The sequence below is a fragment of the Cupriavidus sp. FW305-3-2-15-C-LB2 genome (genome assembly GCF_058787575.1).
This window is the reverse complement of record NZ_JBYSZW010000016.1, coordinates 1-55,594: the sequence shown is the minus strand read 5'-3', so window position 1 is coordinate 55,594 and position 55,594 is coordinate 1. Positions and strand designations below refer to the sequence as shown.

Annotated in this window: 53 protein-coding genes (1 of these 53 cut by a window edge); 28 read left to right on the top strand and 25 right to left on the bottom strand. The window is 67.1% G+C overall.

The genetic code is table 11. The features are described 5' to 3' along the window. From lapB to cysM, 7 genes are all read left to right on the top strand, one after another. Positions 1 to 803 carry the 3' portion of a lipopolysaccharide assembly protein LapB gene (lapB, locus tag AC3WRR_RS14115; RefSeq protein WP_010812951.1) on the top strand. Its footprint begins 436 nt before the window's first position, so the window shows 803 of its 1,239 coding nt (coding positions 437–1,239); its start codon lies beyond the left edge, outside the window; the stop codon is at positions 801 to 803. Between the two features lie 37 nt (positions 804 to 840). After that, entirely contained in the window at positions 841 to 2,223 is a 1,383-nt protein-coding gene (locus AC3WRR_RS14110; RefSeq protein WP_010812950.1) for a UDP-glucose dehydrogenase family protein, read from the top strand. A gap of 80 nt (positions 2,224 to 2,303) precedes the next feature. Further along, positions 2,304 to 3,251, top strand: a complete 948-nt coding sequence (gene rfaE1, locus AC3WRR_RS14105) for a D-glycero-beta-D-manno-heptose-7-phosphate kinase (RefSeq protein WP_010812949.1) — start codon at positions 2,304 to 2,306, stop codon at positions 3,249 to 3,251. 28 nt (positions 3,252 to 3,279) lie between these two features. Beyond that, positions 3,280 to 4,275, top strand: a complete 996-nt coding sequence (gene rfaD / locus AC3WRR_RS14100; RefSeq protein ID WP_010812948.1) for an ADP-glyceromanno-heptose 6-epimerase — start codon at positions 3,280 to 3,282, stop codon at positions 4,273 to 4,275. Between the two features lie 155 nt (positions 4,276 to 4,430). After that, complete coding sequence (locus AC3WRR_RS14095) at positions 4,431 to 4,799, top strand: ComEA family DNA-binding protein (RefSeq protein ID WP_010812947.1); 369 nt, start codon at positions 4,431 to 4,433, stop codon at positions 4,797 to 4,799. A gap of 237 nt (positions 4,800 to 5,036) precedes the next feature. Then, a complete protein-coding gene (locus AC3WRR_RS14090; protein ID WP_011614702.1) occupies positions 5,037 to 6,338 on the top strand; it encodes a solute carrier family 23 protein in 1,302 nt (433 codons plus the stop codon). 135 nt (positions 6,339 to 6,473) lie between these two features. Further along, entirely contained in the window at positions 6,474 to 7,376 is a 903-nt protein-coding gene (cysM, locus tag AC3WRR_RS14085) for a cysteine synthase CysM (protein ID WP_010812945.1), read from the top strand. Positions 7,377 to 7,434: 58 nt separating this feature from the next. On the opposite strand, the gene mltB is transcribed toward cysM, so the two are convergent. Continuing rightward, entirely contained in the window at positions 7,435 to 8,541 is a 1,107-nt protein-coding gene (gene mltB, locus AC3WRR_RS14080; protein ID WP_010812944.1) for a lytic murein transglycosylase B, read from the bottom strand. A gap of 149 nt (positions 8,542 to 8,690) precedes the next feature. Here mltB and AC3WRR_RS14075 point away from each other — a divergent pair, with 149 nt between their 5' ends. The 8 genes from AC3WRR_RS14075 to AC3WRR_RS14040 all read left to right on the top strand — a co-directional run bounded on the left by AC3WRR_RS14075 (position 8,691) and on the right by AC3WRR_RS14040 (position 16,921). After that, entirely contained in the window at positions 8,691 to 9,614 is a 924-nt protein-coding gene (locus tag AC3WRR_RS14075) for a histone deacetylase family protein (RefSeq protein ID WP_010812943.1), read from the top strand. 12 nt (positions 9,615 to 9,626) lie between these two features. Next, a complete protein-coding gene (locus AC3WRR_RS14070; protein WP_174549455.1) occupies positions 9,627 to 10,430 on the top strand; it encodes an enoyl-CoA hydratase in 804 nt (267 codons plus the stop codon). Positions 10,431 to 10,594: 164 nt separating this feature from the next. Next, positions 10,595 to 11,629, top strand: a complete 1,035-nt coding sequence (locus AC3WRR_RS14065) for a methionine ABC transporter ATP-binding protein (RefSeq protein ID WP_011614704.1) — start codon at positions 10,595 to 10,597, stop codon at positions 11,627 to 11,629. Continuing rightward, a complete protein-coding gene (locus AC3WRR_RS14060) occupies positions 11,619 to 12,272 on the top strand; it encodes a methionine ABC transporter permease (RefSeq protein ID WP_011614705.1) in 654 nt (217 codons plus the stop codon). Before AC3WRR_RS14065 ends, AC3WRR_RS14060 begins: the two co-directional genes overlap by 11 nt. Positions 12,273 to 12,318: 46 nt before the next feature. Continuing rightward, complete coding sequence (locus AC3WRR_RS14055) at positions 12,319 to 13,116, top strand: MetQ/NlpA family ABC transporter substrate-binding protein (protein WP_010812939.1); 798 nt, start codon at positions 12,319 to 12,321, stop codon at positions 13,114 to 13,116. Positions 13,117 to 13,334: 218 nt separating this feature from the next. Further along, positions 13,335 to 14,084: an electron transfer flavoprotein subunit beta/FixA family protein gene (locus AC3WRR_RS14050; RefSeq protein ID WP_010812938.1), complete on the top strand. Its 750-nt coding sequence runs from the start codon at positions 13,335 to 13,337 to the stop codon at positions 14,082 to 14,084. An 18-nt stretch (positions 14,085 to 14,102) separates the two neighbouring features. Then, complete coding sequence (locus AC3WRR_RS14045) at positions 14,103 to 15,038, top strand: electron transfer flavoprotein subunit alpha/FixB family protein (protein ID WP_010812937.1); 936 nt, start codon at positions 14,103 to 14,105, stop codon at positions 15,036 to 15,038. 98 nt (positions 15,039 to 15,136) lie between these two features. Then, a complete protein-coding gene (locus tag AC3WRR_RS14040; RefSeq protein WP_454750226.1) occupies positions 15,137 to 16,921 on the top strand; it encodes an acyl-CoA dehydrogenase in 1,785 nt (594 codons plus the stop codon). Between the two features lie 75 nt (positions 16,922 to 16,996). On the opposite strand, the gene AC3WRR_RS14035 is transcribed toward AC3WRR_RS14040, so the two are convergent. After that, entirely contained in the window at positions 16,997 to 18,301 is a 1,305-nt protein-coding gene (locus AC3WRR_RS14035; RefSeq protein WP_492297265.1) for a D-amino acid dehydrogenase, read from the bottom strand. Between the two features lie 108 nt (positions 18,302 to 18,409). Between AC3WRR_RS14035 and AC3WRR_RS14030 the strand changes: the two genes are divergently transcribed. Beyond that, positions 18,410 to 18,913 carry an Lrp/AsnC ligand binding domain-containing protein gene (locus AC3WRR_RS14030; RefSeq protein WP_010812934.1) on the top strand — a complete coding sequence of 168 codons (504 nt, stop codon included), beginning with the start codon at positions 18,410 to 18,412 and terminating at the stop codon, positions 18,911 to 18,913. An 11-nt stretch (positions 18,914 to 18,924) separates the two neighbouring features. After that, positions 18,925 to 20,145, top strand: coding sequence for a PA0069 family radical SAM protein (locus AC3WRR_RS14025; protein WP_492297293.1), 1,221 nt, complete (start codon positions 18,925 to 18,927; stop codon positions 20,143 to 20,145). A gap of 296 nt (positions 20,146 to 20,441) precedes the next feature. On the opposite strand, the gene AC3WRR_RS14020 is transcribed toward AC3WRR_RS14025, so the two are convergent. The 5 genes from AC3WRR_RS14020 to AC3WRR_RS14000 form a co-directional block, all read right to left on the bottom strand. Beyond that, a complete protein-coding gene (locus tag AC3WRR_RS14020) occupies positions 20,442 to 21,350 on the bottom strand; it encodes a LysR family transcriptional regulator (RefSeq protein WP_454750227.1) in 909 nt (302 codons plus the stop codon). Between the two features lie 22 nt (positions 21,351 to 21,372). Beyond that, complete coding sequence (locus AC3WRR_RS14015; RefSeq protein WP_011614779.1) at positions 21,373 to 21,864, bottom strand: TM2 domain-containing protein; 492 nt, start codon at positions 21,862 to 21,864, stop codon at positions 21,373 to 21,375. A gap of 136 nt (positions 21,865 to 22,000) precedes the next feature. Next, the gene (locus AC3WRR_RS14010; protein WP_010812930.1) at positions 22,001 to 22,156 is read right to left on the bottom strand and encodes a hypothetical protein; all 156 of its coding nucleotides are present in this window, start codon (positions 22,154 to 22,156) and stop codon (positions 22,001 to 22,003) included. 298 nt (positions 22,157 to 22,454) lie between these two features. After that, positions 22,455 to 22,856: a hypothetical protein gene (locus tag AC3WRR_RS14005; RefSeq protein ID WP_010812929.1), complete on the bottom strand. Its 402-nt coding sequence runs from the start codon at positions 22,854 to 22,856 to the stop codon at positions 22,455 to 22,457. Positions 22,857 to 23,009: 153 nt separating this feature from the next. Continuing rightward, positions 23,010 to 24,137: a PQQ-dependent sugar dehydrogenase gene (locus tag AC3WRR_RS14000; RefSeq protein ID WP_492297264.1), complete on the bottom strand. Its 1,128-nt coding sequence runs from the start codon at positions 24,135 to 24,137 to the stop codon at positions 23,010 to 23,012. Positions 24,138 to 24,289: 152 nt separating this feature from the next. Between AC3WRR_RS14000 and rpsP the strand changes: the two genes are divergently transcribed. From rpsP to AC3WRR_RS13975, 5 genes are all read left to right on the top strand, one after another. Next, positions 24,290 to 24,544: a 30S ribosomal protein S16 gene (gene rpsP / locus AC3WRR_RS13995; RefSeq protein ID WP_010812927.1), complete on the top strand. Its 255-nt coding sequence runs from the start codon at positions 24,290 to 24,292 to the stop codon at positions 24,542 to 24,544. 111 nt (positions 24,545 to 24,655) lie between these two features. Next, positions 24,656 to 25,279, top strand: coding sequence for a ribosome maturation factor RimM (rimM, locus tag AC3WRR_RS13990; protein ID WP_051398514.1), 624 nt, complete (start codon positions 24,656 to 24,658; stop codon positions 25,277 to 25,279). 42 nt (positions 25,280 to 25,321) lie between these two features. Beyond that, positions 25,322 to 26,104: a tRNA (guanosine(37)-N1)-methyltransferase TrmD gene (gene trmD, locus AC3WRR_RS13985; protein ID WP_011614780.1), complete on the top strand. Its 783-nt coding sequence runs from the start codon at positions 25,322 to 25,324 to the stop codon at positions 26,102 to 26,104. 74 nt (positions 26,105 to 26,178) lie between these two features. After that, positions 26,179 to 26,571, top strand: coding sequence for a 50S ribosomal protein L19 (gene rplS, locus AC3WRR_RS13980; RefSeq protein WP_010812924.1), 393 nt, complete (start codon positions 26,179 to 26,181; stop codon positions 26,569 to 26,571). 153 nt (positions 26,572 to 26,724) lie between these two features. Continuing rightward, complete coding sequence (locus AC3WRR_RS13975) at positions 26,725 to 27,405, top strand: CoA pyrophosphatase (protein ID WP_010812923.1); 681 nt, start codon at positions 26,725 to 26,727, stop codon at positions 27,403 to 27,405. Between the two features lie 12 nt (positions 27,406 to 27,417). On the opposite strand, the gene AC3WRR_RS13970 is transcribed toward AC3WRR_RS13975, so the two are convergent. Further along, positions 27,418 to 28,266, bottom strand: a complete 849-nt coding sequence (locus AC3WRR_RS13970; RefSeq protein ID WP_058696978.1) for a sulfurtransferase — start codon at positions 28,264 to 28,266, stop codon at positions 27,418 to 27,420. 207 nt (positions 28,267 to 28,473) lie between these two features. On the opposite strand from AC3WRR_RS13970, the gene dnaE reads away from it, so the two are divergent. Further along, the gene (gene dnaE / locus AC3WRR_RS13965; RefSeq protein ID WP_058696977.1) at positions 28,474 to 31,986 is read left to right on the top strand and encodes a DNA polymerase III subunit alpha; all 3,513 of its coding nucleotides are present in this window, start codon (positions 28,474 to 28,476) and stop codon (positions 31,984 to 31,986) included. A 19-nt stretch (positions 31,987 to 32,005) separates the two neighbouring features. Here the strand turns inward: dnaE and AC3WRR_RS13960 are convergent, their stop codons facing one another. Together AC3WRR_RS13960 and AC3WRR_RS13955 are read right to left on the bottom strand one after the other, a co-directional pair. Further along, the gene (locus AC3WRR_RS13960; RefSeq protein WP_010812920.1) at positions 32,006 to 33,079 is read right to left on the bottom strand and encodes a glycosyltransferase family 4 protein; all 1,074 of its coding nucleotides are present in this window, start codon (positions 33,077 to 33,079) and stop codon (positions 32,006 to 32,008) included. A gap of 36 nt (positions 33,080 to 33,115) precedes the next feature. Further along, positions 33,116 to 33,895, bottom strand: a complete 780-nt coding sequence (locus AC3WRR_RS13955; protein ID WP_037023915.1) for a glycosyltransferase family 2 protein — start codon at positions 33,893 to 33,895, stop codon at positions 33,116 to 33,118. A 299-nt stretch (positions 33,896 to 34,194) separates the two neighbouring features. Between AC3WRR_RS13955 and AC3WRR_RS13950 the strand changes: the two genes are divergently transcribed. Both AC3WRR_RS13950 and msbA read left to right on the top strand, forming a co-directional pair. After that, positions 34,195 to 34,968, top strand: a complete 774-nt coding sequence (locus tag AC3WRR_RS13950) for a glycosyltransferase family 25 protein (protein WP_010812918.1) — start codon at positions 34,195 to 34,197, stop codon at positions 34,966 to 34,968. A 91-nt stretch (positions 34,969 to 35,059) separates the two neighbouring features. Beyond that, entirely contained in the window at positions 35,060 to 36,790 is a 1,731-nt protein-coding gene (gene msbA, locus AC3WRR_RS13945) for a lipid A export permease/ATP-binding protein MsbA (RefSeq protein WP_174549456.1), read from the top strand. 58 nt (positions 36,791 to 36,848) lie between these two features. On the opposite strand, the gene waaC is transcribed toward msbA, so the two are convergent. Next, positions 36,849 to 37,835: a lipopolysaccharide heptosyltransferase I gene (gene waaC / locus AC3WRR_RS13940; RefSeq protein WP_010812916.1), complete on the bottom strand. Its 987-nt coding sequence runs from the start codon at positions 37,833 to 37,835 to the stop codon at positions 36,849 to 36,851. Positions 37,836 to 38,015: 180 nt separating this feature from the next. Between waaC and AC3WRR_RS13935 the strand changes: the two genes are divergently transcribed. After that, a complete protein-coding gene (locus AC3WRR_RS13935) occupies positions 38,016 to 38,606 on the top strand; it encodes a peroxidase-related enzyme (RefSeq protein WP_492292683.1) in 591 nt (196 codons plus the stop codon). A gap of 12 nt (positions 38,607 to 38,618) precedes the next feature. Here the strand turns inward: AC3WRR_RS13935 and AC3WRR_RS13930 are convergent, their stop codons facing one another. Continuing rightward, positions 38,619 to 39,131, bottom strand: a complete 513-nt coding sequence (locus tag AC3WRR_RS13930; RefSeq protein WP_010812914.1) for a hypothetical protein — start codon at positions 39,129 to 39,131, stop codon at positions 38,619 to 38,621. 269 nt (positions 39,132 to 39,400) lie between these two features. Here AC3WRR_RS13930 and AC3WRR_RS13925 point away from each other — a divergent pair, with 269 nt between their 5' ends. After that, entirely contained in the window at positions 39,401 to 39,715 is a 315-nt protein-coding gene (locus AC3WRR_RS13925) for a hypothetical protein (RefSeq protein WP_058696970.1), read from the top strand. Between the two features lie 62 nt (positions 39,716 to 39,777). Here AC3WRR_RS13925 and rng read toward each other — a convergent pair whose 3' ends face one another. The 8 genes from rng to AC3WRR_RS13885 all read right to left on the bottom strand — a co-directional run bounded on the left by rng (position 39,778) and on the right by AC3WRR_RS13885 (position 47,186). Beyond that, on the bottom strand, positions 39,778 to 41,244 hold the full coding sequence (rng, locus tag AC3WRR_RS13920; RefSeq protein ID WP_010812912.1) for a ribonuclease G: 1,467 nt from the start codon (positions 41,242 to 41,244) through the stop codon (positions 39,778 to 39,780). Positions 41,245 to 41,330: 86 nt separating this feature from the next. Next, positions 41,331 to 41,945 (bottom strand): Maf family protein, encoded by a 615-nt coding sequence (locus AC3WRR_RS13915; protein ID WP_010812911.1) that lies wholly within the window; start codon positions 41,943 to 41,945, stop codon positions 41,331 to 41,333. Positions 41,946 to 41,978: 33 nt separating this feature from the next. Then, complete coding sequence (gene rlmH / locus AC3WRR_RS13910; RefSeq protein WP_011614787.1) at positions 41,979 to 42,458, bottom strand: 23S rRNA (pseudouridine(1915)-N(3))-methyltransferase RlmH; 480 nt, start codon at positions 42,456 to 42,458, stop codon at positions 41,979 to 41,981. A gap of 53 nt (positions 42,459 to 42,511) precedes the next feature. Then, a complete protein-coding gene (rsfS, locus tag AC3WRR_RS13905; protein WP_492297261.1) occupies positions 42,512 to 43,210 on the bottom strand; it encodes a ribosome silencing factor in 699 nt (232 codons plus the stop codon). A 61-nt stretch (positions 43,211 to 43,271) separates the two neighbouring features. Further along, entirely contained in the window at positions 43,272 to 44,006 is a 735-nt protein-coding gene (locus tag AC3WRR_RS13900) for a nicotinate-nucleotide adenylyltransferase (protein ID WP_010812908.1), read from the bottom strand. 10 nt (positions 44,007 to 44,016) lie between these two features. Further along, positions 44,017 to 44,928 (bottom strand): oxygen-dependent coproporphyrinogen oxidase, encoded by a 912-nt coding sequence (gene hemF / locus AC3WRR_RS13895; protein WP_011614789.1) that lies wholly within the window; start codon positions 44,926 to 44,928, stop codon positions 44,017 to 44,019. 179 nt (positions 44,929 to 45,107) lie between these two features. Continuing rightward, positions 45,108 to 46,376: a phosphoribosylamine--glycine ligase gene (gene purD, locus AC3WRR_RS13890; RefSeq protein ID WP_010812906.1), complete on the bottom strand. Its 1,269-nt coding sequence runs from the start codon at positions 46,374 to 46,376 to the stop codon at positions 45,108 to 45,110. Between the two features lie 84 nt (positions 46,377 to 46,460). Then, the gene (locus AC3WRR_RS13885) at positions 46,461 to 47,186 is read right to left on the bottom strand and encodes a YebC/PmpR family DNA-binding transcriptional regulator (RefSeq protein ID WP_010812905.1); all 726 of its coding nucleotides are present in this window, start codon (positions 47,184 to 47,186) and stop codon (positions 46,461 to 46,463) included. A gap of 220 nt (positions 47,187 to 47,406) precedes the next feature. Between AC3WRR_RS13885 and AC3WRR_RS13880 the strand changes: the two genes are divergently transcribed. Further along, the gene (locus AC3WRR_RS13880) at positions 47,407 to 48,933 is read left to right on the top strand and encodes a helicase HerA-like C-terminal domain-containing protein (protein WP_010812904.1); all 1,527 of its coding nucleotides are present in this window, start codon (positions 47,407 to 47,409) and stop codon (positions 48,931 to 48,933) included. A gap of 52 nt (positions 48,934 to 48,985) precedes the next feature. Here the strand turns inward: AC3WRR_RS13880 and AC3WRR_RS13875 are convergent, their stop codons facing one another. The 5 genes from AC3WRR_RS13875 to AC3WRR_RS13855 all read right to left on the bottom strand — a co-directional run bounded on the left by AC3WRR_RS13875 (position 48,986) and on the right by AC3WRR_RS13855 (position 55,586). Then, complete coding sequence (locus tag AC3WRR_RS13875) at positions 48,986 to 49,150, bottom strand: DUF3149 domain-containing protein (RefSeq protein WP_010812903.1); 165 nt, start codon at positions 49,148 to 49,150, stop codon at positions 48,986 to 48,988. Positions 49,151 to 49,277: 127 nt separating this feature from the next. Next, positions 49,278 to 49,928, bottom strand: a complete 651-nt coding sequence (gene upp / locus AC3WRR_RS13870) for a uracil phosphoribosyltransferase (RefSeq protein ID WP_010812902.1) — start codon at positions 49,926 to 49,928, stop codon at positions 49,278 to 49,280. Positions 49,929 to 50,130: 202 nt separating this feature from the next. Beyond that, positions 50,131 to 51,531: an MFS transporter gene (locus AC3WRR_RS13865; RefSeq protein WP_492297259.1), complete on the bottom strand. Its 1,401-nt coding sequence runs from the start codon at positions 51,529 to 51,531 to the stop codon at positions 50,131 to 50,133. A 624-nt stretch (positions 51,532 to 52,155) separates the two neighbouring features. Continuing rightward, positions 52,156 to 55,038 carry a c-type cytochrome gene (locus AC3WRR_RS13860; protein ID WP_492297290.1) on the bottom strand — a complete coding sequence of 961 codons (2,883 nt, stop codon included), beginning with the start codon at positions 55,036 to 55,038 and terminating at the stop codon, positions 52,156 to 52,158. A gap of 50 nt (positions 55,039 to 55,088) precedes the next feature. After that, on the bottom strand, positions 55,089 to 55,586 hold the full coding sequence (locus AC3WRR_RS13855) for a (2Fe-2S)-binding protein (RefSeq protein ID WP_010812899.1): 498 nt from the start codon (positions 55,584 to 55,586) through the stop codon (positions 55,089 to 55,091). Between the last annotated feature and the right edge of the window lie 8 nt (positions 55,587 to 55,594).

Here is a 55,594-nt window from a genome sequence, read left to right as displayed (position 1 = left end):
TGCTGCTTGAGCTCTATGAAGTGGAAAAGGAGTGGCAGAAGGCGATCGAGGCTGCGCGCGAGCTGCAGACGCTGGAGCAGACCAGCTACAGCCTGCAGATTGCCCAGTTCTGCTGCGAGCTGGCGCAGGACGCGCTGCAGCGCAAGCGCCCCGAAGATGCGGTGAAGTGGCTGAACCAGGCCGTTGCCGAGAATCCTGCCAACGTGCGTGCCCCGATCCTGTTGGGCGACGTGGCCGCGGCGGCGGGCGATGCCCGCGCGGCGCTTGGCCACTGGCTTGGCATCGAACGGCAGGATGCATCCTTTCTGCCGCTGGTGGCGGACCGCGTGGTCAAGGCCTACGCCAGCCTGCAGGAGGAGGGCGCCGCACTGGAATGGCTGCGCGGCCTGCTCAAGGGCAAGCTGGCGCCGGAGGTGCTCGATACCGCCTACAAGGCAGAGCTGGAAGTAAACGGCCCGGAAGCCGCCGCGCGCCTGATGCGCGAACAGCTGCGCCGCCAGCCCACGCTGCTGGCGCTGACCAAGTATTTCGAGGCGCAGGCGGCGGTGGTCACGGCCGGCGCCCCGTCCGCGCAGCCGGCGGGTGCCGATGCCCCGGCAGAGGGTGCCGAGGGCGCCGACGGCAACGGCGAGCAAGCGCAGGAAACCACCGCCATCCGTGACCTGCTGCAGCTGCGCACGCGCAACCTCGCGCGCTACACCTGCCGCGAGTGCGGCTTCCGCGCCCGGCTCTTCTATTGGCAATGCCCGGGATGCAACCGCTGGGAAACCTACGCCCCGCGGCGTTCCGAGACGCTCGGCTGATCCCGGGCGGCCTGTGCAACAGAATTGAATTAACGCTATGAAAGTCACGATCATCGGCAGCGGCTATGTCGGCCTTGTCACCGGCGCCTGCCTGGCGGAACTTGGCAACGACGTGTTCTGCCTGGACCTGGACGAGCAGAAGATCGCGCTGCTTAACGCAGGCGGGGTGCCGATCTACGAGCCGGGCCTGCAGGAGCTGATCCAGCGCAACCGGGCCGCCGGGCGGCTGACCTTTTCCACCGACGTGGCGGCCAGCGTCGAGCACGCCGACGTGCAGTTCATCGCCGTGGGCACGCCCCCGGACGAAGACGGCTCTGCCGACCTGAAGTACGTGTTGGCGGCGGCGCGCAATATCGGCCGCCATATGACCGGCTTCAAGGTCGTGGTCGACAAGTCCACCGTGCCGGTTGGCACCGGCGACCGCGTGGCCGCCACGATCCGCGCGGAGCTGGCCGCGCGCAGCCTGGAAGACCTGCAGTTCTCGGTGGTGTCGAACCCCGAGTTCCTGAAGGAGGGCGCCGCGGTCGAGGACTTCATGCGCCCGGACCGCATCGTGCTGGGCTGCAACGCCGACGTCGCCGGCCGCCACGCGCAGGCCACCATGCGCCAGCTTTACGCGCCGTTCAACCGGCACCACGAGCGCACCTTCTACATGGACGTGCGCTCGGCCGAGTTCACCAAATACGCCGCCAATTCGATGCTGGCCACGCGCATCTCGTTCATGAACGAGCTGGCCAACCTGGCCGACGAGGTCGGCGCCGATATCGAACTGGTGCGCATGGGCATCGGATCGGACCCGCGCATCGGCTACAGCTTCCTGTATGCCGGCGCCGGCTATGGCGGTTCATGCTTCCCCAAGGACGTGCAGGCGCTGATGCGCACCGCCGCCGACCATGGCAAGCCGATGCGCGTGCTGGAAGCGGTGGAATCGGTCAACGGCGCACAGAAGCGCGTGCTGGGCGACAAGGTCGTGCGCCGCTTCGGCGATGACCTGACTGGCCGCACCTTTGCGGTGTGGGGCCTGGCCTTCAAGCCCAACACCGACGACATGCGCGAGGCACCGTCGCGGGTGCTGGCACGCGAACTGGTGTCGCGCGGCGCGTCGCTGCGCATGCACGACCCGGTGTCGATGGCCGAAGCCCGGCGCGTGCTGGATGCCGACCTGGCCGACCTGCCGGGCGGCGCCGCGCGCGTGAGTTTCCACGAGAACCAGATGGATGCGCTGGACGGCGCCGACGCGCTGGTGATCGTGACTGAATGGAAGGTGTTCCGCAGCCCAGACTTCGGTCAGATCAAGCGGCGCCTGAAGGCCCCGGTGGTCTTCGACGGGCGCAACCTGTATGAGCCTGAGGCCATGGTCGAGACCGGCGTGGAGTACCACGCCATCGGCCGCCCGACCCGGCAGGCCGTGAACGAATGAGGCGCCGGCGGGTCAACGGACTCATCAACCGATAAGCTAACGCGGCGGCCGCGGCCGGCGCGATATTGCCAAGGATCTTCATGAACAAGACCGTCATTCCGCAGGAGCAGATCCGGCAGTCCCATATCCTGGTGGTCGGCGACATGATGCTGGACCGCTACTGGTTCGGCGATGTGGAGCGCATCTCGCCGGAAGCACCGGTGCCGGTGGTCCAGGTCAAGCGCAGCGACGAGCGCCTGGGCGGCGCCGCCAACGTGGCCCGCAATGCCGCGGCACTGGGCGCACGCGTGGGCATGCTGGGCGTGGTCGGCGACGACGAGCCGGCCCGCACGCTTGAAGCGCTGCTGGGCGAGAGCCATGTGCAGCCCTACCTGCACCGCGATCCCAAGCTCAACACCACCATCAAGCTGCGCGTGGTGGCGCACCAGCAGCAGTTGCTGCGCGTGGATTTCGAGAGCGCGCCGGCGCATGAAGTGCTGGCCGCGGTACAGGACCGCTTCCTGGCCCTGATCAACGACTACCAGGTGCTGGTGCTGTCCGATTACGGCAAAGGCGGTCTGACCCACGTCACGCGCATGATCGACGCCAGCCGCGCGGCCGGGCGCAAGGTGCTGATCGACCCCAAGGGCGACGACTACTCGCGCTACCGCGGCGCCACCCTGATCACCCCCAACCGGGCCGAGATGCGTGCCGTGGTCGGCGCCTGGAAGACCGAGGCCGACCTGACCATCCGCGCGCAGAACCTGCGCCGCGGGCTGCAGCTGGAGGCGCTGTTGCTGACGCGCTCGGAAGAGGGCATGACGCTCTACACCGAGGCCGAGGTGCTGCACGTCTCCGCCCAGGCGCGCGAGGTCTATGATGTATCGGGTGCGGGCGATACCGTGATCGCCACGCTCGCCACCATGCTGGGTGCCGGCGTGCCGCTCAAGGAAGCCGTGCAGCATGCCAATCGTGCCGGCGCCATCGTGGTGGGCAAGCTTGGTACCGCCGTCGTCTCTTATTCTGAATTGTTCGGCGCCGCCCCGTGAGGCGTGGCGCCCCCATCCTGATCCGACCATGACCATCATCGTCACCGGCGCCGCTGGCTTTATCGGCAGCAACCTCGTCAAAGGCCTGAACGACCGCGGCGAGACCAACGTCATCGCTGTCGACAACCTGACCCGTGCCGACAAGTTCCACAACCTGGTCGACTGCGAGATCTCCGACTACCTGGACAAGCAGGACTTCCTCGCGCGCTTTGCCCGCGGCGAGTTCGGCAAGGTGCGGGCGGTATTCCATGAGGGCGCGTGCTCCGACACCATGGAGACCGACGGCCGTTACATGATGGAGAACAACTACCGTTACACGCTGTCGCTGATGGAGAGCTGCCTGGAACAGGGCACGCAGTTCCTGTATGCGTCGTCGGCGGCTACCTACGGTGCTTCGCAGGTGTTCCGCGAAGACCGCGAGTTTGAGCGCCCGCTGAACGTGTACGGCTACTCCAAGTTCCTGTTCGACCAGATCGTGCGGCGCCGGCTGCCGTCGGCGCTGTCGCAGATCGTGGGCTTCCGCTACTTCAACGTGTACGGCCCGCGTGAAACGCACAAGGGCCGCATGGCCTCGGTCGCCTTCCACAACTTCAACCAGTTCCGCGCCGACGGCACGGTGAAGCTGTTCGGCGAGTACGGTGGCTATGCCCCCGGCATGCAGAGCCGCGACTTTATCTCGGTCGAGGACGTGGTCAAGGTCAACCTGCACTTCTTCGACCATCCGGACAAGTCCGGCATCTTCAATCTCGGCACCGGCCGCGCGCAGCCGTTCAACGACATCGCCGCCACCGTGGTCAACACCCTGCGCGAGGCCGAAGGCAAGCCGCGCCTGTCGCTCGATGAACTGGTGCAGGAAGGCCTGCTCGAGTACGTCAAGTTCCCCGATGCGCTGCGCGGCAAGTACCAGTGCTTTACGCAGTCGGATGTGTCGAAGCTGCGCAGCGCCGGCTACAGCGAGCCGTTCCTGAGCGTCGAGGAAGGCGTGGCGCGCTACTGCCGCTGGCTGATCGAACGCGCCGGCTGACAATCGGCGCGCAGCCGGCCGACACGCTTTCGTGCGGCCGGTGTCAACTTTTGTTGCCGCATGGGCCGCCGCTGCGGCCCGCCCCTATCCTGACCTGACCTCGCCGCCCCGGCGGGGGTGGTACCTCAGACCATCCACAGGAAAGGAGAGCCTTCATGTTCAAGCATTGGGTCCGGCAACTTGCCCGGCGTTTTTCCCTGGTATTCCTTGCTGCAACCATCTGCCTGTTCGCAGGCGGTGCGGCGCATGCCGCCATCGATGTCAACACGGCGGACGAGGCGGCGCTGACCTCGGTCAAGGGCGTGGGAGCCGCCACCGCCCGCAACATCATCGACGAACGCAACAAGCGTGGGCCCTACAAGGACGCCGCGGACCTGGCCGAGCGCGTCAGCGGCATCGGGCCGAAGTCCGTGGCGAAGCTGCAGGACGCTGGCCTCGCCATTGGCCCGAAGGGAGCCGCAGCAGCGGCCCCGGCCAAGGCCGCCAAGGCAGCGCCCGCGGCGGCCACCAAGCCGGCGCGCTAGCAGGCGCAGGGGCTGGCGCCCGGCTGCCGCGTGGCCGGGCGCTCTCCTTGCTGGTATGGGTTGTGCTAGACCCTTGCCGCTTCGCACGCCCCGTGGCGGCGGAGTATCATGCGGACGCCGCGCCGGCAGGATCTGCCGCGCGTGACTGCCGACAGGCACGCATCTACCAAACAACCAGGCACAAACGCGGCGGCCGCCGACCAGGCGGCCAGCCCGGACCACAGGGAGCAGAACAATATGGCGAATGGCGAGGACGCGGGATTCCTGCCGCAGTGGCGGCTCAAGACCGAAGGTGTGATCGGGCCGGATGAGCGGCTGCCCGCCGGGCAGACGCTGCTGGCCGGCATCCAGCACGTGGTGGCGATGTTCGGCTCGACCGCCATTGCACCGATCCTGATGGGTTTCAACCCGAATATCGCCATCCTGTTTTCCGGCATCGGCACGCTGATCTTCTTCCTGTGCGTGCGCGGGCGGGTGCCGAGCTATCTTGGCTCCAGCTTCGCCTTCATCGCCGTGGTGATCGCCGCCACCGGCTACGCGGGCAGCGGCCCCAACCTCAATATCCCGGTGGCACTGGGCGGCATCATCGCCGCCGGCGCGCTGTACACGGTGATCGGCCTGATCGTGCAGGCGGTGGGCTACGCCTGGGTCGAAAAGCTGATGCCGCCGGTGGTGACCGGGGCCATCGTCGCGGCGATCGGGCTGAACCTGGCCCCGGTAGCGGTCAAGGCGGTCAGCGGGGCGGCCCTCGATACCTGGGTGGGCCTGCTGACGGTGGTGGCCGTGGGGCTGGTGGCGGTGCGTGCGCCCGGCATGATCGGGCGCCTGCCGGTGCTGATCGGCGGCCTGGCCGGCTACCTCGCCTACTACCTGGGCACCAATGTGATGGGGCTGGGCAAGCCGATCGACTTCTCCAGCGTGGCAGCGGCCAGCTGGTTCGGGCTGCCGGCGTTCACGGCGCCGACCTTCGAGCTCAGCGCCATGCTGCTGATCGCCCCGGTGGCGATTGTGCTGGTGGCGGAGAACCTGGGCCATATCAAGGCCATCGGCGTGATGACCGGGCGCAACCTGGACCCGTATATCGGCCGTGCCTTCATCGGCGACGGCATCGCGACCATGCTGTCGGCCAGCGGCGGCGGCACCGGCGTGACCACTTATGCCGAGAACATGGGCGTGATGGCGGTCACCAAGATCTACTCGACGCTGATCTTCGTGGTCGCGGCCGCGGTGGCCATCCTGCTGGGCTTCTCGCCCAAGTTCGGTGCGCTGATCCTGACCATCCCGGGTCCGGTGATCGGCGGGCTGACCATCGTCGTGTTCGGCCTGATCGCGGCGACGGCGGGCCGGATCTGGGTGCAGAACAAGGTGGACTTCTCCAGCTCGCGCAACCTGATCACGGTTGGCGCCACGCTGACGGTGGCCGCCGGCGACCTGACGCTGAAACTGGGCGGCATGACGCTGGGCGGCATCGGGACTGCCACCTTCGGCTGCATCCTGCTGTACCACCTGTTGGGCGAAGGCAATCACGAAGAGGGCTGAGCCAGGGCAGGATGGGCGCAGGCGGGCGGGTGGCAGCGTAAATCCCGCCTGCCGGCGAGGGATAGGTGTCTGGATTACAATGGCCGGCGAATTGGAATCCCCCGTTTGCGACCCCCTTTCGCGACCCCTCGCTCCATGGCCTACAAGACAATTGAAGACACCATCGGCAATACGCCGCTGGTCAGACTGCAGCGCATCCCCGGTGCCGCCAACGACGCGCGCGGCAATGTGATCCTCGGCAAGCTCGAAGGCAACAACCCGGCCGGTTCGGTCAAGGACCGCCCCGCGGTGTCGATGATCGCCCGGGCCGAGGCGCGCGGGCGCATCAAGCCGGGCGACACCCTGATCGAGGCGACTTCCGGCAATACCGGCATCGCACTGGCCATGGCGGCCGCCATCCGCGGCTACAAGATGGTGCTGATCATGCCCGAGGACCTGAGCCTCGAACGCCGCCAGAGCATGGCGGCCTACGGTGCCGAGATCATCCTGACCCCGGTCAAGGGCGGCATGGAGTACGCCCGCGACCTGGCGGATTCGATGGAGCGCGATGGCAAGGGCGTGATCCTCGACCAGTTCGCCAACCCGGACAACCCGCAGGCGCACTATGAGGGCACCGGGCCGGAGATCTGGCGCGATACCGACGGCCGCATCACCCACTTCGTTTCGGCGATGGGCACCACCGGCACCATTACCGGCGTGTCGCGCTACCTGAAGGAACAGAACCCGGAGATCCAGGTCATCGGCGCGCAGCCGGCCGAAGGCTCGCGCATCCCGGGCATCCGCAAGTGGCCCGAGGCGTATCTGCCCAAGATCTACGATGCCAGCTACATCGACCGCACCGAGCCGGTGAGCCAGGGCGATGCCGAGCACATGGCGCGGCGCATGGCGTCCGAAGAGGGCATCTTCTGCGGCATTTCGGCCGCGGGCGCGCTCTGCGTGGCGCTGCGCATTGCCGAGGAAGTGGAGAACGCCACCATCGTGTTCGTGGTGTGCGACCGCGGCGACCGCTACCTGTCGACCGGCGTGTTCCCGGCGTGACCTGAACCGGTGCCAACAAGAAAGGCCTCGCAAATGCGAGGCCGGCGGGCAGCTGGCGTCAGCCCATCGCCGCCTTGACCGCCTCGCCCAGCTGGTACACCGCCAGCGCATAGAAGAAGCTGCGGTTGTAGCGCGTCAGCACGTAGAAGTTGCGCAGGCCGAGCAGGTACTCGGTCGGCTGGTCGGGGGTGGGCAAGTCCACCACCAGCACGCCAGTCTCGCCTTCGCGCGCGGGGTCGATCGGCTCGTCCACGCGCAGGCCGGCGCGGGTCAGCTGGTTGAGCGTGCGCGTGGGCCACGGCTCACCGTCGGCCGCGGCGGTGGCGATACCCAGGCTGCCGGCGTCGCCGGCAATGCGCCACACCACCGGGCGGCCCGGCTCCCAGCCGTGCAGCTGCAGGAAGCGCGCGACACTGCCGATGGCGTCGGTAGGGCTGTTGCGCAGGTCGATGCGGCCGTTGTTGTCGTAGTCGATGGCGTATTCGCGCAGGCTGGTCGGCATGAACTGCGGGATGCCGATCGCGCCCGCGAAGGAGCCCAGCACCGAGTACACGTCAGTGCGGGTGTCGCGGCACCACAGCAGGTAGTCGGCCAGCTGGTTGCGGAACAGCGTGGTGCGGGCTTCGCGGTTGGGCGTGTCCGGGTAGTCGAAGGCGAGCGTGGACAGCGAATCGAGCACGCGGAAGGTGCCCATGTCGCGGCCATAGATGGTTTCCACGCCGATGATGCCGACGATGACCGATGCCGGCACGCCGAACTCGGCTTCGGCGCGGCGCAGCGTGTCGCGGTTGTCCTGCCAGAAGCGCACGCCCGCGTTGATGCGGATCGGCTCGATAAAGCGCGAGCGGTAGGTGCGCCAGCTTTTGCGGCCGGTGGTGGCGGGCGGCATGATCAGACGCACCACGGTGGCGGAATAGACCGCCTGGCCAAACCACTCCTGCAGCATGCCACGGTCAAGGCGGTGGCGGGCCACCATCTCGTCGATAAATGCGCGGGTCTGCGGATTGTCGCGGTAGCGGCCGGGTTCGATCTCTTCCTCGCGCATGCTGACGCGGCGCTTGCCCGCGGCGAGCAGGCTGGGGGAGAGGCCGCAGAGTCCGAGTGCGGCAGCGGAAAGCGCGGCGCCCAGCAGGGGGCGTCGCAGTGAGCGCTGGGTGTCGGTCATGATGTCCTTTGCAAGTCGCACCGAGTATAGCGGATGCCACTGCGGCAACTGCCGGCAAGCCGTCACGAGATGGCGCGCCGGCGCCGCTGGGTGGCTTGGGCTGGCGTGTGCTAACGTAGCGATTGGAGACAACATCGCGACGATAAGAGATGCCGACAGGCTATTACACGCACCCCGAGTTCCAGCGGCACGAGATGGGGCATTTCCATCCGGAGTGCCCGGAACGCCTTCAGGCGATCGAGGATCACCTGATTTCGCACGGCCTGGACGGGCTGCTGGAGCGCCGCGAAGCCCCGCCCGCCACGCGCGAGCAGCTTGAGCGCGTGCACCGGCCCGACTATGTCGATTCACTCGAGCGCGCCAGCCCGGCCAGCGGCTATCACGCGATCGATCCGGATACCTCGATGAACTCGCACACGCTTGCCGCCGCCACGCTGGCCGCGGGCGCGGCGGTGGCGGCCACCGATGCGGTGATCGCCGGCGAGTTCGAAAACGCGTTCTGCTGCGTGCGCCCGCCCGGCCACCACGCCGAGCCCGACCGCGCGATGGGCTTCTGCTTCTACAACAACGTCGCCATCGCCGCGCGCCACGCGCTGCGGGCGCACGGGCTGGAGCGCGTGGCCATCATCGATTTCGACGTGCACCACGGCAATGGCACCGAAGCGGCATTCCGCGGCGACGAGCAGGTGATGATGTGCAGCATTTTCCAGCACCCGTTCTATCCGTACAGCGGCACCGAGCATCTCGCGCCCAATATGGTCAACATACCGCTGCCGGCCTATACCAACGGCATGGCCGTGCGCGAAGTGGTCGAGACCATCTGGCTGCCGCGGCTCAATGAGTTCCGCCCGCAGATGCTGTTTATCTCCGCCGGCTTTGACGCGCACCGCGAGGACGACCTAGGCCAGATGGGCCTGGTGGAGCAGGACTACGCCTGGATCACCGGCCAGCTGGTGGACGTTGCGCGCGCCCATGCGCAGGGCCGCATCGTCAGCTGCCTGGAGGGGGGCTACAACCTGAGCGCGCTGGGCCGCAGCGTGCTGGCGCACCTGAAGGTGCTGCTGGAACGATAGGAGAGCATGGCCATGGCCGAGACCGATGCGCGCGTGGACGCGCCGCTGCTGACCGAATCGCGCGACACCGCGGGCGTGGTGCGGCTGACCATGAATCGGCCGCAGGCGTTCAATGCACTGTCAGAAGGGCTGCTCGACGCGCTGACCGAAGCCCTCGGCCGGCTGGCGTCGGACCATACCGTGCGCGTGGTGGTGCTGGCCGGCGCCGGCAAGGCCTTCTGCGCCGGGCACGACCTGCGCGAGATGCGGGCCTCGCCGTCGCACGACTACTACCGGCGCCTGTTCGACCGCTGCACGCGCATGATGATGGCGATCCAGAAGATGCCGCAGCCGGTGCTTGCGCGCGTGCAGGGCATTGCCACGGCGGCGGGCTGCCAGCTGGTGGCCATGTGCGACCTTGCGGTGGCCGCCGACGATGCGCGCTTTGCGGTGTCCGGCGTCAACCTGGGCCTGTTCTGCTCGACGCCCGGGGTGGCGTTGTCGCGCAACCTGCACCGCAAGCAGGCGATGGAGATGCTGCTGACCGGCGACATGATCGACGCCGAAACCGCCCGTGAGCGCGGGCTGGTGAACCGGGTGGTGCCCGCTGGCCAGCTCGACGAAGAGGTGGCGCGCCTGGCCGCCAGCATCTGCGCCAAGCCGGCCGCCGCGGTGGCCGCCGGCAAGTGTCTGTTCTACCGCCAGCTGGAAATGGGCATCGAGGCCGCCTACCAGCTGGCCGGCCAGACCATGGCCTGCAACATGATGGACGAGTCGGCGCTGGAGGGGGTGCAGGCCTTCATTGACAAGCGTTCGCCGTCCTGGCGTGGCTCATAATCGACTTTCTTGCCCCTTATATGCCGGGAACGTATAAAGACATCGGTAAAAAGTCGTTTATGGTATGAAGCGAATCGCATAAAATACGCGCTTCAGAAAAATAACGAGCGGCAACAGCGCTGGAGATCCCTCGCCTGTTGCCGTTTTTCTTTTGGTCACTTTCCATGATCGAACTGCAAGGACTGTCGCAGCGCTTCCCGGGCGCGTCTGGCGACGTGCATGCATTGCGGGACGTCAGCCTGTCGATAGCGGCGGGCGAGGTCTTCGGCATTATCGGCCGCAGCGGCGCCGGCAAGAGCACGCTGGTACGCGCCATCAACCTGTTGAACCGGCCCTCGAGCGGCCGCGTGATCGTCGCGGGCCAGGAGCTGACCGCGCTGGACACGGGCGCGCTGCGCCTGGCACGCCGCGAGATCGGCATGATCTTCCAGCACTTCAACCTGCTGTCGTCGCGCACGGTGTATGAGAACGTGGCGCTGCCGCTGGAACTGGCCGGCAAGCCCAAGGCTGAGATTGCCGCGACGGTGCTGCCGCTGCTGGACCTGGTGGGCCTGTCGGCGCTGAAGGGCCGCTATCCGGCGCAGATCAGCGGCGGGCAGAAGCAGCGCGTGGGCATTGCGCGCGCCCTGGCCAGCAAGCCCAAGGTGCTGCTCTCGGACGAGGCCACTTCCGCGCTGGACCCGGAAACCACCCGCTCCATCCTGGAACTGCTCAAGCAGATCAACCGCGACCTGGGCCTGACCATCGTGATGATCACGCACCAGATGGAAGTCATCAAGCAGGTCTGCGACCGCGTGGCCGTGCTTGAAGCCGGCCGGGTGGTGGAGACCGGGCGCGTGATCGACGTATTCCTGCGCCCGCAGCACGACGTCACCCGCGCCATGATCGGCGACGTCATCTCGCAGGAACTGCCGGCCAGCGTGCTCAAGCGCGTGGAGAGCCGGCTCGGCAACGGGCGCGACCATGTCTACCGCCTGGCCTTCACCGGCGAGGGCGTGGACCAGCCGGTGCTGGCCCAGGCGATCCGCCGCTACGGGCTGGACTTCAATATCCTGCACGGCCATATCGACGAGATCCAGGGCCAGGCTTTCGGCTCGCTGGCGATCATGGCCACGGGCGAACTGGCCGACGTGAAGGCGGCGATGGAATACCTGCAGGCGCAAGGCGTCGTGGTGGAGGAGTTCGAGCATGTGGTCTGAAATGTTTGACCTGTTCCTGACCTCGTTCAACGAGACCCTGCTGATGGTGGCGATCTCGGGCGTGGTCGGCTCGCTGCTGGGCGTGCCGCTGGGCGTGCTGCTGCATCTGACCAACCGCGGCGGCGTGCTGTCGCACCCGCTGTTCAACCGCGGCATCGGCGTGGTGGTCAACGCCGTGCGCTCGATCCCGTTCATCATCCTGCTGGTGGTGGTGATCCCGTTCACGCGCTTTATCGTCGGGTCGTCGATCGGCACCACCGCGGCGATCGTGCCGCTGACCATCGCGGCGATCCCGTTTATCGCGCGCCTGGTGGAAAGCGCGCTGCGCGAGGTCGACAAGGGCCTGGTCGAGGCCGCTCAGTCGATGGGCGCCACCACCCGCCAGATCGTGTGGAAGGTGCTGCTGCCCGAGGCCATGCCCGGCATCGTCGCCGGCCTGACCATCACCTTTGTCAGCCTGGTCGGCTATTCGGCCATGGCCGGCGCGATCGGCGGCGGCGGTCTGGGCGACCTGGGCATCCGCTACGGCTACCAGCGCTATATCACCGAGGTCATGGTGGCGGTGGTGGTGATCCTAATCGTGTTCGTGCAGGCCGTGCAGAGCTTCGGCGACTGGCTTGTCCGCCGTATCAGCCACCGCTAATCCGTCAACGCCAAGTCAATTATTTTCTGAAACAGGAACGCATATCATGCAACGTCGCAACCTGCTGCAATGGATTCTCGGCGCCGCGATCGGCGCAACGCTGGCAACGGGCGCCGTCGCCCAGGAAAAGCCGATCAAGATCGGCGTGACCGGCGGCCCGCACGCCCAGATCATGGAACAGGTGAAGAAGGTCGCCGCCAAGGACGGCCTGAACATCCAGGTGGTCGAGTTCAGCGACTACATCCAGCCCAACGCCGCGCTGGCCGCCGGCGACCTGGACGCCAACAGCTACCAGCACCTGCCGTACCTGGAAGCCCAGATCAAGGACCGCGGCTACAAGTTCACGCATATCGCCTATACGGTGACGTTCCCGATGGGCGTGTACTCGAAGAAGATCAAGTCGCTCGACCAGCTCAAGCAGGGTGCGCGCGTGGGCGTGCCCAACGATCCCACCAACGGCGGGCGCGGCCTGTTGCTGCTGCAGAGCAAGGGCGTGATCAAGCTCAAGCCTAACGCCGGCCTGAAGGCCACGCCGCTGGACATCGTCGAGAACCCGAAGAAGATCCGCATCGTCGAGCTGGACGCCGCGCAGCTGCCGCGCTCGCTGGATGACCTGGATGCCGCCGCCATCAACGGCAACTACGCGGAATCGGCCGGCCTGTCGCCCGTCAAGGATGCCATCGCAATCGAAGGCCCGAAGGGTCCGTACGCCAACCTGATCGCGATCCGCGAGGCTGACAAGAGCAAGCCCTGGGTGGCCAAGCTGGTGAAGGCTTATCACTCGCCGGAAATCAAGCAATACGTCACATCGACCTTCAAGGACTCGGTCATTACCGCCTGGTAAGCCGACGTCACTTTGAGGGTTTCATCCAATCAGACGATGCCCGCAAGCCCCGGTTTGCGGCACAATCGTCGGACGGCTGGGATCTGCCGGGCTATGCCCGGCATCATTTTGCCGATAAAATAGTACGATCGTTCGAAAAACAGGAGAGCCGCCAACCCGGTGGTTATAATGACGAGCGAACAAAATTTCTGACTATCAGCTATCAGTGGAGTGAGCGCATGAAAGTACTCGTCGCAGTCAAGCGGGTGGTGGATTACAACGTCAAGGTCCGCGTCAAGGCGGACGGCAGCGGCGTCGATCTGGCCAACGTGAAGATGAGCATGAACCCCTTCGACGAAATCGCCGTGGAAGAGGCCGTGCGCCTGAAGGAAGCCGGTGTTGTCACCGAAGTGATCGCCGTCTCGTGCGGTGTCACGCAGTGCCAGGAAACCCTGCGCACCGCGATGGCCATTGGTGCCGACCGCGGCATCCTGGTGGAATCGAACGAAGACCTGCAACCGCTGGCCGTGGCCAAGCTGCTGAAGGCGCTGATCGACAAGGAACAGCCGCAACTGGTGATCCTGGGCAAGCAGGCCATCGACGACGACTCCAACCAGACCGGCCAGATGGTGGCCGCGCTGGCTGGCCTGCCGCAAGCCACGTTCGCCTCCAAGGTGGTGGTTGCCGACGGCAAGGCCTCGGTGACGCGTGAAGTCGATGGCGGCCTGGAAACGCTGTCGCTCAAGCTGCCGGCCGTGGTGACGACCGACCTGCGCCTGAACGAGCCGCGCTACGTGACGCTGCCGAACATCATGAAGGCCAAGAAGAAGCAGCTCGATATCGTCAAGCCGGAAGACCTCGGCGTCGACGTCAAGCCGCGCCTGTCGACCCTGAAGGTGGTCGAGCCTGCCAAGCGCAGCGCGGGTGTGATGGTGCCGGACGTTGCGACGCTGGTGCAGAAGCTGAAGAACGAAGCCAAGGTTATCTGAGCGCGGGGGAGAAATAACATGACTGCACTCGTCATTGCTGAACACGACAATCAATCCATCAAGGCCGCCACGCTGAACACCGTGACTGCCGCTGCCCAGTGCGGCGGCGACGTGCACGTGCTGGTGGCTGGTGCCAACGCCAAGGCCGCGGCCGATGCGGCCGCCAAGATCGCCGGCGTGACCAAGGTCCTGCTGGCCGACGCCCCGTACTTCGGTGACGGCCTGGCCGAGAACGTGGCCGAGCAGGCGCTGGCCATCGCCAACGACTACTCGCATATCCTGGCTCCGGCCACCCCGTACGGCAAGAACATCCTGCCGCGCGTGGCTGCCAAGCTGGACGTGGCCCAGATCTCGGAAATCTCCAAGGTCGACGCCCCGGACACGTTCGAGCGCCCGATCTACGCCGGCAACGCCATCGCCACGGTCAAGTCGGAAGACAAGATCAAGGTCATCACCGTGCGCGGCACCGCCTTTGACGCCGCCGCCGCCGAAGGTGGCTCGGCTGCCGTCGAGACCCTGCCGGCCGTGGCCGACGCAGGCGTTTCGCAGTTTGTTTCGCGCGAAGTGGCCAAGAGCGACCGTCCGGAACTGACCGCCGCCAAGATCATCGTCTCGGGTGGCCGTGGCGTGGGTTCGGGCGAGAACTACACCAAGGTGCTGACGCCGCTGGCCGACAAGCTGGGCGCCGCGCTGGGTGCCTCGCGCGCCGCCGTGGACGCCGGCTTCGTGCCGAACGACTACCAGGTCGGCCAGACCGGCAAGATCGTCGCGCCGCAGCTGTATATCGCCGTCGGTATCTCCGGCGCGATCCAGCACCTGGCCGGCATGAAGGACTCCAAGGTGATCGTGGCGATCAACAAGGATGCCGAAGCCCCGATCTTCTCCGTGGCCGACTACGGCCTGGTAGGCGACCTGAACACCGTGGTGCCGGAGCTGGTGGCAGCACTGGGCTGATGCCTTGCCGGCCGCCAGGCGGCCGGCACTGGTAGCAAGTACGAGCCGTTCCGGGGGTGACCCGCGAACGGCTTTTTCATACATGTTGGGAGACATCGATGACTTACCGTGCGCCGATCAAGGACATGCTGTTCGTCATGAACGAGCTGGCCGGGCTAGAGGCCGTGAGCAAACTGCCGGGCTTCGAGGAAGCCACGCCGGAAACGGCCGAGGCAGTGCTGGACGAGGCCGCCAAGTTCAACGAGCAGGTCGTCGCGCCGCTGAACCGCGCCGGCGACCTGGACCCGAGCAGCTGGAAGGACGGCGTGGTCACCACCACGCCCGGGTTTAAGGAGGCCTTCCGCCAGTTCGGCGAGGGCGGCTGGCAGGGCGTGCTGCATCCGCAGGAGTTTGGCGGCCAGGGCCTGCCCAAGCTGGTCGCCACCGCCTGCAACGAGATGCTGAACACCGCGAACCTGTCGTTCGCGCTGTGCCCGCTGCTGACCGATGGTGCCATCGAAGCGCTGCTGACGGCCGGCACGGATGAGCAGAAGGCCACCTTCCTGCCCAAGCTGATCTCGGGCGAGTGGACCGGCACCATGAACCTGACCGAGCCGCAGGCCGGCTCGGACCTGGCCGCAGTGCGCACCCGTGCCGAGCCGCAGGGCGACGGCACCTACAAGGTGTACGGCACCAAGATCTTCATCACCTACGGCGAGCACGACATGGCGAAGAACATCGTCCATCTCGTGCTGGCCCGCACGCCCACCGCGCCCGAGGGCGTCAAGGGCATCTCGCTGTTCATCGTGCCGAAGTTCATGGTCAACGCCGACGGCAGCACCGGTGAGCGCAACGACGTGCATTGCGTCTCGATCGAGCACAAGCTGGGCATCAAGGCGAGCCCCACGGCCGTGCTGCAGTTCGGCGACCATGGCGGCGCCATCGGCACGCTGGTCGGCGAAGAGAACCGTGGCCTCGAGTACATGTTCATCATGATGAACTCGGCACGCTTCTCGGTCGGCATGCAGGGCATCGCCGTATCCGAACGCGCCTACCAGCAGGCGGTGGCCTTTGCGCGCGAGCGCGTGCAGAGCCGCCCGGTCGATGGTTCGGCGCGCGAGGCGGTGACCATCATCCACCACCCTGACGTCAAGCGCATGCTGATGACCATGCGCGCGCTGACCGAAGGCGCGCGCGCCGTGGCCTACGTGGCCGCGGCCGCCAGCGACGCGGCGCACCAGCATCCCGACGAAGCGGTGCGCCAGCAGAACCAGGCCTTCTACGAGTTCCTGGTGCCGGTGGTGAAAGGCTGGAGCACCGAGCTGTCGATCGACGTCACCAGCCTGGGTGTGCAGGTGCACGGCGGCATGGGCTTTATCGAGGAGACCGGCGCGGCGCAGCACTACCGCGACGCGCGTATCCTGCCGATCTACGAAGGCACCACGGCAATCCAGGCCAACGACCTGATCGGCCGCAAGACCGTGCGCGACGGCGGCGCCGTGGCGCGTGCGATCTGCGCGCAGATCGCCGAGACCGAGGCTGCGCTGGGCAATCACAGCTGCGCCGGGTTCACCGCGGTACAGGCGCAACTGGCCAAGGGTCGCGCGGCGCTGGAAGACGTGGTGGCGTTTGTCGTGGCCAATGCCAAGTCCGACCCGAACGCCGTCTTTGCCGGCAGCGTGCCTTACCTGAAGCTGTGCGGCATCGTGTTCTCCGGCTGGCAGTTCGGCCGTGCGATGCTGGCCGCCGATGCGAAGCGGGCCGAGGATCCGGGCTTTTATGACGCCAAAATCGCCACCGCGCATTTCTTTGCGGAGCACATCCTGTCGCAGGCGTCGGCTTTGCGCGATGCCATCGTCAGTGGTGCGGCACCGGTGAATGCGATGACGGCCGAGCAGTTCTGAGTGGCCTGACAGTCGCCGGAAAGAAAAAGGGCGGCCCCGCGGGGCCGCCCTTTTTGCTTATCGAGGCAGCCTGCTTCAGGCAGTGGCCGGCCTGGGCGCCAGGTGATGGCGCGCCGGCTTCAGGTAGCGGCCCACCGACAGGTCGTCGGCGCGGATCGCCGGCGACGTGCCAGAGACCAGGTCCGAGAGCAGCTTGCCCGAGCCGCAGGCCATGGTCCAGCCGAGCGTGCCGTGGCCCGTGTTCAGCCACAGGCCGCGCACCTGGGTCGGGCCGACGATCGGCGTACCGTCCGGCGTCATCGGGCGCAGGCCGGTCCAGAAGGCGGCCTGGCTGACATCGCCGGCGCCCGGGAACAGGTCGGTGACCACGTGTTCGAGCGTGCGGCGCTTGGCCGGATCCAGGCTGCGGTCATAGCCGACGATCTGCGCCATGCCGCCCACCCGGATGCGGTCGTCGAAGCGGGTGATGGCAACCTTGTAGGTTTCGTCCAGCACGGTGGACACCGGGCTGCGCGACGGATCGCTCAGCGGCACCGTGATCGAGAAGCCCTTGAGCGGATACACGGGCAGGTTGGACATGCCACGCAGGAACGGCTTGACCAGCTGCGTCGACCAGCTGCCCAGCGCCACCACCACCAGGTCGGCATCCATCGGCTGGCCGTCGACCACGGCGCCGGTGACGGCATCGCCCTGGGTCATCAGTCTGTCGATCGAGCGGCTGTACAGGAATTTCACGCCCAGCAGCTCGGCCATGCCCGCGAGCCGTTGCGTAAACAGCGCGCAGTCGCCGGTTTCATCGTTGGGGAGGCGCAGGCCGCCGGCCAGCTTGTGGCGGACGGCGGCCAGCGCCGGTTCGCTCGCGGCGAGTTCCTCGCGCGAAAGCAACTGGTAAGGCACGCCGGCTTCTTCCAGCACGGCGATGTCCTTGGCCGCGCCTTGCAGCTGCTCGTCGGTGCGGAACACCTGCAGCGTGCCTTGCTGGCGGCCTTCATAAGCGATGCCCGTCTCCGCGCGCAGCGCGCGGATGCAGTCGCGGCTGTATTCGGCCAGCCGTACCATGCGCTCCTTGTTGACGGCGTAGCGTTCGGCGCTGCAGTTCTGCAGCATCTGCCACATCCATTGCAGCTGAAACAGCGTGCCGTCCGGACGGATGCTGAGCGGGGCATGTTGCTGGAACATCCACTTGATCGCCTTCAGCGGTACGCCCGGCGCCGCCCACGGCGACGCATAGCCGGGCGAGATCTGCCCCGCGTTGGCAAAGCTGGTGCCGAGCGCGGGCCCGGCCTCGCGGTCGACGACGGTCACTTCGTGACCGGCCTTGGCCAGATACCACGCACTGGTGACGCCAATAACGCCGCTGCCTAGTACGAGAACGCGCATGTCCGGGGGCTCCAACTGCGGTGACAAGTTGATAAAGGATTTATCTCTATACTATTGAAACCAATCCAGTCATTGTTATCGAATTTCTCAGGAAAACAGGAAAAACTCATGAGAACGAGTCGCCAGCCCATGCGCACCCTCGACCGGCTCGACCGCAAGATCCTGACGGCGCTGCAGAGCGACGGCCGGATGTCGATGAAGGACCTGGCCGAAGCGGTCGGGCTGACCATCACGCCCTGCATCGAGCGCGTCAAGCGCCTGGAGCGCGATGGTGTCATCATGGGCTACTACGCACGGCTGAACCCGGCACTGCTGGGCAGCGCACTGCTGGTGTTTGTCGAGATCTCGCTGGGCAACAAGTCGGGCAATATGTTCGAGCAGTTCCGGCGCGAGGTGTTGCGTATCCCGGAAGTGCTGGAATGTCACCTGGTATCGGGCGATTTCGACTACCTGATCAAGGCGCGCATCCGCGAGATCGGTGAATACCGCCGGCTGCTGGGCGACATCCTGCTGCAGCTGCCCGGCGCAGCGCAGTCGAAGAGCTATGTGGTGATGGAAGAGATCAAGGAGACGCTGGCGATTTCCGTCGAGGAGAAGAGCCAGGCAGTGTGACCAAGGCCAGCATGGAGCGCCCCCCGCCGAAACCCAAGCCTGTCGGCAGCCGCCCGACGCGGCCCGATGCCGACCCCGACGCACTCGCGCCGCAGGCAGGCCCGCGGCCGCCCGTGGCGCGCAAGGGCCGAGGCGCCGTGAGCAACCTGCAAGGGCGTTTCGAGCGCGACCTGCGTGAAGCGTTCGACGATGGCTGGAGCAGTGCACCAGAAGAGGCGCCGCGTACCACCGAAGCCGCACCGTCGCCGGAGGCAGCCCCGCTGCCGCCGCTGCGCACGGAAGTCCATATCGAGCGCGCCCGTTCGGTCCTGACGCGCAATGCATCGCCCGACATCCCGTTCGATGTCTCGCTCAACCCCTACCGCGGTTGCGAGCACGGCTGCATCTACTGCTTCGCCCGGCCGACGCACGCCTACCTGGACTTGTCGCCAGGGCTGGACTTTGAAACGCAGCTTTATGCCAAAGCCAACGCCGCCGAGCGGTTGCGCGAGGCGCTGGCACGGCCGTCTTACCGCTGCGAGACCATCGCGCTGGGCGTCAACACCGACGCCTACCAGCCGATCGAGCGCGAACAGCGCATCACGCGCGGCGTGCTGGAGGTGCTGAACGAGTGCGACCACCCGGTGGCGCTGATTACCAAGTCGTCTCTGATCGAGCGCGATATCGACCTGCTCGCGCCGATGGCGGCGAAGCGGCTGGCGGTGGCGGCGGTCACCATCACCACGCTGGATGCTGGCATCGCGCGCACGCTGGAGCCGCGCGCGGCCACGCCGTCACGCCGGCTGCGCACCATCCGCACGCTGACCGACGCCGGCATCCCGGTGGGTGTGAGCATCGCCCCGGTGATCCCGTTCATCACCGAACCCGACCTGGAGCGTGTATTGGAAGCGGCGCACGAAGCGGGCGCCGTCTATGCAAACTACATCGTGCTGCGGCTGCCCTGGGAAGTGCGGCCGCTGTTCGAGGAATGGCTGCTGGCGCATTTTCCCGAGCGCGCGGAACGGGTGATGAACCGCGTGCGCGACATGTGCGAGGGCAAATCCTACGATGCCAGCTTTGCCTCGCGCATGCGCGGTACGGGCGTGTGGGCGGACTTGCTGCGCCAGCGTTTCTACAAGGCCGCCGAACGGCTAGGGTTTCGTTACAACCGGTTCGAGCTGGATACGTCGCGTTTCCGCTCGCCAGTCAGGGGGCCCCGCGGCAAGGACGATCCGCAGGGTTCGCTGTTCTGAGTCTTCCGGGCGCGTTCGGTGGCCTGCTGGTCGCCGATCATGCTGCTGGCGAGTTCCAGCGCGGCCTTCGCGCTCGATGGCGGCAGTCCCGAGGACAGCGCCAGCCTGACAGCGATCGCCGCCAGGCGTCCTTCCTCATAGGTTGGCATGTCGATGCTTGCTCCTTTGCGCCAGGGTGTGGCCCCGCCGCGCGTGACGCCGCCGGAATCGGTCGGCTCTAACAGTATGGGCGAATTGGCGGAAAGGAGAGCCGCCGTTTGCGCCGGCCTTGATCGTGCGCAAGCGCGCAGTGCGCTCTAGGTATCGGGCCGGTCCCAATAGGGCGGGTTGCCGAAGCGCTCGGCGAAGAAATCCACGAAGGCGCGTGTCTTGGGCGGTACCAGGTGCCGGCTGGGAAACACTGCCCAGATCGACACTGCCGGCACCACCGGGTATTCGTCCAGTACTGTCACGAGCGCGCCGCTGCGCAACAGCGGGCCCACATCCCAGGTCGACTTGAGCGAGATGCCGACGCCGGCCACCACCGCATCACGCAGCACTTCGCCGTTATCCACGCGCAGGTTGCCGCGCACGTGCACCACGGTCTCGCCCAGCGGCGTATTGAAGCGCCACGCCGACTGGTCGGCCAGCACCAGGCAGTTGTGCTGGCGCAGGTCGTCCGGGTGGCGCGGCACGCCGTGGCGCTGCAGGTAGGCGGGTGAGGCGCAGATCACGCGGTGGCTGGGTGCGAGCGCGCGTGCCACCAGCGTGGAATCCGGCAGCACGCCCATGCGCAGCGCCACGTCGATGCTGGCATCGACCAGTCCGATCACCTGGTCGGTCAGGCGCAGGTCAAGCGCGATATCGGGGTAGGCGGCAAGGAATTCGGGCAGCGCCGGCGAGACATGCTGGCGCCCGAAGGACGCCGGCGCGGTCACGCGCAACTGCCCGCGCGGGCGCTCGGCGCTGGTGCCGACCGATGCGCTGGCAAGAGCCGCGGTGGCAAGCAACTGCTCCACATGTGGCAGGAAGCGCTCGCCGTCGGCGGTGAGTGCCAGCCGCCGGGTGGTGCGATGCAGCAGGCGGCTGCCCAGCGACTGTTCCAGCCGGCCCAGGCGGGCGCTGGCGCTGGAGGTGGACAAGCCCAGGTCGCGCGCGGCGGCCGACAGATTGCCCAGCGCCGCGGCGCGGACGAAGACGGCAATGTCGAGCAGGTCGAAATGCACGGCGCCAATGTCGCCGCGGCAGCTATTGCGACAACGCGCGGGCGGCCTCGACCTGCGATTCGAAGAAGGTCTGGAAACTGATTGCCAGCCCGGCCATCAGCAGGCCGGTGCCGATCAGCAGCGACAGGATCACCAGGATCACTACCGGCCAGCCGGAGCGTGTAGGCTTGCCGAGTTGGTTGAAGCGCGCGTCCCATTTGTCGTCCGGGCGCAGCCCGTAGACGATGGCCGCCAGGAAGGCGCTGATGACAGAGGCTCCGCCGGCGACGGCGAAGGTCCAGTTCAGCGCCGGGCTGCCCGCGCCGGTCGCCATCGAGGCCACGCCGATCGCGCCTGCCAGCAGCGCCAGCAGGTGCACCCAGCCATACGGATCGCGCAGGCCGCCCAGGTAGAAGCGATGCGCGCCCAGGCTGCCGCACAGGAACGCCAGCGCCACCGTCAGCAGCTTCGATTTGCCGCGGGCGGGCGGCGAGGCGAGCGTCGAGGAATGGCGGGCTGGCGTGGCTGCAGGCATGGTCGGATTTCCGGCGGTTGCGGGCCGGCAATGCACCGGCACAGGAACGGCGGCACATGGGTACCGGCCGGCCCACATTGTACGCCGGCAGTCAGCGCAAGAAAGGGAAGTGCGTCAGAAGACGCGCAGGACGGCGCTAATGCCAGCCTGACTGCAGGCCGTCCAGGAAGGCCACCGCGTGCTCGCTGATATGTGTTTCGCCGTAGAGGACCAGGGTCAGGATGCCCATGAACAGGATCGACAGCGATAACTGGCCGGCATGTTCGGCCAGGTCGCTAAGAAGGGATGGCATGATAAACCTCACAGAATTATTGTTATTGTCTTTCTGGAGGCTGCGCCCGTGCCGTCTTGATCGGGTCCGGCAGGAGGTGTCGGGCAGAGGCAGGTCAGTTCGATTGCCGTCTGCACTGGACGGCACGCTGTGAGCCCCGGACAGCGCCGGGCGGCAGCCTGTGCGTGGCACCCGGAAAGCGGGGCACACACTTAAATAGAGACAGGGAGAGCGGGGAAGGAGTTCCGCGACCAGCCGAAAGACCGTTGGGCCGTGCGGCAATAGGCGGGGTTGCGCCGACAGCCGTCAGCAGCGACCGTTATCGGCCATTGTCGCGGCCACGTGCCTGCCAGCCGGGGCCGACGTTGCCTGGCCGGGAGTCGTTGCGGGCTTCATTGGGATTGTCGCGTTCCTGGCCGCGGCCGCGGTTGTCGTCGCGGGCACCAGCCAGCGCGGCGCGGCGCCCGCTCAGGCGGTCGTCGGCACGGGCACGTGCTTCCATGCGGTCGATCTGGGCTTGCACGTGCTCGCGGCTCTCGGCGCGCACGCTGGCCATCTGCCAGCCGTCGCGGGGCTGCGGCTGCATCCGTGCGGACCGGCTATCGGGCCGTACTTGTTGCCAGAACGCGACCTGGGCATGGCTGGTGGCAACCGCGCCGACCAGGCCCGAGGCCACCAGGATGCCAGCCACCAGGTCGCGCAGGAGAGAGCGGGTGAGCATGCGGATTCCCAGGTTCCTGACGCACTGTGTTGCTGTTGGAAGATGGGTTCATGGTACGCATGGGCCATCGGGGCGCCTATGCCAATCCCGTTACCGGTGTAACGGATTGTTTCGGCCACCAAGACCCCCGTTCCGTGGGGTTTTCAGCGGGATTCAGGGTCGGTAGCGGATGCGGTAAATGGCCCCGGCAAGGTCGTCGCTGACCAGCAGCGAACCGTCCGGCGCAACCAGGACATCGACCGGGCGGCCCCACGGCCTGCCGCCGCGCAGCCAGCCCTGCGCGAACACCTCCTGGCGCACCGCCTTGCCGGCATCGTCCAGCGCCACGCGGACCACGCGGTAGCCGGACGGCTCGCTGCGGTCCCAGCTGCCGTGCTCGGCAATGAAGACGTTGTGGCGGTAGGCCGCCGGGAATTGCGTGCCGGTGTAGAAGCGCATGCCCAGGGCCGCGACGTGCGCACCCAGGCGGGCCACCGGTGGCACGAACTCGGCGCAGGGGCGCTGGCTGCCGTATTCGGGATCGGCAACCGTGCCGGCATGGCAGTAAGGGTAGCCGAAATGCTGGCCGGCAGCGGTGGCGCGGTTGAGCTCGTCGTCGGGAACGTCGTCGCCCATGCGGTCGCGCCCGTTGTCGGTGAACCACAGCTCGCGCGTGGCCGGGTGCCAGTCGAAGCCGACGGTGTTGCGCACGCCGCGTGCCACCACCTGCAGGTCGCTGCCGTCGGGCTTCATCTTCATGATGTTGGCGTAGCGGTTCTCGTCCGGCGCGCAGATATTGCATGGCGCGCCGACCGGCACGTAGAGGTAGCCGTCGGGGCCGAAGGCGATGAATTTCCAGCCGTGATGCCCGTCCGTCGGGAAGCGGTCGCTCACCACCGCTGGTGCCGGCGGCTGGTCGAGGCTGGCCTCGATATGGTCGATCCGCACGATCTTCGACACCGAGGATGCGTACAGGCTGCCGTCGTGCAACGCCACGCCGACCGGCATGCGCAGCCCGGTGGCGACCGTGCGCACGCGCGGCCGGGCCCCCAGCGCGTCGGTCACCGCGTAGACCTTGCCTTCGCTGCGCGAGCCGACGAAGAGCGTGCCCGACGGCGACATCGCCATGGCGCGTGCACCCGGCACGTCCTGCGTCAGCACCTCGATGCGGAAACCAGGCGGCAGCCGGACCTGGTCCAGCGGCAGGGCGGCCGGCGCGGACCCGGTGCCTGCCAGCAGTACAATGGCGAGCAGGGAAGCCGGCCGTAAGGTGCGGGTCATGAAGTGCAGAACGGGGCGCATGTCGGGCCTCCTGTCGCGGTTTTTGCCACGATGCCTGCACGGCAGGCGCGCGTCAATCACCTAAGTGTTTGTTTGGCCTCGGTAATTGGGCTATACTCTTGCGTTTCGTGTTCGAACGTCCTCGAACACCCCGTTTTCTGAGGAATCATTCCATGGTCGTTATCCGTCTGGCTCGCGGCGGCAGCAAGAAGCGCCCGTTCTTCAACATCGTCGCCACCGACTCGCGCAACCGTCGCGATGGTCGTTTCATTGAGCGCGTTGGTTTCTACAACCCGCTGGCTACGGAAGGTGAAGAAGGCCTGCGCCTGGCGCAAGACCGCCTGGCCTACTGGCAAGGTGTTGGCGCCCAGCTGTCGCCGACCGTTGCCCGCCTGGTCAAGCAAGGCGCCGCCAAGGCTGCTGCCTGATAGTCGCCTGCAGCGCGCCCCGTCGAGCCGTTTTTGCGGCCGGCCGGGCGCGTTCTTATTGCACACGTGACTGAACGAAAGCAGGGCGCCGCCCGGCCGCTGAACCGACCGCTGGTTCAGCCCCAGGGCGAGCCGCAAAAGGCTTGCAAACTGCCCGCGGCGCTCCTGTATGCCGACCCCCTGCCGGAAGACCTGGTGGAGGTCGGCTATATTGGGGCTGCCTACGGCATCCGCGGCTGGATCAAGGTCTTGCCGCATGCCGATGATGCTTCGGCCCTGCTGCATGCCCGCCGCTGGTGGCTGCTGGCACCGCCGCAGGCGGGGCTGGTGGCGGCCGATGCGTCGCGTGCCCAGCCCGTCTGCGTGAAGATCGCGCAGTCGCGCGAGCACAGCGGCACCGTCGTGGCGCAAGCGTCCGGCGTGGCCGACCGCAATCTTGCGGAAGCGCTCAAGGGCCGTCGCGTGTGGATCCGGCGTGCGGATTTTCCCGCGCCGGAAGAAGATGAGTTCTACTGGGTCGACCTGATTGGCTGCACCGTCAGCAACGAGCAAGGCGAGTTGCTGGGCGAGGTGTCCGGGCTGATCGACAACGGTGCCCACCAGATCCTGCAGGTGGCCTGCGTGCTCCCTGACGGCAAGGCCGGTGAACGGCTGATCCCGTTTGTCGATGCGTTCCTGCGCTCGGTCGATACCGCGGGCAAGCGCATCGTGGTCGACTGGGGGCTCGATTACTGAACCCGTGCCTTCGCGGTGCGGGGTTCGGAAGGGAGAGAGCGGATGCAGTTCGATGTGATCACGCTGTTTCCCGACATGTTTCGCGCGCTGACCGACTGGGGTATCACCAGCCGGGCGGCAAAGCAGCAGCGCTATGGCTTGCGTACCTGGAATCCGCGTGATTTCACGGTCGACAACTACCGCACCATCGACGATCGTCCTTACGGCGGCGGCCCCGGCATGGTGATGCTGGCCAAGCCGCTGGATGACGCGATCGATGCCGCGGTGGCGGCTCAGGCGCAGGCCGGCGTGCCAGAGCCGCATGTGGTGCTGATGTCGCCGCAGGGCAAGACGCTGTCGCATGCCAAGGTGATGGAACTGGCCGAACGGCCGGGCCTGGTCTTGCTGTGCGGCCGGTATGAGGCCATCGACCAGCGGCTGATCGACCGCCGCGTGGACGAGGAAATCAGCCTCGGCGACTTTGTGCTGTCGGGCGGCGAACTGCCGGCGATGGCGCTGATCGACGCCGTGGTGCGGCATCTGCCGGGCGTGCTGGGCGATGCGCAGTCGGCCGTGCAGGACAGCTTTGTCAACGGCCTGCTGGATTGTCCGCACTACACGCGGCCGGAAGAATATGAAGGCGTGCGGGTGCCCGAGATCCTGCTCGGGGGCCATCACGCCGAGATCGAGAAATGGCGGCGCCAGCAGGCGCTGGCCAATACCGCGAGCAAGCGTCCCGATCTGATCGAGGCCGCTCGCAAACAAGGTTTGCTGACCCGGGCCGACGAGAAGTTCTTGTCGGAATGGGCGGCGAAGGAAGGGCGGGGGGAGACCCCCGCCAGGTAAAACCCCATCCTCTGCCGGGGCCCGGGCAATGCCTGGGGCATACAACGCCGGCACGATGGCTACGGAGAAAAACGATGAACATCATCGAGCAGATCGAGAAGGAAGAGATCGCGCGTCTGACCGCGAACAAGACCATCCCCGCATTCGCGCCTGGCGACACCGTGGTTGTCAGCGTGAACGTGGTGGAAGGTAACCGCAAGCGCGTGCAGGCCTACGAAGGCGTCGTGATTGCCAAGCGCAACCGCGGCCTGAATTCGTCCTTCATCGTGCGCAAGATCTCGTCGGGTGAAGGCGTGGAACGTACGTTCCAGCTGTACTCGCCGCTGATCGCTGCCATCGAAGTGAAGCGTCGCGGCGACGTGCGTCGCGCGAAGCTGTACTACCTGCGCCAGCGTTCGGGCAAGTCCGCACGTATCAAGGAAAAGCTGGTGTCGAAGGCTGCTGTCGCTGCCAAGGCTGCGCAGTAAGCTGGGCATGCCGGCCGGGGCAGCCCGGCCAGCGTTTCCTCAGGAAGGGCACCCCAGGGTGCCCTTTTTGCATTGGCGCGGCGCAACGGTGGAAGCGGCAGGCGCTTTTTGCTGCAGCGCCAGAATGCGCGCTTCTGTCATACTTGCGATGTTATGCGTCCTGCCTTCGATCCCGAATCCCTCCCCGTCATCGACACCGACCTGCGCAACGGCGCCCTGAGCGCGCCGCGGCTTGAGGTGGACTTTATCCGGCACCGCTTCCGGGTGCCGCCGGCCTGGGCGCCGGAGCTGACCGATGAATCGCGCGTCTATGACCGCAGCCGCGGACTGCGCGACGCCGCCGTGCTGGTGCCGCTGGTGGAGCGCCATGACGGCCTGACGGTGCTGCTGACGCAGCGCAATGCCAACCTGAGCGCGCATGCCGGGCAGATCAGCTTCCCGGGCGGGCGGCAGGAGTCATGGGATGTCAACCGTATCGACACCGCGCTGCGCGAGACGGAAGAAGAGGTGGGGCTGGCGCGCGACTATGTCGAAGTGCTGGGTGCGCTGCCGGACTACATTACCGGCACCGGTTTCCACGTGAGCCCCGTGGTAGGGCTGGTGCGCGACGGTTTCACGCTGCGCCCGGATGCCTCGGAGGTCGCCGATGTCTTCGAGGTGCCGCTCGCGTTTCTGATGGACCCATCCCACCACGAACGGCGGCTGTTCCGCTGGGTCGACGGCGAGCGGGTGTTCTACGCCATGCCCTATCCGCGCGAGACTGGCGGCCACCGCTTTATCTGGGGCGCCACCGCGGGCATGCTGCGCAATCTTTACCACCTGCTGGCCGCCTGAGCCGCCGGCTTCTTACGCTGCGGCCTGGTCCTTGCTGCCGATGCAGTGGGGGCAGCTCTTGCCGACCACGTAGTGCGGGCTTTGCTGCTCCTGCGGCGTGACCACCGCGCGGCAGGCAAAGCACTGCTTGGGGCCGGCCGGCTCCAGGTTGGGGTTCAGCGCGGTGCGGTAGTCAAAGACGAAGCAGTCGCCGCGATAATGGCTGCCGCCGACTTCCTCGAAGTACTTCAGGATGCCGCCCTCGAGCTGGTACACGCGCTCGACGCCGACTTCCTGCATATGGATCGCCGCCTTCTCGCAGCGGATGCCGCCGGTGCAGAACGACACCACGGTCTTGCCTTCCAGCTCCGCCTTGTGGGCCGCCACCGCCTCGGGAAATTCGCTGAACTTGGCGATGTCATATTCCACGGCGTCTTCGAACGTGCCAACCGCGACTTCGAAATCATTGCGCGTGTCCAGCATCACCACCGGGCGGCCTTCGTCGTCGTGCCCCTGGTCCAGCCAGCGCTTCAGTTCGGTCGGACGCACTGACGGCGCGCGGCCTTCCTCGGGGCGGATCAGCGGCATCTTCATGGTGATGATTTCCTTCTTGGCGCGCACCAGCATGCGCTTGAAGGGCTGGTTTTCCGACAGGCTTTCCTTGGGCGCGATATCGGCAAAGCGCGCATCGGCGTGCAGCCAGTCCATGAAACCGTCGATGGCTGCGCGCGGCCCGGCCAGGAACATATTGATGCCTTCGGGCGCGAGCAGGATCGTGCCCTTCAGGCCGGCCGCTTCGCAGCGCTCGCGCATGGCCGGGCGCAGGGTCTCGATGTCGTCCAGCGAGACGAATTTGTAAGCGGAAATATTGACGATCTGCATGGGAGACTGCGCCTGCGCGGCCGCGTCCCGAAGGGCGCCGACGGCTTGCGATAACTGCCTGATTGGAAAGGTGAAATTATAACGCGTGCGGGCGCCGCCGCCGCGCATTCCCAAGCACTCCGATCAGCTATGCCGGGCCCTCGCGCCAGGCCGCCCGCACGCAATATCGGAGGCATGCCAGCGGCCCGAGCCGGTACAATGTCGCCCATGTCCGCACCCCGCTTCGTACACCTCCGCCTGCATTCCGAATACTCCATCGTGGACGGCATCGTCCGCCTGGAAGACGCCGTCAAGGCCGCTGCCGCCGACGGCATGGGCGCGCTCGCCCTGACGGATCTCGCCAACGCCTTCGGGCTGATCCGTTACTACAAGGAGGCGCGCGGCAAGGGCGTGAAGCCGGTGGTCGGTGCCGACGTCTGGCTCACCAACGCCGAAGACCGCGACAAGCCGTCGCGCCTGCTGCTGCTGGTGCAGGACCGCCGCGGCTACCTGAACCTGTGCATGCTGTTGTCGCGTGCGTGGCTGGGCAACCAGCACCGCGGCCGCGCCGAGATCGATCCGGCCTGGTTCCTGGAACCCGGCGAAGACGACCTGCCGCTCGCGACCGGCCTGATCGCCCTGTCGGGCGCAATGGGTGGCGATATCGGCATGGCGCTGGCCAACGGCAATGCCGACGGTGCGCGCCGCGCGGCACAGCATTGGTCCACGGTGTTCGCGCAGCGCTTCTACATCGAACTGCAGCGCGCCGGCAATGCCGGCACCGATGCCTACGTGCAGCAGGCCGTGCAACTGGCGGCGGAACTGCAACTGCCGGTGGTGGCCACGCATCCGGTGCAGTTCATGACGCCGGACGACTACACCGCGCACGAGGCGCGCGTGTGCATCGCCGAGGGCGAGCTGCTGGCCAATCCGCGCCGCACGCGGCGCTTTACCACCGACCAGTACTTCAAGACCCAGGACGAGATGTGCGCGCTATTCGCCGACATCCCCTCGGCACTGGAGAACGCGGTCGAGATCGCGCGCCGCTGCAACCTGACGCTGGAACTGGGCAAGCCGCGCCTGCCGCTGTTCCCGACGCCCGACGGCATGTCGCTGGACGACTACCTGGTCTACATGGCCAAGGACGGGCTGGAGAAGCGCCTGACGGTGCTGTTCCCCGACGAGGCGGTGCGCGAATCCAAGCGCCCGGAATACTACGCACGGCTGGAATTCGAGACCGGCACCATCATCAAGATGGGCTTCCCCGGCTACTTCCTGATCGTGGCGGACTTTATCAACTGGGCCAAGAACAACGGCGTGCCGGTGGGACCGGGCCGCGGTTCGGGCGCCGGTTCGCTGGTCGCGTATGCGCTCGGCATTACCGACCTGGATCCGCTCAAGTACGCGCTGCTGTTCGAGCGTTTCCTGAACCCGGAACGGGTCTCGATGCCCGACTTCGACATCGACTTCTGCCAGCACGGCCGCGATCGCGTGATCACGTACGTGAAAGAGAAGTACGGCAAGGACGCGGTATCGCAGATCGCCACCTTCGGCACCATGGCGGCAAAGGCCGCGGTGCGCGACGTGGGCCGGGTGCTCGATCTCGGCTACGGCTTTGTCGACGGCATCGCCAAGCTGATCCCGTTCAAGCCGGGCAAGCTGGTCACCATCGAGGAAGCCAAGAAGGAAGAGCCGCTGCTGACCGAGCGCGAGAGCAACGAGGAAGAAGTGCGCCAGCTGCTGGAGCTGGCACAGCGCGTCGAAGGCATGACCCGCAACGTCGGCATGCATGCCGGCGGCGTGCTGATCGCGCCCGGCCGGCTGACCGACTTCTGCCCGCTGTACACGCAGGGCGCGCAGAACGACGGCATGAGCGGCGTGGTCAGCCAGTACGACAAGGACGACGTCGAGGCCGCCGGCCTGGTCAAGTTCGACTTTTTGGGCCTGACCACGCTGACCATCCTGGACTGGGCCGAGCGCTATATCCGCCGTCTCGACCCCAGCAAGGCTGACTGGAACTGCAGCCATATCCCGCTCGACGACGGTCCCGCCTTCGATATCCTCAAGACCGCCAACACGGTCGCCGTGTTCCAGCTGGAAAGCCGCGGCATGCAGGGCATGCTGAAGGACGCCAAGCCTGACCGCTTCGAGGACATCATCGCGCTGGTGGCACTGTACCGCCCGGGCCCGATGGACCTGATCCCCAGCTTCTGCGCGCGCAAGCACGGCCGCGAGAAGGTGGAGTACCCGGATCCGCGCGTCGAACCCGTCCTGAAAGAGACCTACGGCATCATGGTCTACCAGGAGCAGGTGATGCAGATGGCGCAGATCATCGGCGGCTACTCGCTCGGCGGCGCCGACCTGCTGCGCCGCGCCATGGGCAAGAAGAAGCCCGAGGAGATGGCCCAGCATCGCGTCATGTTCCGCGAAGGCGCCGACAAGAACGGCCTCTCCGCGCAGCAGGCCGACGATATCTTCGACCTGATGGAGAAGTTCGCGGGCTACGGCTTCAACAAGTCGCACGCGGCCGCGTATGCGCTGCTGGCGTACTACACCGCCTGGCTCAAGGCCCACCATCCGGCCGAATTCATGGCAGCCAACATGTCGCTCGCCATGGACGACACCGACAAGGTCAAGATCCTCTACGAGGACTGCAAGCTCAACAAGCTCGCGGTGCTGCCGCCGGACGTCAACGCCAGCGAATACCGCTTCGCGCCGACCGACCCCAAGACCATCCGCTACGGCCTTGGCGGCATCAAGGGCAGCGGCCAGGGCGCGATCGAAGATATCCTGCGCGCACGCGAGGAGCGCCCGTTCACCGATCTGTTCGACTTCTGCGAACGCGTCGACCGCCGCCAGGTCAATCGCCGCACCATCGAGGCGCTGATCCGCGCCGGCGCCTTCGACAGCCTGAACGACAACCGCGCCCAGCTGCTGGCCTCGGTGCCGATCGCGATGGAGGCCGCCGAGCAGAAGGCCGAGTCCGCCAACCAGGTGTCGCTGTTCGACCTGATGGGCGATGCCGGCGATGCGCACCGCCCCGAGCTGCTCGACGAGCCGCGCTGGAGTCCCAAGCGCACGCTGCAGGAAGAGAAGCAGGCGCTCGGCTACTACTTCTCAGGCCACCTGTTCGATGCCTACCGCGACGAGGTGCGCCGCTTCAACAAGGGCACGCTGGCCGCGCTGGAAAAGGAAGTGCAGGGCAACGGCGGCGGCTTCGGCCGCGACGTGCGCGGCAAGACCATCGCCGGCGTGATCAGCGGCGTCCGCACGCAGATGACGCAGCGCGGCAAGATGGTGATCGTCACGCTCGACGACGGCACCGGGCTGGTCGAGATGACGGTGTTCAACGAGCTGTTCGACGCCAACCGGCACATGTTCCGCGAGGACGAGCTGCTGATCGCCACGGGGAACGCGCGGCACGATACGTTTACCGGTGGGGTGAGGTTTACGGCGGAATCGGTGATGGACCTGGTGGCCGCACGCGTCAAGTTTGCCAGCGCCGTGCGGTTGTCGATGAATGGCAATTCCTCGACCGGGATGCTGCGCGAACTGCTGATGCCGCACCTGGCCCGCGCCAGCGGTGGACAGGGTTTGCCGGTGCGCATCCACTACCAGTCGGGGGCGGCTTCGTGCGAGGCCATGCTCGGAGCGGACTGGAAGGTGGTGCCCTCCGACGAGGCGCTGACCGCGTTGCGGCTGGCACTGTCGCCGGACAGCGTCAGTACCCTCTACGAATAAGCCGACGGCAGCGGCGGTCTCAGGCCGCCTGCCGGGCGGCGCGCGCGCTGGCCGCCAGTGCTAGCAGCGCGTCGACGTGGGCCTCGATGCCCGGATCGTAGTTGAGCATCGCCATCGGATTCGCCAGCCGGCCCTGGCCGCTGCGTGCCGCGTCGACCGCGGCGTGAATCGCGCGCTCGAGCGTCTCGGCGCGATCGCGTGCGAAGGCATGCACCGCCTGCGGCCGGATCACCTCCAGGCAGGCAATATTGTCGGCAAAGACCAGCGGTGTGCCGCACAGCACCGATTCCACGCCGACCAGTCCGAACGGTTCATAGCCCGACGCCAGGATGGTGAAGTCCGCGGCGCGGTAGAGCGCGTCGATGCGGCTGCTGTAGCCCAGTTCCCGTACCCGCGGGATGGTGCGCCCAACCGGACGGCCGGCCACGGCAAGCGTGATCGGCAGGTCCGATTTGGAGAAATAGTCGGCAAGCAGGTCGAAACCCTTGCGGGCATGGCCCGAAGACGGGAACAGGAATACGACCTCATCGTCACCGAAACCGAACTCACGGCGCAACGCGGCGCGCGCGTCGGCGTCGACCGGCGTGAAGCGCTGCGTGTCGACCGGCGGGTAGATCAGTTCCACGCGGTCCGGCGGCATCCCGTACAGCTCGATCACCTCGCGGCGCATCAGCGCCGAATGTGCCACCACGCGGTGCGCGCCAGCATACTGCGCACTCTCCAGGTCGATCTGCCACTGGTCGGAGCGGCGCGCTGTCGTGCCGCGCGCGCCGAGATAGCCGCGATGGGTGCCGCCGCAGATGGCGATATCGGAGCCGCGCACGCGGTTGCAGCCGATCAGCACTTCGTCCGCGGGACGGCGCGCTTGCAGCCGCCACGAGAAGTAGCGGTCGCGCAGCTTGCCGGGCAGCCACGACACCACGATCCGGTGCGGGACAATGCCGGCCGACTCTGCCACGCCGGCGTCGAAGCGGCGCGCGTAGACCGACACCTCGGTGCCGGCGCGGCCTGCCATGGCCCGGCTGATGTCGAGCGCATAGCGTTCCAGGCCGCCGCCAGCGCCGAAGCGATTGCAGGAGATGCCAACTTTCATCGATGCATGGAATAAAGGGGAGGGGCGGCCGGCGCCTCAACGGGTGACCTCAGGGGCGGCTGCCTTGAGATCGGTGTCGGCCTGCAACTGCGCCAGCTTGGCGTACTTGTAGTAGCTTGCCTGCGCATTCATCAGCGCCACGCCGAAGCCTGCGCTGCCGTCCAGGAAGCCGCGCTTGAGCAGGTAGGTCCGGATGAAGGCCCACAGGCCGTGGCCCGCGGCGGACGCCACCGAACTACGCTTGCCCCGCGCGTAGGCCTGCTGCGCGCCTGCGCTGGAGTAGCTGTCGATCTTGCGCAGCACGTCCGACAATGTGCGGTAGCTGTAATGGATCAGCGGCTCGCGCAGATGGGTGACCGGGTCGTCCACTTTCAGGTGTTCGTGGACCAGGTCATCCGTGAAGCGGCCGCGGCCCTTGCGGAAGACGCGGGTCACATAGTCCGGGTACCAGCCGGCGTGGCGCACGAAGGTGCCGCAGAACGCTGACAGGCGCGGCAGCGCAAGCGCGTGGGCGTCGGACCGCTTCAGATGGCCCAGGATCTCGTCGCGCAGGGCGGGCGTGACACGTTCGTCGGCGTCGAGACTCAGGATCCAGTCGCCCGTGGCGGCGTCAACCGCGCGGTTCTTCTGCGGGCCGAAGCCAGGCCAGTCGTCGGTCTGGATGACGGTGGCGCCGGCGGCACGCGCAATCGCCACAGTGTCATCCGTGCTGGCCCAATCCACTATAATCGCCTCTTCGCACCAGGACACGCTTTCGAGGCATGGCCCGATATTGTGAGCTTCATTCCTGGTAATGATGACGGCCGAGACTCTCATGGAACATAGGGGAGGCACGCAGGTCGGACAAGACCGACGGGCCGCCGGAGTCGCCCACGGCGCCAGGCGCTGGATCGAGACCGCGTATTCTACCGCACTGGCGCATGGCGCCCTCCGCGCACCCTGATGCCATCGAGTCGGCTAGCGGGCCGCTCCCTGAAACTCAAATTGATGATACGAGCACAATTGTTCCGTTCCGCCGGGATGGAAGAAGTCTTCCTTCTGCCTGCGCGTGCAGCATTGGTCTCTCTGTTGCCGGCTGCAATCCGGGCAAGACTGGACACACTGGTGCTGGCCGCATGATCGGCGCCTACGTCATCAATCTCGACTCCGCGCGGGAACGCCGGGAGCGCATTTCCGGCCAGCTGGCGGGCCTTGGCATCCCGTTCCAGGTGTTCCGGGCCGTGGATGGCCGCGTGCTGGCGGAGCAGGAAGTGGCCAGCAAGTACGATGCCGCGGCCGCCGCCGCGCGCTACCGGCCAATGAGCCGGGGCGAGGTCGGGTGCGGGTTGAGCCACCTCGGTGTATACCGCAAGATGCTCGACGACGGCGCCGCCTTTGCGCTGGTGCTGGAGGACGATGCTTCGCCTGGCCCCGACCTGGCAACCGTGCTGGCCGACCTGGAGTCGCGCCTGGATCCGGACCGGGCCGAGGTAGTGCTGCTGTCCCATGTCGACAAGTACACCCGCTGGGGTGCCCGCAGGCTCGGCGGTGAACGACGCCTGGTCAGGCGCTACGGCGAATGGTGGCGCGCGCACGGCTACGTGGTGACGCGTGCCGCAGCGCGACGGCTGCTGGCGGGCTTGCAGCCGATGTGGTGCGCGGCCGACTACTGGTCGGCCTTCGAAAAGCAGGGCCTGGTGTCGGTCAGTGCGGTGGTGCCATATTGCATCGGCCTGACCGAGCTGGCCGAGACCTCGTCGCTCGAAACGCATCGCGCCGACCTGGACGCCACCGACAAGGCTCAGCGCAGCATCGGCTATTATCTGCGCCGCTACGTCTATCAGCGCTTCCTGTTCCAGCTCATCGTCAGGCCCTTCCTTCGGGTAGCCCGGCAGAAGCGGCCGGGCTAGCGCCGGGCCGGCACGCCGCCTCCACACACAAGAAATATCAGTGACCACATCCAAACCGCCCATTTCGCCAGGTGCCGCCGTGCCGTCCAGCATGGCCAGCCGGCTCTGGTCTTACCTGCGCCCCGAGTTACGCATCTTCATCGGCGCTATCCTCGCCATGGCCGTGGTTGCGGGCAGCGAAGGGGTGATCCCCAAGGTTGTCAATGACCTGCTCGACAAGGGCTTCGGCGGCGACTACGCCGGCACGCTGTGGCATGTCCCCGCCATCCTGACCGGCGTGGCCCTGATCCGCGGCGTGGCGCAGTTTGCCTCGGGCTACCTGCTGAACCTGATCTCGAACCGCGTGCTGCTGAAGATGCGCCTGCAGATGTTCGAGCGCCTGCTGCAGGCGCCGGCGTCGTTCTTCCACCGCAACACGGCGGCTTCGCTGATCAACGCCGTGATCTTCGAGGTCAACCAGGTGCTGCAGATCCTGACCAGCGTCTTTATCACGCTGGTGCGGGACTCGCTGACGGTTGTCGCGCTGCTGATCTACCTGTTCTATACCAACTGGCGCCTGACGCTGATCGTGGCGGTGATCCTGCCGGTGATCGGCTACCTGATGTCGAAGATCAACCGCCGGCTGCGCAAGCTCAACCGCGATCACCAGGCTTTTACCAACAACGCTGCCTATGTCGTGGAAGAGGCTGTGGGCGGCTACAAGGTGGTCAAGCTGCACGGCGGCGAGGCCTACGAGATGGGCCGCTTCCGCACCGTGGCCGAGCGGCTCAAGAACTACTCGATGCGCATGGCGGTTGCCGGCGGGTTGAACCAGCCGGTCACGGCCTTCCTGGCCGCGCTGGCGCTGTCGGTGATCATCACCATTGCGATGGTGCAGGCGCAGGCTAACCAGACCACGGTGGGCGGTTTTACCGGCTTTGTGATGGCGATGCTGCTGCTGATCTCGCCGCTCAAGCACCTGACCGACATCAACCAGCCGCTGACACGCGGCATCACCGCAGCCGAGATGATCTTCCGGCTGATCGATGAGCCGATCGAGCCGCAGGACGGTGGCAAGATGCTGGGTCGTGCCCGTGGCGAGCTGGCCTTCGAGCAAGTCGGCTTCCGCTACGGTGAAGCATCGCGCGCCGCGCTGGAGGGCATTGACCTGCGCGTCAGCCCGGGCGAAGTGGTGGCGCTGGTGGGCCCGTCGGGAAGCGGCAAGACCACGCTGGTCAACCTGGTGCCGCGCTTCTTCGACCCGACTGGCGGGCGCATCCTGCTGGATGGCACGCCGCTGACCGAGTTGTCGCTGAAGGACCTGCGCAACCAGATTGCCTTCGTCAGCCAGGACGTGGTGCTGTTCAACGACACCGTCGCCGCCAATGTGGCATATGGCGCGCAATCCGACCGCGAGATCGACATGGCCCGCGTTGAGCGCGCGCTGGCGGCCGCTTACCTGACGGAAACGGTCAAGGGGCTGCCGGAGGGCCTGAACACCAATATTGGCGACAACGGCATGAAGCTGTCCGGCGGTCAGCGCCAGCGGCTGGCGATTGCCCGGGCGCTGTATAAGAACGCGCCGATCCTGATCCTGGACGAGGCGACTTCGGCACTGGATTCGGAGTCCGAGCGCCAGGTCCAGGCGGCGCTGGAGGAACTGATGAAGGGCCGGACCACGCTGGTGATTGCGCACCGGTTGTCCACCATCGAGAATGCTGACCGCATCGCGGTGCTGGACCACGGGCGCGTGGCGGAGCAGGGCACGCACGCGCAGTTGCTTGCGGCCAACGGCCTGTACGCCGGGCTGCACCGGATCCAGTTCGCGACGCAGCAAGGGTAACGGACCTGCCAACGACAAAGGCCGGCGCTTGCGCCGGCCTTTGTCGTTTCCTTCGTGCTCAGTTTGGCGAGGTGACGGGCGGCTGCACGCCCAGCACTTCATCGATGGCAGCCAGCACCTGATCCCGCCGCGGCACCACGCCGCCGCCGCCCAGCGAGACCGCGCGGCCCGGCGCATCGACGCCGTACAGGTGGCGCGACGTGGTCGTGAACAGGATCACGGTCGGGCGGCGCAGCGCATCGGCGATATGCACGAAGCCAGTGTCCATGCCAACCACCAGCGATGCCTTGCCTACCATCTGCGCCACACCGGTGATGCTCAGGCGTGGCATCACTTCGGCGTTGGGCACGCTGGCGGCGATGGTTTCGGCTTCCTTGCGCTCCGCGTCGTTGCCCCAGGGCACCAGCACGCGCAGCCCGCGCGCCGAGATCGCGCTGCCCACGCTGATCCAGTCGGCGACCGGCCACTTCTTTTCCTCGCTCGAGGTGGCATGGAACAGCATCGCGTACGGACCCTTGGCGGCCGGCGCCGGCGTGTCTGCTGGCATCTCCAGGCCGTAGTCCATGTCCCTGGTCAGCTCATAGCCCAGGGCGCGGCTGACGGCGCGGCGCATCCGCTGCCGCGCGCAATCTTCTTCGACAAATGGCTGGAACACATGGTTGTAGGCGAAGCGGGCGCCGCTCTCGCCCAACTCTGCCACGGGGTAGCCATAGCGATTGCGCGTGCGTGCCAGGAACGTCACGATGGCGCTCTTGTAGACGCCGTGGACGTCCAGCACCGCATCGTACTTCTCGCGACGCAGTTCACGCAGCGCGCTGAAGATCGCACGCAAGCCAGCCCAATTGCGCGATTTCTTGAAGCCGCGCAGCGGCGCGGAAATCACACGCTCGATATTCGGATTCCAGCGCGGCACGTCGGCGCAATATGAGTCGGCGATCCAGTCGATCTTGACGCCGGGAAAGGCCCGCTGCAGGTCCGCGACCAGCGGCTGGGTGAACACCATGTCGCCGAGAGAGGTCAGCTTGACGATGAGAATACGTTTCATCAGGAACAGTATGGTGGGCAGTATGCCTGCCTGGTTCGGAAGGTGCGTAGTATGCCTTATGCAGGGGACATGTGTCCGTGCGATGCATGGGCGACATGGCGCCCGCCACACCCATGCCGATCCGTTAGTATCTGCATCAGAAGCTCACGATCGATGACGCCTATCCAACAGGAGACCACCATGTCCGACCCGGCATTCGCCATCAGCCGCTACCCCGTTCCCGCGCTGACCGACCTCCCCGACGACATCCGCGCCCGCATCCTGGAAGTCCAGGAAAAAGCCGGCTTCGTCCCCAACGTCTTCCTGGCGCTTGCGCACCGTCCCGACGAGTTCCGCGCGTTCTTCGCCTACCACGACGCGCTCATGCTCAAGGAGGGCGGCCTGACCAAGGGCGAGCGCGAGATGATCGTGGTGGCGACTTCCGGTGCCAACCAGTGCCTGTACTGCGTGGTGGCGCATGGCGCGATCCTGCGCATCTATGAGAAGAAGCCGCTGGTGGCGGACCAGGTGGCGGTGAACTACCTGAAGGCGGATATTCCGCAGCGCCAGCGCGCGATGCTCGACTTCGCGGTGAAGGTGTGCAAGGCGTCGCATGAAGTGGGCGATGCCGACTTTGCTGCGCTGCGCGAGCACGGTTTTTCCGAGGAGGATGCCTGGGATATTGCCGCGATCACGGCGTTCTTCGGCTTGTCGAACCGGATGGCCAACACCGTCAGCATGCGCCCGAACGACGAGTTCTACCTGATGGGCCGGGTGCCGAAAGCGAAGTAATGCCGCAGCGGCTCAGCGCACCTCGGCGCAGGCACCGCTCTTTGGGTCGAACAGCACCGGCCACGCCTGCTCGTAGATGCCGGGCGTGCAGTGCTTCTCGCAGCGGTTATGGGCCAGCGTCACGCGGCGCGGATCCTGCCACACCAGCAGCTTGCACTGGCTGCCGTCGATGGCCTGCAGTTCGATGTGCGGGGTCGCGCGGACCTGGCGGAACTCGGCCAGGTTGAATTCGCAACTGCCGCGCCGCGATACCCATAGCTTCCACTTGAGCGCACGCACCTCGTTGGCCTTGACGTCCATCAGCGCGTCTTCGCGGAAGCCGTCTTCCTCGGTGCGCTTGCAGGCGGCGGCAATGTTGATGGTCTTGTTCGCGATCGGGGTGGCGCGCTCCTTGGGCGCGGCGGCGATTGCTTCGCCCTTCGCCTCGGGCGGCGGTGCGGGGGCGCGCTTGACAATCGGCAATGGCGCGCACGCCACCGACAACAGAAGGGCCAGCAGACAGGTCCCATGGTTCGTGGCGTTCATGCCGGACTCCTTGCTTGCCGACCGGGCCGCGCCCCGCATCGGGGCGGCAAGCCGGGCGCGGCATCCGTGCGGATGCCGCTGACTACCTTGGCTTAGTTATAGCGGATGGCAAACGGAATTGGAGTAGGACCATCACCGAGTCCGTAAGGAGACGGACGCTAGCGGACACGCGCAGGCGCTGCAGCGCAGTTACGTTCGTAAACAGCTTGATACACAGATGCGGAACGCGGCGTGCTAGCCTTTCTCAACCATCGCTCGCCGCCGCCAAAATGAAGCCCCGCGCCCTTGTTGCCCTCATCGTATTGCCCGTGCTCCTTGGCACCCTCTCCGCCGCCGCCCATGCCGATGACGACTGGGACGACGATGATGATCACCGCTACGCGCGCCGGCACAAGGGCGGCGACTACAAGGAAGAGTTCTGGGTCGGCAACTGCAAGATCAAGCGCAAGTGGAAAGACAACGGCGAGTACAAGGAAGAGCGCAAGTGCAAGGACCGGCCGGTCGTGTACCAGCCGCCGCCGGCTGTGTATTACCAGCCCGAACCTGCCTTCGTGGTGAGTCCGCAAGTCGTGATCCGGCCCTAGTCCGGCCAGAATGCGGAAAGGCCCGCCAGTGAGCGGGCCTTTCCATGCCTGCGCCGGCATCTTCACATCAGGATGATGTCGTACTGTTCCTGGTGGAACGTCGATTCCACCTGCAGCGAAATCGGCTTGCCGATGAAGTCGCCAAGCATCGCCAGATGCTGGCTTTCTTCTTCCAGGAACAGGTCGATCACTTCCTGCGAGGCCAGGATGCGGAATTCGCGCGGGTTGAACTGGCGCGATTCGCGCATGATCTCGCGCAGGATGTCGTAGCAGGCCGTACGCGGCGTCTTGACCTGGCCCTTGCCGTGGCAGACCGGGCATTGCTCGCACAGCACATGCGCCAGCGACTCGCGCGTGCGCTTGCGCGTCATCTCGACCAGGCCCAGTTGCGAGAAGCTGTTGACCGTGATGCGGGTGCGGTCGCGTGCGAGCGCTCGCTTCAGCTCGGACAGCACCGCGTCGCGGTGCTCGGCGTTCTCCATATCGATGAAGTCGATGATGATGATGCCGCCGAGGTTGCGCAGGCGCAGCTGCCGCGCGATGGTGTGGGCCGCCTCCAGGTTGGTCTTGAAGATGGTGTCGTCGAAGTTGCGCGCGCCCACGTAGCCGCCGGTGTTGACGTCGATGGTCGTCATCGCCTCGGTCTGGTCGATCATCAGGTAGCCGCCCGACTTCAGGTCCACCCGGCGCGACAGCGCCTTCTCGATCTCGGCGTCGATATTGAACAGGTCGAAGATCGGGCGCTCGCCGGTGTAGTGCGACAGCCGCGGCAGCACCGCCGGGGTGTATTCCTTGGCGAACTCCAGCAGCATCTGGTAGTTCTCGCGCGAGTCGATCTGGATCACGCCGGTGGCGTCGTTGATAAAGTCGCGCAGCACGCGCTGGGCCAGGTTCAGGTCCTGGTAAAGCAGGTTGGGTGCGGGCAGGGTAGTGGCGTTCTGGCGGATCGCGCCCCAGATCTTGCGCAGGTAGGCGATATCGTTGCCGAGTTCTTCGTCGGTCGCTTCCTCGGCAATGGTGCGCACGATAAATCCGCCGCGCTCGTCGTCGGGCACCAGGCCCTGCACGCGGCTGCGCAGCGCCTCGCGGTCCACTTCGCCCTCGATGCGCTGCGAGATGCCGATATGCGGGTCCTGCGGCAGGTACACCAGGGTGCGCCCGGCGATGCTCACCTGGGTGGACAGGCGCGCCCCCTTGGTGCCGATCGGGTCCTTGATCACCTGGACCATGAGTGCCTGGCCTTCGAACAGGGTCTTCTCGATGGCCAGCTGCGGGGTGGAATTGTTGCGGTCGGCATCACGCGGATGCCAGATGTCGGCCACGTGCAGGAAGGCGGCGCGCTCCAGGCCGATATCGATAAAGGCCGATTGCATGCCGGGCAGCACGCGCACCACCTTGCCCAGGTAGATATTGCCGACCAGCCCGCGCGTGAGCGTGCGTTCGACATGCAATTCCTGCACCGCGGCCTGCTGCACGATGGCGACGCGGGTCTCTTGGGGCGTGATGTTGACGAGGATGTCTTCAGTCATAGCGGGTGAAACGCGTCGCCGGTGGCCCGGCTGTATAGGGTGGCCCGGCGCTGGGCCGGGTCTTGTCTGGGCACGGAGGGCGCTGCTCAGAACTGCAGGCGGGCCTGGCGAAGTAACGCCGCCGTCTCAAACAAGGGCAAGCCCATGATACCTGAATAGCTGCCACTGATCCGCTCGACGAACTCGGCCGCCCGGCCCTGGATGCCGTAGGCACCGGCCTTGCCGAGCGGCTCGCCGCTGGCGACGTAGCGTTCGATCTCGGCGGGCTGCATCGGGCGGAAGGTGACTTCTGAGATCGACAGCGCATGCCGCATGCCCGTGGTCGACACGATCGTCACAGCGGTCAGGACGCGGTGGGTGCTGCCCGAGAGCGCGCCCAGCATGGCCGCGGCATCGGCGCCGTCGGCGGGTTTGCCCAGGATGCGGCCGCCCAGGCAGACCGTGGTGTCGGAGGTCAGCACCGGCGCATCGGGCAGCGCGCGGCGTTCGCGACGGCGCAGCGCAGCTTCGGCCTTCAGCGCGCAGACGCGCTGGACGTAGTCGTCGGGGGTCTCGCCGGGCTGGACGGCCTCGAGCGCTTCGGCATCCTCGTCGTCATCGGCCAGCAGCAGTTCGTAGCGCACGCCGAGCTGGGTCAGCAGCTCGCGGCGGCGCGGGCTCTGCGAGGCGAGGTAAAGATAGTCGTGCAGGGTGTCGGGCATCGCGGCGGAGGGGCCTTCCGGCGACAGCCGGGATCAGGCCCGATGATAGGGGTGGTTCTGTGTGACGGACCAGGCGCGGTACAGCTGCTCGGCCAGCAGCACGCGCACCATGCCGTGCGGCAGGGTCAGGCTGGACAGCCGGATCAGGGTGCTGGCGCGGGCTTTCAGGGCGGGGTCGAGCCCGTCGGCGCCGCCGATCAGGAAGGCCACGTCGCCGCCCTCGCGCTGCCAGTCGGTCAGCTGCGCGGCCAGTTGCACGGTGGTGAAGTCGCGTCCGCGCTCATCCAGCGCGACGATGCGGCATTGCTTCGACAGCGAGCCCAGCACCGCCTCGATGCGCGCGGCTTCGCGCTGCATCACGGTGGCGGCGTTGTTGCTGGACGAGCGGGTTTCGGGCTTGACCTCGCGCAGTTCGATGCGCAGCTCGGGCGGCATGCGCTTGGCGTACTCGCTGAAGCCGGTTTCGATCCAGCCGGGCATCTTGTGGCCGACGGCCACGATCACCAGTTGCATGGGGCAGGGGATGGGTCATGCTGCGCGGCCGCCGGGCGGCCGCGCGCCGGGACTCAGGCCGAGCGGGTGGTGCGCTTGCGCGCGGCCGGCTTGGCTGCTGCGCTCTTGCTGGCAGCGGTCTTGCTCGGGGCCTTCTTGGCCGCGGTCTTGCGCGGCGCCGCGGCGCGGGTGCCGGGGGTCTTGGTCGCTGCCGTCTTGGTGGCGGTCTTGCGGGCCGGCTTGCGGATGGTGGCGATGGCGTCCGCGTCGGTGTCCTCATGGCCCATCGGCGGCGACGGCTCCTTCATGCCTTCGGGCAGGCGGGCCAGCGCGGGGCGCAGGTTGCTGGCGCGGCGCACGGTGCGCACCGGGGCCTCGTCCTCGTCCTCGTCCATCGGCTCGCTGGCCTTGGCCAGGCCGCGGCCGCCGGCGGCCAGCTTCATGCGCACCGGCTTGTCGCCCCAGATCTCTTCCAGGTTGTAGTACAGGCGCAACTGCGGCTGCAGGATGTGGACCACGGCGTCGCCGCAGTCGACCAGCACCCATTCGCCGGTTTCCAGGCCCTCGACCGCCACGATATGGCCGCCGGCTCCCTTCACCGTATCCCGCACCGACGCTGCCAGCGCCTTGGTCTGGCGGTTGGATGTCCCGCTGGCAATCACCACCCGGTCGAACAGTTCAGTCAGGTGGCTGGTGTCGTACACCTTGATGTCCTGCGCTTTGACATCCTCGAGGCCGTCGACGATGGCGCGTTGCAGTTTACGAATATCCATGGTGTCTTCTTGTTCAGCTGAGATCGGTTGGGGGTGGGCGCCGGGACTGGTGCAACCCCGGTCATGCCCTGGCCGGGGCGTCGCGGTACAGCCCGTGGTTGGCAATGTAGTGTGCCACGCCGGGCGGCAGTTGGTCATCTGCCGGCTGGCCGGCTGCCAGCCGCTGGCGCAGGTGGGTGGAAGACAGGTCGACGGCGAGCGTCTGGTCGATCCACATCCGGCCGGAGGGCGTGCATTGTATCAGGTGCGTGTCAGCCTGGCGTTCGGCCAGTGCCGCCAGCACCGGACCCTCCAGTGCCGCCAGCTCAAAGCGCGGCCGCGTGGCGGTGCACAGATGCACGTGTTCGAACAGTGCCTGCCAGCCGTGCCAGGTGTGCAGGCGCAGCAGCTGGTCGGCGCCCATCAGCCAGCACAGCGAGGCTTCGGGGCCGTATTCGGCGCGCAGCTGGCGTACCGTGTCGATGGTGTAGCTGGGGCCGGCGCGGTCCACTTCCATGCGGCTCACGCGGACTCTGGCGCCGCTGTCGCCAAGCGCCGCGGCGGCCAGTTCGGTCATGGCCAGGCGGTCGGCGGCAGGGGTCACGTCGTCGCCTTTTTGCCACGACTGGCCGGTGGGTATCCACACCAGCTCATCCAGCCCAAGGTGTTCGATGCACAGCCGCGCCAGTGCCAGGTGGCCGACGTGGGGAGGATCAAATGTGCCGCCCAGGATACCCAGGCGATAGGGGCGGGCGGACGGTTGCGGCGGTTCTCCCGCGTCGGCGGCGGGCTTGCGGTGTTGCGCTGGATTGGCCATAGGTCAGGCGTCAGGCCCAGTCGCGCGCTGGCAGGAAATCGGTGTACAGCGCCGCTTCGGGGCTGTCCGGTTCCGGTTGCCAGTCATAGCGCCAGGTCACCAGCGGCGGCATCGACATCAGGATGGATTCGGCGCGTCCGCCCGACTGCAGGCCGAACAGCGTGCCGCGGTCGAACACGAGGTTGAATTCGACGTAGCGCCCGCGCCGGTAGGCCTGGAAGCCGCGCTCGCGCTCGCCGTAGGGCGTGTCCTTGCGCGCCTGCAGGATCGGCAGGTAGGCGTCCAGGAAGGCGTCGCCGACCGACTGCATCATGGCGAAGCTGCGCTCGAAGCCCAGCGCGGAGAAGTCATCGAAGAAGATCCCGCCCACGCCGCGCGCCTCGTTGCGGTGGCGCAGGAAGAAATACTCGTCGCACCACTGCTTGAAGCGCGGGTACAGGTCGTCGCCGTAGGGCGCCAGCGCCTGCTGGCAGGTGCGGTGGAAGTGCGCGCAGTCGCCGGCGTCGCCGTAGTAGGGCGTCAGGTCCATGCCGCCGCCGAACCACCATACCGGCTCGGCCCCCGGCTTGAGCGCCAGGAAGCAGCGCACGTTCATATGGACCGTGGGCACATAGGGATTGCGCGGGTGGAACACCAGCGACACGCCCATGGCCTCGAAGCTGCGCCCGGCCAGCTCCGGCCGGTTGGCGGTGGCCGACGGCGGCAGGGTGTCGCCGCTCACGTGCGAGAAGCCCACGCCGGCGCGCTCCATCACCGCGCCGCCTTCCAGGATGCGGGTGCGGCCGCTGCCGCGCAGGCGTTCGGTGGGCGGTTTCTCCCAGGCGTCGGTCAGGAACGGCTGGCCGTCGATGGCACCGATGGCATCGGTGATGCGGTCTTGCAGACCGAGCAGATAGGCACGGACTGCCTGGGAATCGATCATGGTTGGCGGAAAGCGGATGGACCGGGCTGAGGGCAGCCCGGCAGCCTTGGCGGCTGCCGGGCGCGTCACAGCGTTGTCACGATTGTACCGGCTGAGGCGGCCGGCGGGTCGCGCAGGTCCAAAGCTGGCCGGCAAGGCGGATCAGCCATGCCGGCCGGAACGGCGTTTGCCGGGAAGGATCAGCGCTTGATGGCGCGGTAGCCGATGTCGGTCCGGTACTGCATGCCGTCGAAGCGGATCTGCTCGACCGCGGCATAGGCGGCGCGCTGCGCTGCCTTGACGGTGTCGGCCAGGCCCACCACGCACAGCACGCGCCCGCCCGAGGTCAGCAGGGTGCCGTCCTTGAGGGTGGTGCCGGCGTGGAAGGTCACGCTGTCGTCGGTCTCGGCCGGGATGCCGGTGATGGCATCGCCCTTGCGCGGGCTGTCGGGATAGCCGTAGGCCGCCATCACCACGCCCAGCGCGGTGCGGCGGTCCCAGTCCAGCTCGATGCTGTCGAGCTTGCCGTTGACGGCGTGCTCCATCACATCGACCAGGTCGGTCTTCAGGCGCGCCAGGATCGGCTGGGTTTCGGGGTCGCCCATGCGGCAGTTAAATTCCAGCGTCTTCAGGTTGCCGTCCTTGTCGATCATCAGGCCGGCGTACAGGAAGCCCGTGTACGGGATGCCGTCCTTTTCCATGCCGCGCACGGTCGGCAGGATGATCTCGCGCAGCGCGCGCGCATGCAGCGCGGGCGTGACTACCGGGGCGGGGGAATACGCGCCCATGCCGCCGGTGTTGGGGCCGGCGTCGGCATCCAGCAGGCGCTTGTGGTCCTGGCTGGTGGCCAGCGCCAGCACGTTCTTGCCGTCGACCAGCACGATAAAGCTGGCTTCCTCGCCGTCCAGGAACTCTTCGATCACCACGCGCGCGCCGGCGTCGCCGAGCTTGTTGTCGGCCAGCATCATGTCGACCGCGGTGTGCGCTTCTTCCAGCGACATCGCCACCACCACGCCCTTGCCCGCGGCCAGGCCGTCGGCCTTGATCACGATCGGAGCGCCCTGGGCGTCGATGTAGGCGTGCGCCTGGGTGGCGTCGGAGAAGGTCTGGTAAGCGGCGGTCGGGATGCCGTGGCGCTCCATGAACGCCTTGGCGAAGTCCTTGGACGATTCCAGCTGCGCGGCAGCCTGGGTCGGCCCGAAGATGCGCAGGCCCTTGGCGCGGAAGATATCGACAATGCCGGCGGCCAGCGGGGCCTCGGGGCCAACCACGGTGAAGGCCACGCCCTCGCGCTCGGCAAAGGCGGCGATGACCTCGGGGTCGGTCAGCGGAACATTCTGCAGGCGCTTGTCGAGCGCGGTCCCGCCGTTGCCCGGCGCCACGTACACCACCTGCACCTTGGGGGACTGGGCCAATTTCCAGGCCAGCGCGTGTTCACGTCCACCCGAGCCGACAACCAATACTTTCATGATCACTGCCAGAAAAGAAACACATACTAAAAGGCGGCGGCCTGGGCTGTGTCCGGGGCGCCGCCGATGGGGGCTTGTTGCAGCTTAGTCTTCGATCACCGCGTTGGTGAAGACTTCCTGCACGTCGTCCAGGTTTTCCAGGGCGTCGAGCAGTTTCTGCATCTTGGCCGCGTCGTCGCCGGCAAAGCTGACTTCGTTCTGCGGCTTCATCACCACGTCGGCCACCTCCGCCTTGAAGCCGGCGGCTTCCAGTGCGGCCTTGACCGCCGAGAAATCGTTGGGCGGGCAGGTGACTTCGATCGAACCGTCGTCGTTGGTGACGACGTCGTCGGCGCCGGCTTCGAGCGCGGCTTCCATCAGCTTGTCTTCCGGCGTGCCGGGGGCATACAGGAACTGGCCGCAGTGGGTGAACATGAACGCCACCGAACCTTCGGTGCCCATGTTGCCGCCGTGCTTGGAGAACGCATGGCGCACTTCGGCCACGGTGCGGGTGCGGTTGTCGGTCAGGCAGTCGACGATGATGGCCGCGCCGGCCAGGCCGTAGCCTTCGTAGCGGATTTCTTCGTAGTTGGCGCCTTCCATGCCGCCCACGCCGCGCTGGATCGCGCGCTGGATGTTGTCCTTGGGCATGTTCGCGTCCATGGCCTTGTCGATCGACAGGCGCAGGCGCGGGTTGGAGTCGACATCGCCGCCGCCGAGCTTGGCGGCAACGGTGATTTCCTTGATCAGGCGGGTCCAGATCTTGCCGCGCTTGGCGTCAGCGGCGGCCTTCTTGTGTTTGATATTGGCCCATTTCGAGTGACCGGCCATGATTCTCTCCGAAGCGGAATGCGGTGATCTGCGGTGATGTTGTGCGGGGTTGCCATGCGCGCCGTGGCCGGGGTGGCAAAGCCCTCGGACAGCGCGCGCCAGGTGACGGATATGCCTGGCGGCTGGCTATAATCAGCCCAGGATTTTATCACGCGGGCCTGCCCGCGCCGCTGCCGTGGCGAGTCCCGCGGTGCCAGACCTCAAAACCCCAGGGAACATCATGGCCGACCCCATCCTCATCGCCAAGAACGCCGAACATGAACTGGTGCTGCTGCCGCAGATGGGCAACCGGCACGGGCTGATCACCGGCGCCACCGGCACCGGCAAGACCGTCACGCTGCAGACCCTGGCGCAGGGCTTCTCGCGACTGGGCGTGCCGGTCTTCATGGCGGACGTCAAAGGTGACTTGACCGGCATTTCGCAGGCTGGCCAGCCGTCCGACAAGCTCAAGCAGCGCCTGGCCGACCTGAACCTGCCGGAGCCGGCATGGGGCGCGTGCCCGACCACGCTGTGGGACGTGTTCGGCGAGAAGGGCCACCCGGTGCGCGCCACGGTCTCGCACATGGGCCCGCTGCTGCTGTCGCGCATGCTGGAGTTGAACGACACCCAGCAGGGGGTGCTGAACCTGGTGTTCCGCATTGCCGACGCCAATGGCCTGCTGCTGCTCGATGCCAAGGACCTGCGCGCCATGCTGCAGTACGTCGGCGACAACGCCGGCCAGTTCACCACCGAGTACGGCAATATCTCGGCCGCCTCGATCGGCGCCATCCAGCGCGGGCTGATCGCGCTGGAATCGCAGGGTGGGGATGTCTTCTTCGGTGAGCCGATGCTGAACCTGGAAGACTTCATCCAGACCGAGAAGGGCCAGGGCGTGGTCAATATCCTGGCCGCCGACAAGCTGATGAACGCGCCGCGGCTGTACGCGACCTTCTTGCTGTGGATGCTGTCCGAGCTGTTCGAGAAGCTGCCCGAGGCCGGCGACCTGGACAAGCCCAAGCTGGTGTTCTTCTTCGACGAGGCCCACCTGCTGTTCAACGATGCGCCCAAGGCGCTGCTCGACAAGATCGAGCAGGTGGTGCGGCTGGTGCGTTCCAAGGGCGTGGGCGTGTACTTCGTCACGCAGAACCCGATCGACATCCCCGACACCGTGCTGGGCCAACTGGGCAACCGCGTGCAGCATGCGCTGCGCGCCTTTACCCCGCGCGACCAGAAGGCGGTCAAGGTGGCGGCCACCACCATGCGCGCCAACCCCAAGCTGGACCTGGAAACCGCGATCGGCGAACTGGGCGTGGGCGAGGCCCTGGTGTCGTTCCTGGATGCCAAGGGCACGCCCTGCGTGACCGAGCGCGCCTGGGTGCTGGCACCGGGCAGCCGCATCGGCCCGGCGACGGAGGAAGAGCGCAAGCAGCTGATCGCCGGTTCGCTGGTGGCGGGCACCTACGAGAAGACCGTGGACCGCGAATCCGCCTATGAAAAGCTGCGCGGCAGCGTGGCGACGGTCGGCAATGGCAACGGCAAGGGCGCCGGAGGCGCGCCGGCGGGGCAGCCAGCGGGCGAGCAGGACAGCGGCTGGCTCGGCACGGCCGGCGACATCTTCGGCACGCTGACCAAGGGCACCGGCAAGACCGGCCGCGGCGATTCGATCCTGGAGTCGATGGCCAAGTCGGCCGCGCGCACGGTGGGCTCGCAGGTCGGGCGCGAGCTGATCCGCGGCGTGCTGGGGAGCCTGCTGGGCAAGAAGAAGTAAAGACCCGGACCGACGCAATGACGGAAAGGGCCGCACGATGCGGCCCTTTCCCTTAGCGACGCTGCGCTTGTTGCTGCGCCTTGGCCGCTGCCGCATCCTCGCGCATCTTGCGCGCGAACATCCGCGCAAAGAACCACCCCATGCCGATGATGAAGACGATCACGCCCAGGCTCATCAGGCCGGTGCTGGTACTGAACAGGATCTTGAAGGCTTCCATGCTTGGCTCCCTTTGCTTTGGCGATGGCCGCCGGCGAGGTCTCGCCGGCGCCTGCCGCCAGTGTAGGGAGCCCTGTGGCGCGGACTATTGAGGCCGGTCAAGCGCAAGCCAGCCCGCCGCGCGCCACTCAGTTCTTGGTGCCGAACAGGCGGTCGCCCGCATCGCCCAGGCCCGGCACGATGTAGGCGTGCTCGTCGAGATGGCTGTCGAGCGAGGCCACGAACAGCTGCACGTTCGGATGCGCCTTCTGGAACACTTCCACGCCCTCGGGCGCCGCCACCAGCGCAACGAAGGTGATGGCCTCGTCCTTCACGCCGCGCCGCTTGAGCACATCCACGGCATGCGCAGCCGAATAGCCCGTGGCGACCATCGGGTCGCACAGGATGAAGCTGCGGTCCTCCACGTCGGGCAGCCGCACCAGGTATTCCACCGGGCGGTGCTGCTCGTCGCGGTACACGCCGATATGGCCGATGCGCGCCGACGGGATCAGCTCGACCAGGCCGTCGCTCATGCCCACGCCCGCGCGCAGCACTGGCACGATGGTCAGCTTCTTGCCGGCGATCACCGGCGCGTCCAGCTCCACCAGCGGCGTCTCGATGCGGCGCGTGGTCAGCGGCAGGTTGCGGGTGATCTCATAGCCCATCAGCAGCGTGATCTCGCGCAGCAGTTCGCGGAAGGTGCGCGTCGACGTTTCCTTGTCGCGCATGTGCGAGAGCTTGTGCTGGATCAGCGGGTGGTCGAGGATGAACAGGTTGGGAAAGCGCGGGTCTTGTTTCATGGCTGGCGGCGAGGGCTCGGCGGGATAGGGGCAAGCAGGTGAAGCGGGCGGCGAGATCGGGTCGACCAGCGCGCCGCGCCGTTGCAGCCGGATTGTAATGGAAGCGGGCCGCCCTGCCCGTGGCTTCGCTTCCGGGACCCGCCCACGCCAGCGCCGCCGGCGGGCTCCCTGAACCGCCGGGAGCGTCCGGCGGCGCCTTGCGCTAGTCAAGCGCGCGGTTCTTCGACTCGATATCCACCATGTAGATGGCGATCGCCGCCACGGCAAGAAATGACGAAAGCAGCGCCAGGGCGAGGGTGAACTGGCTGGCCATGATCGGTGCAATGATGGACGGCGCGAACAGGCCGCCAAAGCGCGCCATCGCACCCGCAGTGCCCATCCCGCTGGCCCGCAGGTCAGTCGGGTACACCTCGGGCGTGAAGGCGTAGAGGGCGCCCCAGGTACCGAGCAGCGAGAAGCTCATCAGCAGGGTCGAGCCGACGATAAGCGCGGTGGACGTACCCAGGCTGTAGAGCATGCAGCCTGCCGCGCTGAGCAGCAGGAAGCCGATCAGGGTCGGCTTGCGGCCCCAGCGCTCGACGCCGTGCGCGGCCAGCGCGAACCCGGGGAGCTGCACCAGCGCGAGCACGATCAGGAAGACCTGGCCGCGCATGAAGCCAAAGCCCTGGCCCGCCAGCTTGACCGGCAGATAGACGAAGACGCCGTAGTAGGCGATCGAGATAAGCGCCCAGGCGGCAAGCAGGCAGATGGTGCGGCGCCGGCATCCGCGCGCGAACAGCGCAAAGACCGACTTGCGCTCCATCGGCTGCGGCTCCAGGTTGCCGATTTCAACGGACACGCGATTGGCGGTGGCGACACGCTGCAGCACCGCGCGCGCCTCGGCCGAGCGACCCGATTTATTCAGGTAGAGCGGAGACTCGGGAACAAAGAAGCGGAACACCACGCCGACCAGGGCGGGGATGCCCGTGACGAGGAAGATCAGCCGCCAGGCATCATTGCCTCGCGACACGGCGATCAGCGCAAGAACGGCGAGCAGGATCGTGCCGACGGCCCAGAACGACTCCAGCAGGACCAGCCAGCGACCGCGCCGGTCCGAGGGCAGGAACTCGGCCATCATGGTGTAGTCGACGGGCAGCGTGCCGCCGACGCCGATGCCGGTCAGGAAGCGCAGCAACAGCAGCCACTGGAAGTCCGGTGCGAAAGCGGAAGCGACACCGCAGATGGCGTCGATGACCACCGCCATCATCAGCACGGGCCGGCGGCCGATCCTGTCAGCCAGCCGGCCGAACACGAAAGCGCCGATCAGCATGCCGATAAAGAACATCGTCCCGGTCTGCAGAGCGGTCGGTACGGGAATGCCAAAGGTCGCCGCAATCGACGGCGCGGTGAAGCCGATCGACAGCACCTGCATCGCGTCAGCCAGCCAGACCAGGCCGAAGATGACGAAGAGCCGATACTGGAACCGGCCGACGCCGGCCGCGCGGATGCCTTGCTCGATCGTGATGGTTTGAGGCGACGCTCCCCGCGCGCTGGGCTGTGGGGACGCGCCTAGCGTGACTTCCGGGATGGTCGTTGTTGCCATGGATGAAATTGATGACGACATGTTGTCTACCTGTCTTTATAGGCTGGTTCTTGAACTCGGACGCACACGTATCGAAGCAGGGCCAGACGGTACTGACTAATGCGTGATGATCACACCGGGGCAATCGCACCGAATTGCAACGAAACGTGGTGAGTACTCCAATTGGCGAGGCTAGAACTGACCCGGTAGCACGCTCGCAACACCTGCTTGGTTCTGATACGACATAGTCACTCCTTGTTGTCTACCCTTGGTTGGTCCAGGCCCGGCCTCCCGGTCGGCGCTGCGGGGGACTATGCAAGCCCCGGGCCAGCGCTTCCGGTGATGTAAAGGGCCAATCTTTTAGTTTTGTTGTCTCGTCTGCCGCTTGCGGCGCGCCGTCCTTGTGCGGGGCGGCACCGCTGCGAGCCACGCGGCACTCATGTAGTGCGCACTACATGATCGTTCAGCGTAAGCTACATGAAACTGGCGGGCAAGGCCGAATTGCGTTTTCCCTCCTCGGGGTTTTCCCGCGCGTGGCGCGCATGGCGCCGGCGCGGGAATGCACGTTCCCTGCCCGGTGGCGAAGCGCCTTGCCAGGCACGGCGTAGGTGCGGTCAGCGTGGATGCGGTAGGCGCGGCGAGCCGGCCCCGCCGGGTCTGCTAGTCCTAGTGGGCAGGCATCGCGCGCAGGCGCGCGACGGTGTTCTCCAGGTCCTGCCATGCGGGTTTGTCGGGCGCAAAGCGCGCGCGCAGGTACTGCGTCAGTTGCGCGATCTGCTGGTCGTCGAGCGTGTCGGCATAGGCCGGCATCGCCCCCAGTTCGCTGTTGGGCGGTGCCGGCATGCCTTGCAGCAGCACCTGGATCACGTTGTCCGGCAGCTTGCTGTGCAGGTTCGTATTGAGCGCCAGCGAAGGCTTGACACCGAACTGGGCGATGCCCTGGTCCGACTGGTGGCAGACCGCGCATGCGCTCTGGTACAGGCGTTCGCCGGGACCGCCCAGGGTGCGCGCGGCCTGCGCGCTGCGCTGCTCGAGCTGCGCTGCCTGTGCGGCCAGTACGGCAGGCGAGGGCGCTGGCGTGCCGAACGAGGCCACGTAGTGCGCAATCGCGCGCACGTCGGACTCAGGCAGTTGCGCCAGTTCCTCGACCACCGGTGCCATCGGTCCGGCCGCGGCGCCATGGTGCGGCGCATAGCCGCCGCGCAGGTAGGTGAACAGCGCCGCTTCGGTCCAGGGCAGCGGTGCTTGCGACAGCGCGGTCAGCGGCGGCGCTTCCCAGCCTTCGGCGCTGCCGCCGGTCAGGTACTGGCGGCCGCCCTTTTCGCCGCCGAGCGCGTTGCGCGGCGAATGGCAGGCGCTGCAGTGGCCCAGCCCTTCGGCCAGGTACGCGCCGCGATTCCATTGCGCGGAGCGCGACGGGTCCGGTGTAAAGCGCTCGTTGCGATGGAACAGCAGGTTCCAGCCGGCCAGCAGCGGGCGCAGGTTGAAGGGGAACGCCAGCTGCGTCTGCGGGACTTCGGCTTTCACCGGCTCTGCCGACATCAGGTACCCATACAGCGCCTGCATGTCGCCGTCGCTGATCTTCGCGAATGCGGTGTACGGGAATGCGGGATACAGGCGGCGCCCGTCGCGGTGGATGCCCTCGCGCATGGCGCGCTCGAACGCGGCGAAGGACCAGTTGCCGATGCCGGTCTGCACATCCGGGGTGATGTTGGTGCTGTAGACCGTGCCGAAGGGCGTCTCCAGCGGCAGGCCGCCGGCGTTCTTCACGCCGCCCGGCGCGGTATGGCAAACCGCACAGTCTCCCGCGGCGGCCACCAGCCGGCCGCGTTCGAGCGTGGCGGCGGAGTAGAAGCCGGCCTCGGGCGGCGCCACCGGTGCGATCGGCGCGCGCCAGGGCATCAGCGTGGCGCACACGCCGGCAGCGGCTGCGGCGGCTGCGGCGGCTGCGGCGATCCAGCCGCGCTTGCTGCGCTGGTTGCCGGGCCTGGCCTCGGCCAGCGCCAGCCGGATGCGGTCGGCGCTGAAGGGCGGCGCGCGCAGGCGCACGCCGGTGGCATCGTAGATGGCATTGGCCACGGCCGCGGCGGCGGGCATGGTGCCGGTCGGGCTGGCAGCCAGCGCGTCATGCGGGGCGAGCGTGCCGGCCAGGCGGACTTCCGGCAGGGCGCTGCCCGGCACGGCCGGCAGCGCCTGGCTGGCAGATGGCGCCTCGGCCGGCCAGGTGTCGAAGGCGGGCGTGGCCGACGTCAGCTGCAGGGCAGCATCGGCCACGGCCAGCTCCAGCGAGCGCGCGGACGGCGCGGCTTGCGCGCGCGGCAGCGATTCACTGTCATGCCCCACCGTCACGCGCGTGACCGCCAGCTCGCCGGTGGTGCCGTCGACCTCGACCTCGGCCACCCATGCCGACCAGGTCTGCCCGGCTTCGTGATCGATGGTGTGGGCATAGGCAAAGCCGCGGCCGCGCTGTACGTTGCCTGCCGCTGTGTTGGCGCGGGGCGCGGCCGGCGTCCAGGCGGCGCGCTCGGCCACTTGCCGTACCAGTGCCGTGCCGCGCGCATCGTCGAGATGCGCCAGCCGCAGTGCGACCGGATCGGTGCCGGAGGCGGCGGCAAGCTCGTCGAGATGGGATTCCCGGGCGAACACCTGGGCCCGGGTGGCAGCCAGTGGCGCGGCATCGAACGCCGCGGCGTTGCCTGTCGCAACCAGGTCGACATGCGGGATGCGATAGGGCGGCATGGTGGTGTCGCCTGCATGGTCGGCATCGATGCCGTCCGCCACGGGCGATGCCGTATGCGTCAGCCACAGCGCCAGCGGTACGGCCGGGGCGGCGGTGCCCGCCAGCGTTGCGGCGTAGGCTTCGATCGCAGTGCCGGCCAGCGCGGTGTCGACGCGCACATCGAGCGCGGCATCGGCAAGGCCTACATCGGCGGCACACAGCCGACGCATCACGGGCAGTCCGGCGGCGTGGGCCAGCAGCGCCGCGTCGGCGGCGGCGTGCGGCGCGAGCAGCGCCGGGTCCGCGCGGTCATCGGGCGATTGCCAGCAGGCCAGCACCACCTGTTGCTGCGCGATGCCCAGCAGCGCGGCAAGCTCGGCGCGCAGCGCGCCAGGGCGCGTGCTCGGCAGCCACACGGTCAGCTTGCCGTCGCGCCAGTCGGCGACGGCTGTGCAATACGCCTCGCCGCGGGTGCCGGCCAGCGGCCACTGGTAGTGCTGCGTGTGGCGCGCGTCGGCGCCGGCCAGCACCGCATCGGCATTGCCGCGCCGGGCCAGCGCGTGGCGCGTTACCGGTGCGTCATCGGCGCGGGGCGGGGCGGACCATCGTGCCTGCAGCGCCTGGATTGCGTTGGCGGCCTGTGCGCCGGAAGCCGCCGCCACGCCGGCAAAGTTGTTGCGGATGACGACCGCGCGCACGCCCGGCAGCGCCAGCGCGGCCTCGTGCTGCGCGCCCAGCAGGCGTGCCGCCAGCGGCTTGCCGTCGATCCAGCGCAGGCCAGGCGGTGTCAGCACCCGGGCAACCAGGCAGTCGGCGGCGGGCGGCGGCATGCTGCCCGCGACCGCGGTCGCAGGGGTGGCCTGGGGCACGAGTCCTTCGTTCACGATGCCGACCCCCCGGCCGTCTGCCGTTGCAGCATCGCGGCACGTTGCACCGCGCGCACGATTTCCACATGGGTGCCGCAGCGGCACAGGTTGAAGCGCAGCGCCTCGCGGATCTGGGCCTCATCGGGATCGGGATTCTGCGCGAGCAGCGCCTTGGCGGTCATGATCATGCCATTCAGGCAATAGCCGCATTGCGCGGCCTGCTCGTCGATAAACGCTTGCTGCACCGGGTCGGGCTGCGCATCGGTGCCCAGTCCTTCCAGCGTGGTGACGGCGTGCCCGACCACGGCCCTGACCGGCAGCACGCAGGCGCGCGCCGGCATGCCGTCCACCAGCACCGTGCAGGCGCCGCACTGGCCCAGGCCGCAGCCGTACTTGGGCCCGTTGCAGCACAGGTCGTTGCGCAGGATGTAGAGCAGCGGCGTGTCAGGGGCCACGCTCAGCGTGTGCTCGGCGTGATTGACTTGCAGCGTCAGGGGGCGGGGCGTGTTCATCGGGGGGC

Excerpts from the sequence above, each read along its gene's own strand:
- AC3WRR_RS14110 (WP_010812950.1), top strand. The coding sequence starts at position 841 with ATGAAAGTCACGATCATCGGCAGCGGCTATGTCGGCCTTGTCACCGGC.
- rfaE1 (WP_010812949.1), top strand. The coding sequence starts at position 2,304 with ATGAACAAGACCGTCATTCCGCAGGAGCAGATCCGGCAGTCCCATATC.
- rfaD (WP_010812948.1), top strand. The coding sequence starts at position 3,280 with ATGACCATCATCGTCACCGGCGCCGCTGGCTTTATCGGCAGCAACCTC.
- AC3WRR_RS14095 (WP_010812947.1), top strand. The coding sequence starts at position 4,431 with ATGTTCAAGCATTGGGTCCGGCAACTTGCCCGGCGTTTTTCCCTGGTA.
- AC3WRR_RS14090 (WP_011614702.1), top strand. The coding sequence starts at position 5,037 with ATGGCGAATGGCGAGGACGCGGGATTCCTGCCGCAGTGGCGGCTCAAG.
- cysM (WP_010812945.1), top strand. The coding sequence starts at position 6,474 with ATGGCCTACAAGACAATTGAAGACACCATCGGCAATACGCCGCTGGTC.
- mltB (WP_010812944.1), bottom strand. The coding sequence starts at position 8,541 with ATGACCGACACCCAGCGCTCACTGCGACGCCCCCTGCTGGGCGCCGCG.
- AC3WRR_RS14075 (WP_010812943.1), top strand. The coding sequence starts at position 8,691 with ATGCCGACAGGCTATTACACGCACCCCGAGTTCCAGCGGCACGAGATG.
- AC3WRR_RS14070 (WP_174549455.1), top strand. The coding sequence starts at position 9,627 with ATGGCCGAGACCGATGCGCGCGTGGACGCGCCGCTGCTGACCGAATCG.
- AC3WRR_RS14065 (WP_011614704.1), top strand. The coding sequence starts at position 10,595 with ATGATCGAACTGCAAGGACTGTCGCAGCGCTTCCCGGGCGCGTCTGGC.
- AC3WRR_RS14060 (WP_011614705.1), top strand. The coding sequence starts at position 11,619 with ATGTGGTCTGAAATGTTTGACCTGTTCCTGACCTCGTTCAACGAGACC.
- AC3WRR_RS14055 (WP_010812939.1), top strand. The coding sequence starts at position 12,319 with ATGCAACGTCGCAACCTGCTGCAATGGATTCTCGGCGCCGCGATCGGC.
- AC3WRR_RS14050 (WP_010812938.1), top strand. The coding sequence starts at position 13,335 with ATGAAAGTACTCGTCGCAGTCAAGCGGGTGGTGGATTACAACGTCAAG.
- AC3WRR_RS14045 (WP_010812937.1), top strand. The coding sequence starts at position 14,103 with ATGACTGCACTCGTCATTGCTGAACACGACAATCAATCCATCAAGGCC.
- AC3WRR_RS14040 (WP_454750226.1), top strand. The coding sequence starts at position 15,137 with ATGACTTACCGTGCGCCGATCAAGGACATGCTGTTCGTCATGAACGAG.
- AC3WRR_RS14035 (WP_492297265.1), bottom strand. The coding sequence starts at position 18,301 with ATGCGCGTTCTCGTACTAGGCAGCGGCGTTATTGGCGTCACCAGTGCG.
- AC3WRR_RS14030 (WP_010812934.1), top strand. The coding sequence starts at position 18,410 with ATGAGAACGAGTCGCCAGCCCATGCGCACCCTCGACCGGCTCGACCGC.
- AC3WRR_RS14025 (WP_492297293.1), top strand. The coding sequence starts at position 18,925 with ATGGAGCGCCCCCCGCCGAAACCCAAGCCTGTCGGCAGCCGCCCGACG.
- AC3WRR_RS14015 (WP_011614779.1), bottom strand. The coding sequence starts at position 21,864 with ATGCCTGCAGCCACGCCAGCCCGCCATTCCTCGACGCTCGCCTCGCCG.
- AC3WRR_RS14010 (WP_010812930.1), bottom strand. The coding sequence starts at position 22,156 with ATGCCATCCCTTCTTAGCGACCTGGCCGAACATGCCGGCCAGTTATCG.
- AC3WRR_RS14005 (WP_010812929.1), bottom strand. The coding sequence starts at position 22,856 with ATGCTCACCCGCTCTCTCCTGCGCGACCTGGTGGCTGGCATCCTGGTG.
- AC3WRR_RS14000 (WP_492297264.1), bottom strand. The coding sequence starts at position 24,137 with ATGCGCCCCGTTCTGCACTTCATGACCCGCACCTTACGGCCGGCTTCC.
- rpsP (WP_010812927.1), top strand. The coding sequence starts at position 24,290 with ATGGTCGTTATCCGTCTGGCTCGCGGCGGCAGCAAGAAGCGCCCGTTC.
- trmD (WP_011614780.1), top strand. The coding sequence starts at position 25,322 with ATGCAGTTCGATGTGATCACGCTGTTTCCCGACATGTTTCGCGCGCTG.
- rplS (WP_010812924.1), top strand. The coding sequence starts at position 26,179 with ATGAACATCATCGAGCAGATCGAGAAGGAAGAGATCGCGCGTCTGACC.
- AC3WRR_RS13975 (WP_010812923.1), top strand. The coding sequence starts at position 26,725 with ATGCGTCCTGCCTTCGATCCCGAATCCCTCCCCGTCATCGACACCGAC.
- AC3WRR_RS13970 (WP_058696978.1), bottom strand. The coding sequence starts at position 28,266 with ATGCAGATCGTCAATATTTCCGCTTACAAATTCGTCTCGCTGGACGAC.
- dnaE (WP_058696977.1), top strand. The coding sequence starts at position 28,474 with ATGTCCGCACCCCGCTTCGTACACCTCCGCCTGCATTCCGAATACTCC.
- AC3WRR_RS13960 (WP_010812920.1), bottom strand. The coding sequence starts at position 33,079 with ATGAAAGTTGGCATCTCCTGCAATCGCTTCGGCGCTGGCGGCGGCCTG.
- AC3WRR_RS13955 (WP_037023915.1), bottom strand. The coding sequence starts at position 33,895 with ATGAGAGTCTCGGCCGTCATCATTACCAGGAATGAAGCTCACAATATC.
- AC3WRR_RS13950 (WP_010812918.1), top strand. The coding sequence starts at position 34,195 with ATGATCGGCGCCTACGTCATCAATCTCGACTCCGCGCGGGAACGCCGG.
- msbA (WP_174549456.1), top strand. The coding sequence starts at position 35,060 with ATGGCCAGCCGGCTCTGGTCTTACCTGCGCCCCGAGTTACGCATCTTC.
- waaC (WP_010812916.1), bottom strand. The coding sequence starts at position 37,835 with ATGAAACGTATTCTCATCGTCAAGCTGACCTCTCTCGGCGACATGGTG.
- AC3WRR_RS13935 (WP_492292683.1), top strand. The coding sequence starts at position 38,016 with ATGTCCGACCCGGCATTCGCCATCAGCCGCTACCCCGTTCCCGCGCTG.
- AC3WRR_RS13930 (WP_010812914.1), bottom strand. The coding sequence starts at position 39,131 with ATGAACGCCACGAACCATGGGACCTGTCTGCTGGCCCTTCTGTTGTCG.
- AC3WRR_RS13925 (WP_058696970.1), top strand. The coding sequence starts at position 39,401 with ATGAAGCCCCGCGCCCTTGTTGCCCTCATCGTATTGCCCGTGCTCCTT.
- rng (WP_010812912.1), bottom strand. The coding sequence starts at position 41,244 with ATGACTGAAGACATCCTCGTCAACATCACGCCCCAAGAGACCCGCGTC.
- AC3WRR_RS13915 (WP_010812911.1), bottom strand. The coding sequence starts at position 41,945 with ATGCCCGACACCCTGCACGACTATCTTTACCTCGCCTCGCAGAGCCCG.
- rlmH (WP_011614787.1), bottom strand. The coding sequence starts at position 42,458 with ATGCAACTGGTGATCGTGGCCGTCGGCCACAAGATGCCCGGCTGGATC.
- rsfS (WP_492297261.1), bottom strand. The coding sequence starts at position 43,210 with ATGGATATTCGTAAACTGCAACGCGCCATCGTCGACGGCCTCGAGGAT.
- AC3WRR_RS13900 (WP_010812908.1), bottom strand. The coding sequence starts at position 44,006 with ATGGCCAATCCAGCGCAACACCGCAAGCCCGCCGCCGACGCGGGAGAA.
- hemF (WP_011614789.1), bottom strand. The coding sequence starts at position 44,928 with ATGATCGATTCCCAGGCAGTCCGTGCCTATCTGCTCGGTCTGCAAGAC.
- purD (WP_010812906.1), bottom strand. The coding sequence starts at position 46,376 with ATGAAAGTATTGGTTGTCGGCTCGGGTGGACGTGAACACGCGCTGGCC.
- AC3WRR_RS13885 (WP_010812905.1), bottom strand. The coding sequence starts at position 47,186 with ATGGCCGGTCACTCGAAATGGGCCAATATCAAACACAAGAAGGCCGCC.
- AC3WRR_RS13880 (WP_010812904.1), top strand. The coding sequence starts at position 47,407 with ATGGCCGACCCCATCCTCATCGCCAAGAACGCCGAACATGAACTGGTG.
- AC3WRR_RS13875 (WP_010812903.1), bottom strand. The coding sequence starts at position 49,150 with ATGGAAGCCTTCAAGATCCTGTTCAGTACCAGCACCGGCCTGATGAGC.
- upp (WP_010812902.1), bottom strand. The coding sequence starts at position 49,928 with ATGAAACAAGACCCGCGCTTTCCCAACCTGTTCATCCTCGACCACCCG.
- AC3WRR_RS13865 (WP_492297259.1), bottom strand. The coding sequence starts at position 51,531 with ATGTCGTCATCAATTTCATCCATGGCAACAACGACCATCCCGGAAGTC.
- AC3WRR_RS13860 (WP_492297290.1), bottom strand. The coding sequence starts at position 55,038 with ATGCCGCCGCCCGCCGCCGACTGCCTGGTTGCCCGGGTGCTGACACCG.
- AC3WRR_RS13855 (WP_010812899.1), bottom strand. The coding sequence starts at position 55,586 with ATGAACACGCCCCGCCCCCTGACGCTGCAAGTCAATCACGCCGAGCAC.